This is a genomic window from uncultured Veillonella sp. (assembly GCF_900545795.1).
Taxonomy (GTDB): domain Bacteria; phylum Bacillota; class Negativicutes; order Veillonellales; family Veillonellaceae; genus Veillonella_A.
On sequence record NZ_URAR01000007.1, the window covers coordinates 57,672 to 107,578 of the forward strand.

Consider the following 49,907-nt stretch of genomic DNA (forward strand, 5'->3'; position numbering starts at 1 on the left):
GGAGAACCTAAAATGAAAAAATCTACAAGCACAAAAACAACTCTAAAGACTATTAAGGCATTCCGTGCCATTGATGTAACTAATGCAACATATGAAGAAATGCAAGAAATCAGAAATAACAACAGAATTGAACCTATCCTATATTCTGTTGGTATATATGGAATTAGTGGGATAGTGTTTAGAGCAGGCGACAATTTTTACAAAATTATAGAACGTTGCCCAAACTTATATAACGTTCTATAAACTCAATTGGCACACAATATAGAGAAGCAAAAGGGGGAGCACTTCAGACGCTCCCCAAGTAAACCAAAAAGGAGACAAAGAGAATGAAGAAAATAGAACAACTAAATAAAGAACTAAGAAAGCACATTTTAAACAAATGGTACTCAATAGTACCTAATAGTTCAACTAATGGGGTTCTCTATAAGGACATTCCTAAAAAATCCTATGTGCTTATATATAGGATTAAAGGAAAAGTAATTTATGTCACACACGCAAGCACATTAGAAGAACTTAAAGAGACCATTATAAAAAATGGTGGTGTCTTTGAGGTTGAGCCTCACGGTGGCAATTGGCTATATTGTTTTACTGATGTAGTCATTAAAGTACCAAAAGAGTGGCAATAAGGGAGACAAATAAAATGAAAACTAGAGAAGACTTCAAGACCTATGATGAGTTTATGAAACACGTAAAAGAAACATGCACATATCACCATACAGGGGCACGACGTGAATACGTCTCACGGAAAAACCCAATTGGATAGTAAAGGAGAAATAAAAATGACACACCAAGAATTTTTGAATAGATTTAATGAGATTTCTAAAAGTCACCACGGTGAATTTTTAAGTGGTGAAGAAATAGCCCTTATCGTGAGTAACAAAGTAAATAAAATACTTGCCATCTATGACATAGACGAAAGAGACGACAAGTTATTTCAGGGGCTCAGAGAACAATATTCTGAGTTACCTCTAGACATTAAGGGGACACGCTTTATTCTGTACATGTAATTTTAAAAGGAGACTAAGACCATGACTACTACAAACAAAACTTACAAAGACGTTGAAAAAACATATATCGGTGATAGTGACATTGCGTCTCTAACTCTTTCAAGTCCTGAGGGCGTTTATCGTCTGAACTTTGGGGAAAATGGAGACTATAACGCCTATATTCTTCCTGCAGGGATTGAGATACCTGCCCATTATTCTCTTAGATATGAATGTCGTCATTGGCTCACAATCTTTGACGACCTAGGGAGAAAATTTAATTACCATTCTTATGGTGCTCAATTCAAAATATATAGGGCAGGCATGAGAGGAGTAATTATTCAGATTATCGAACCTGAAGAAAAATAAAATCGAACATAAGTAATTAAATAGAGGTGGCTCAAGATAGCGAAAACAGCTACCTCTATTTTTTATACCCAAAACTTCAATTTTACGCTCTTTTTATCGAACATACAAGCTATTAAATAGGTGAATATGTTCGATATAATAGAGAATATTCGAATAAATGTTCGATAGAATAACTCAAGAAATCCGCCCTATTTTTCTTCAGGCGGTGGCGTTATTTGTCGTTGTGCGTGCCCTTATGAGCTCCATAAGAGAAACACATGGAAGCCCCTACAGAGACGCCCTATAAGGCGAAAAATGACCTAGTTATTAAGTGTTTAAAAGGAGACAAAAGACATGACCAAAGTATTTACTATTGAAGACCAATTGAAACTAGAGAACAGCTACAAAGAATTTGCAAGGGAGCTATTCATTACAAAACACAAGGAACAAGAAGAAAAAGGACAAGCAAGCAAAACAGCAGTAGGCACAAGACTTTTGAAGTATGTAGGGCAAGACCTAGCAAAGGCAGTTAGTGCATGGTTAACTGAAGAAATCAAGCCTAAGAGAGGTGTGCAGAAGGAGCATAAGAAGCTCCTAAGTGCCCTAGTGGAAGCATTAGGCTATGATTTAGTACTTCAAAACGCTTGTGCCTTTGTGTTTGAAAAAATAATAAATAGTGTCTCACGCATTAAAGCCCCACAAAAGACTATTAGTAATGTCGCTATAGAAGTAGGAAGAGCCTTATATTATGAATGTAAACTTGAAGCCTACCTACAATTTCAAGAATCAAGAGACTTGAAAAAGAGAGTTATTGCAGAGGTCGACAAGCGGAATGACTTCCGTTACAAGTGGAATGTCATAGAAGAAATTTCAGGGCAAGACACTCAATTTAAATTCTATAAGGCAACTGATAGAGAAATGTTATCGTTGGGCAATGCACTAGTAATTTTACTTGTCGAAAATACCGACCTAGTGACCTTGTCGACAAGAGGGACAAAGGGGCTAATTTATTTAGAGCCTACAGACTTCTTCATTGAACTTTGGGAAAAGAACATAGATAACCTAGCGTCTAAAGTAAATATTAATGCTCCTACAATAGTACCGCCTAAGAAGTGGACTAGTATTTATGATGGAGCTTATTATAGCCACCCTGAAGACCTTATGAGAATTCATTGGACAAAGAAGAGAGCAAGAACCACTAGGGATTACTTAAGAAAACTTCAGGAAGTGGACTTATCAGAAATCATGCATGCAGTAAATAGAATCCAAGAGACCGCCTACTGTATCAATACAGAAGTGTTAAATGTGGTAAACCACCTAGTTGCGATTGGTGGTGACCGTGCAGGACTTGAAAGAACAGAGCCTTACGAACAACTTCCGTATCTTGAAGGGGAGACCAATGCAGATGTTATACGTGCTCACAAAAAGAGAATGAAAGAGATTATACAGAAAGAAATTGCTAGAAAGTCTAAAGCCTTACGCATGTATAAAACAATAGGAACAGCTAAAGACTTTGCTAAGTACCCTAAAATTTACTTCCCTTGCAACATAGATTTTAGAGGTCGTGTGTACCCTATTCCATTCTTCAGTCACCAAGGTGATGACCTTATGAAGTCTCTATTACTCTATGCAGAACCAACTCCTGCTAAGCATGAGGAAGACCTAGACACATTTAAAATTCAAGGCTCAAACCTTTGGGGCAACGACAAAATAGGCTATAAGGCTCAGTGCGAATGGATTGATGAAAACTCTGAACATATTCTTAGAAGTGCAGAAGAGCCACTTGCGTATACGTGGTGGGAACAAGCAGATGAACCTCTCCAATTCCTAGCTTTTTGTCTTGAGTGGAAGCGATATATTGATTACCGCAAAAAATACCCTAGTATCATTGGTTTTACTTGTCGTATTCCAATTGCATTTGATGGAACTTGTAGTGGTCTACAGCACTACAGTGCTATGTTACAAGACCCTATAGGGGGCAATGCAGTTAACTTAACATGTGGCAATAAGAAACCTAATGACATCTATCAAGAAGTAGCAGATGGAGTTATTAAGTTAGTGCAAGACGACCTAGTTAATGGTACAGCAGATGAACCTTTTAAAGTTGATAAACGTTATAAGACAAAAGAAGATACTGAAGAAGGTATTGAGGAATATGAGGGGATTAAATACGGCACAAAGACCCTAGCACAACTTTGGACTAATCACGGTATCACACGTAAGGTTTGTAAAAGACCTGTAATGACCCTAGCTTATGGTAGTGGTCGTTATGGATTTAGTGAACAAATCCTTGAAGATACATGTAAAGACAATCCTATTTTCTCAGGGTGCACTGCTCCTGCTAGTCGTTACCTAGCCGAAAAAATTAGCCTAGTTGTAAAAGATGTTGTCGTTTCTGCAGTTAAAGGAATGGACTTCCTTAAGAAACTAGCTAAAGCAATGGCTGAAGCGGACTTACCTGTTAGTTGGTGGACGCCTTTAGGATTACCTGTACAGCAACAATACATTAAGCAAGAGCAACAAGTATTAAGAACAAGATTAGGGGCAAAGCAGATTAGACTATATTACACAACGCCTGCCACTGATGAAGCAGTCGACAAAAATAGCCAACGGAATGGTGTCGCCCCTAACTTTATTCATAGCTTAGATAGTACGCATTTAATGATGGTCGTAAACAGTGCAGGTCTAAACAATTACACGACAATTCATGATAGCTTTGGAACATCTTTAGGGGAGACTAAAGAGCTTAAAGCCATACTAAGAGAACAGCTTTATAAACTTTATACTGAGTACACGCCACTAGAAACATTTAAAGAGTACGTTGAAGCAGAACTTCATAAAAAATTAGATGATGTAAAACTACCTAAGAAGGGCTCTTTGTCTCTTGGTGACATACTAAAGTCTGAATATGTATTCCACTGATATACAAAGTTAATTGAGCCACGATAAGGAGAAAGACAACCTAAAGGACTACTTAAGTTAACTTAAGAATATCTTAAGACAACTATAGTATTCCTTTGGTTGTCTTAACGTGGACTATAGTTAAAATATCTTAAGTAATACTATCTATAGTTAACTAAAGAATATCTATAGTTAACCTTAAGAATTTTAATTGGTACACGATAAAGAGAAAGAGACTAACTTTAGTCAACTTAAGACCTAGTCTCTTTTGTCGTTCATTTTGTCTAACTGAAAGGGCGTGGGAGATGGAGATACTTATAGCACTAACAATATGGAATGTTTTCAGTGTGGAAATATTTCTATTAGTTTTGTTAGTTATTCTATGGGTGATATTTGTAGAAGGAGACTAAATTATGGAGACCCTATTTTTAAAACAACAGGTACAAGCTATTGATTACTTACGAGACAAATACGAAAGCATTGGTATAAGAATTACAGAGGTTAAGAGCAAAAAAAAGTTATCACCTGAGTGTAAAAAAATGATTGAACTAGTTGATGGTGTAATAAAGGTTCAAAAAACTATGTTATGGTATCTCAGATTTGATGATGAATTTTCTTTACAGCAGGCTTTAGTAGCTATTGGCGGATTAACTGTAAATAGTAGAGTAGCTAAAAACTTGAGTGAAACTGTATGCAGTTTTGTAAGTAATGATAAGAAAAGTGACCTAATGAGCCTTTATGCAGATATAAACTGCTTATGGGATATTCACAATTCACTTGCAGAAAGTTTTGAAGGTTTAGAAGAATTGAAAAAGCTAGAGGTGTTACTAGATGAACGACTTAATGACAATAACTAGTATTGCTTTTGTGTTATACCAATTGATTATTATTGCTCAATAACGTTTATGGTAATAGACAATTGAGAGCAGAAAAGGAGACAAATGGTAAATCAAGAAGTAGACAAGGTGAAAGACGCTAAAATCCAACTCTTTGGTTTTATGTGGTATGAATGTGCTCACCTTGCAGAAATTACTACAGATAATGAAGGCAATAAAATATATCGAACATATCCTGATGGTCGTACTTCATGGACATATGACGCAAGTATCCATGGAAAATTAAACAATTGGTATGAGAGTGATGTTTATTGTATTGAAGGATTAGAGGAGACAAACTAATGGATAACAAATACATAAGTACTGAATTTTTGAATAAGTATTATAACTTACGTACTGAAATACTAAAGAGCGTTTATAACGCAGGCTATGAATATATTGCAAGAGATGAGTGTGGTAAGCTCTTTGTATATGCAGAGAAACCAAGAAGATTAAGTAGTGTATGGCTTAGTGGTTGTACCAAGTTTAATACTTTAGAGTATGTAGCATATAGAGAAGCGAATCTATGGAGTATTAAAGACTTATTTGAGGACATCAAGTGGACTGATAAAGAACCCTTTGATATTGCTAAAGAATTAGATAATGAAACACAACCGATAATTCTTGAGGGTTTTGAGGAAGACTTAGCAGGTGCGTTAGCTACTGTTAAAGAAGAACCATTAAAGCATGACGACCATTACAAAGCCTTAGGGATTGAACCGTGGGACATCTTAGAAGCCAACATGACACATGAAGAGTTCAAAGGTTTTCTAAAGGGCAACATTCAGAAGTATCTGCATAGAAATAAAGAGGGTCTCAAGGATTATGAGAAGCTCCTAAACTATGCTCAAAAATTAGTAGAAGTGGAGAAGAAACATGGCAACGACAACAAAAACAACAACGACAAATAGAACAACGAAACAGACAACTGAAGAACCAATCTTAGGAATTTATCCATTGCTTGATGATATGAAATTACCTGAGTTTAAAACAGCAGGAGCGTCGTGTATGGACGTATACTTACCTGAAAATGTACGAATTGGTGGTAAATTTCAATTTGTGTCGCAACCTATCTCGCTAGGTTTTAAACTAGACATTCCTGAGGGCTACTCAGTGCGACTACACATGAGAAGTAGTATTGCATGTGACGTACCAATTCAATTAGCTAACAGTACAGGAATCATTGATAGCGACTTTACAGGTGAAGTGACGGCTTTTGTTCGTAACTTAACGAATGAAGCATTTTATTTCTATAAAGACGAGCGTGTATTTCAACTAGAGCTTGTCAAAGATGAACGTGTGAAAACTAAAGTATTATCCACGTACGACAAAAAGACAAATCGTGGTGAGACAAGTGGGAGTACAGGACGATAGGAGACAATTACAATGGCAAAGACAAATGATATTTTACTTAAAGGTACAGCTTATTGGGCTCATGTAGTTAAGCCTGAGGAATATGAAGGTAAAGAGATTGGTTACTCAATCATGGTTAAGCTAGCAGATGAAGAAGCTAACGAAAAACTCAAGACATATCTTGAAAACTATTTCAAGGCTAATCTTCCTGATAAACCTATTGACGCCAAGACATCACCTAATTTACCGTTTAAAGAAATCTCTATCAATGGTGTCTTTACGGAAGCCGTTAAGGCTAAGACGACACATTATTTTATCGACAAGAAAACAGGGCAACGAATTGACCGCAAGGTAGCTATCTTTAAAGCAGATGGTACGCCACTTGAGGACGGCACATTAATTGGCAATGGTAGTCAAGTACAGGTAAGTGTTACTCCAAGTGTCTACCATGTAAACAAGAAAAACTTTGGTATCACCTTGCGAATCCGTGCAGTGATGGTGTCTGAACTTGTCGCATACGGTGCTAAGAGTGCACAAGACTATGGATTTGAAATCACTGAGACCCCTGATGAAAATACTGATGAGGTATTAGATGGCGAATTGGAGTTTTAATCGTAAGCGTGGCTTTAGACAAAGAGTAGACAGAAGTGTCCGCTCAAACTTTGAAGGGCGAATAAAACTGAATTTACTAAACGATGGCGTGGATTTTACCTATGAGAGTAAATCTTTTAAGTATCTCATAGAGCACAAGTACACGCCTGATTTTATTTTGTCGAATGGAATAATCATTGAAGCCAAAGGGTTGTTCTTACCTGAAGACCGCACGAAACATCTGAAGGTAAAGGAACAACACCCTGAGTTAGACATTCGATTTGTCTTTCAGGCAGACCAATGGTTAACCAAGAGTAAGAAAAATAAGTATAGTGATTGGTGCAAGAAGAACGGCTTTAAGTATCACATTGGAGACCGTGTACCAATCGAATGGATAAACGAAAGGAAGACTAATGCACGGACGTCTAAGAAAAAGAAATGAGACAAAAGTAATCTTATGTCTCTATAAGAATATGCATGAACAATCCATGCAAGACGTCTACATGAATGCAAAACGAGCAGGCTACTTGTTCTTCCCTTATCATTCTTTTATTGACTATCAAGGAGTTGTGCATGAAGGACGTGATAAAGAAGCAGTAGCTAGTGCAGATTTTATGGATAATGAAGTGGCGTACACAATCCTTGTTGATACGACAAGTAAAGCAAGAGCAACCGCTAAGCAGAAGTTAGCCGTTGAGGATTTACTTAAGTTATATCCACAAGCGAACGTTATGGAATTTGAAGGAGACATTCATGAAGACAAAATTTTACAAAGTTAGAGTTGTCGTAACAGGCACTTACGAGGATATTGTAGAAGCGACTGATGAAGCTATGGCAAGAGGAATTGTCGTTGATGACTTAGACGCTGATTTAAGTTTGATGGAACACCCTGTATATGAGAGTGATGTATGGGAACTTCCACAGTAATTCGTTCACATTTACCATGTCCAACTTGTGGCAGTAGTGACGCTTTGTCTGAGTATTCTGATGGACATACTCATTGCTTTTCTTGTGGTACTACTATTAATACTGATGATAATTTTTTTAATGAGAAAGAGTTTCTTCATAAGTACGATAGTCCCAATTGTATAATTAAGTTCATTTCAACTAGTAACGTGTCTGATTTACCTAAGCGTGGAATCACAAGAAAGACATGTGAACGTTATCAGTACCATAAATCCATGTATCATGGTAAGCCTGTTCAAGTCGCCAACTACTATAACCAAGATGGTGAACTTGTGGGACAAAAGTTACGGTTTGCCGACAAGACATTTTGTACAATCGGCAACATAGGAACTACATTCTTTGGACAACATTTATTCAACAACGAATCAGACAAGTTAATCATTACAGAAGGTGAGATTGATTGTCTAACTGTAAGCCAACTGTTCGCAAACAGGGCACAAGTCGTAAGCCTTCCAACAGGGGCTAAGGGTGCACGTAAAGTAATGGAAGCGAACCTGAAGTGGCTACAGAAGTTTGAAGAAGTATTAATACTTTTCGACAATGATGAAGCAGGAAGAAGTGCACTTAATGATGTTAAAGGAATCCTGCCAAGCGACAAGCTAAAAATCGTTGTCTTAAGCCAACACAAAGACCCTAATGAATATCTATTAGCCGACCATGGTAGAGAACTAATGGAAGCAATAGATAATGCAAAACCGTACAAGCCTGCAAATATCATCAATGGTGCTAGTCTTTGGAAAGCACTTGAAGAAGAGCCTGAAGAAGCAGAAGGCTATGATTTGCCGTGGGACATTAAAGCCAATGATATGACTAATGGAATCCGCAAAGGTGAAATAATGTTGTTGACCGCAGGGACAGGCATTGGTAAATCAACAATGGCAAGAGAACTCATGTATGACCTTGCTATGAATAAAAAATTGAAAGTAGGCATAATGATGTTAGAAGAGAACACATTGAGAACTGCTAAGGGTATCATGAGTATCCATGTGGGTAAGAGCCTACACATTTCAAGACAAGGATTAACAGACGTTCAGTACAAAAAAGCTTTTGATGAGACCTTAGGTACTGAACGTTTTGTCCTTTATGACCACTTTGGAAGTCTACAAGAGACTGAACTAGTGGAATCAATGAGAAGTATGGTCGTATCTGAGAAGTGCGATTTTCTTGTCTTAGACCACATCAGTATTGCAGTGAGTGGGATTGAGACAAAGGACGAACGCAAGATGATTGATGTACTGATGACAAAACTAAGAAGTCTTGTTGAAGAAACAGGAGTGGGCATGGTAGCTATTTGTCATCTTAAGCGGACTGAAGGGAGCAATCACGAGGAAGGTGGGATTATTAGTCTCAACCATTTACGTGGTAGTCAATCACTAGCTCAACTATCAGACACGATTGTAGCACTAGAAAGAAATCAACAAGCCACTGATGTCAAACAAAAGAATCTCCTAAAAGTCCGCATATTGAAATGCAGGTTTACAGGAGATACAGGACTAGGTGGTTATTTATATTTTGATAAAGGTACTAACCGATTGAGAGTGCCTGAGTTTGATGAGGAGACAGAGCAAGATGAACCAAGAGAATTCTAAGTTTGAAAACTATTTGTACCAACTACAAGAAGAAACATTGAACGACATGTGTACAAGTGAAGACAAATTAAGTATTTATGAAGCGTCAATCAAGCGTGTGCTCCTTAACAAAATTATTTTTAAGTGGGAAGAACTAAAGGAGATACCAAAATGTTAACTACATTCTTAATAAATCTGCTAGACAAATGGATTAGGTCGTTACAGAAGTGGTAGATGAAACTTGTTCATAAGAAAATCAGAAATCTACAGCAGTTGAACATGTGGCATACTAAACAACAATCCAAGAATATTAAAGACATGGATTATTTAAATAGACGACTAGGAGACTAACTATGGAAAAAACATTACTAGCAGATGAAGCACGAATCCTACAGAGAGCTAAAGAACGACAATGGATTGACATGCAAGTGACTGAGATGTTGTCGTACTCTTATGGTCTTATTCGTGCACAAATCAATAACCAAAACAGTAAACTCAACTCAGTATTTGTGTCGTTTAATCACGAGCAGGTGCATGATGGTGTCGACAAAAAAGTGACTGAAGCCCTAATCAAGGACGGCTATCAGGTATCTATGGAAGACGCACTCCTCAACGAGATTAGCTATCGAATCATGTGGTAGTGCCTATGTTAGTCTTTGATATTGAAACTAACGGACTACTACAGGACACGACAAAAATTCACTGCATGGTAATTAAAGACACAGAGACTGAAGAAGTCTTTAAGTATCGACCTGATGAGGTTGAAGCAGGTGTCGAAAAGCTACTCAGTGGGGATACTATATGTGGACACAATGTAATAGCCTTTGACGTACCTGTAATTGAAAAACTCTATGGAGTACACTTTGACCGCAATAAAGTCGTAGACACGCTTGTCCTTGCAAGACTTGTGTATTCCAATATCCAACAATATGACAGCCTACTAGTTAGACGTAAGCAGTTACCAAGTAATCTCTTTGGTCGCTTTAGTCTTAAAGCCTTTGGCTATCGTATTGGTATTCTGAAGGGCACGTATGCAGAAGACAATGAGGAAGCATGGGCAGTCTTTAATGAGGACATGTTAGAGTACAATACGCAAGATGTCATTGTGACTGAAGCATTGTATAACAAATTGGTCGACCAAGGATTTACAGAGCAGGCAAGTATGATTGAACATAAGGCTCAGTGGTTGTGCCAAAAGATGGAGCAGAATGGATTTGTCTTTGATGTCTCTAAAGCAGAACAGCTCAAAGTTACTCTTGAGACTGAGTTCGAAAAGGTAACATCAGAAATCCATAAGTATGCTCCAAGAATACCTGATGAAGTCTTTATACCTAAGAGAGACAATAGAAGGCTAGGCTACAAAAAAGGTGTTCCTGTACAACGCTATAAGGAGTTCAATCCTAACAGCAGGTTACAGCTAAAGTACATTCTTAAAGAGCACTACAAGTACAACTTCAAGGACAGCATGTATGAAATTGAAGTAGACAAAAATGGTAAAGAGACAAGTCGCAAGTTGACACTCAATGAAGAGACACTTAAGGCAATCTCAAATGACACTGAAGCAGGAGATGAAGTAAGACACATTGCAGGTCTCTATATGTTGTCGTTCATGTTGTCGAAACGACTAGGACAGTTATCCGAGGGACAAAACGCATGGTTAAAATTGGTAGACACTGATGGTAAAATCCATGGACGAATAAATCCTAACGGTGCAGTCTCAGGACGTGCGACACATAGTAGTCCAAATGTCGCTCAAGTTCCTGCCGTTGACGCAGAGTATGGTCATGAGTGTAGAGAACTCTTTAGAGTACCTGAAGGTTGGCTACAAGCAGGTGTTGACTGTAGTGGTCTTGAGTTGCGTTGTCTTGCTCACTACTTATATCCATACGACAACGGAGAGTACGCTCATGAAATCTTGAATGGTGATATTCATACGGCTAACCAAAAGAATGCAGGGCTTGAGACACGAAGCCAAGCTAAGACATTTATCTATGCATTCTTGTATGGTGGTGGTAATGCAAAGATTGGTGAAATCGTTGGTGGCAGTGCAGACCATGGTAAGAAGCTTAAAGAGAAATTCTTAAAGAACACGCCTGCTATCAAAAAGTTATCCAATGGAATCAAGAATACACTTGCTCCTTTTTGTGTCGCAACGCATAAGCGTGAGTGGCAACGTAAGTATCTCGTTGGGCTTGATGGGCGTAAACTTTATGTCCGCTCATTGCACAGTGCATTGAATCTCTTATTGCAATCCGCAGGTGCACTGATATGTAAACGTTGGTTGACACGGACTGAAGAACGATTGGAATCTTTAGGGTATACACATGGTTGGAATGGAGATTACTCAATGATGGCGTGGGTACATGACGAATTTCAGTGTGCTTGTCGAACTCAAGAGATTGCGGAAGCAGTCGTAAGAGAAGCTCAAGAAGCAGTGCGTGATGTACAGCAGGAGTTTAACTTTAGAGTTCAATTGGACACTGAAGGTAAAATTGGTAAGAATTGGGCAGAGTGCCACTAAGAAAGGAGACAAAGTATGATGACTACAATCACTGTAAATGGTGATACCTATGTAAAAGTTGATGACTTAATTAAAGAAACTCATAGTCTCATGGGACTAGTTGAGGACGCATTAAATGATACTGATTATTGTGAATTAACAGAAGATATTCAAGACATCTTTGATGACGTGTTTTTTAGTGTCGAAAGTTATAAAGATGAAATTGAAGGATTAATTTAGGAGTAGCCTTGGTAGAACTAATAAATTATACAAAAGATTATAAAGAATTATTGTGTCGAGCTATATCTCAGTGTTATCAAAAGGAAGCAGGAGAAGAGGTCATTAAGCATTGTCTCAAAGCAGGACACTTGAGTGTCTTAGAGCATGCTACAGCAAGCTTTGAGATTACCTGTAGTATTCAAACACTGCTACAGTTGTCACGACACAGACACTTTTCAATGACCGTACAGTCTAGCCGTGGGACAGTTCTCACTGAAAGCCTTAAGGTTGAGGACAAGAAACTTCAAGAACTGCTAGACGAACAAGTCCATAACTATGTCAACTGTAACATCGGTGAAGACATCAGTAATGAGGATAGAGCCCTGCTTGCTCCTAAAGCTATGATGTATCGACTAGTCATCACAGGCAACTTGAGAGCATGGTATGAGTACCTTCCTAAGCGTTTATGTAGTAGAGCTCAAAAGGAACACAGAGAGTTGGCTAAAGCTATTCAAGAAGAGTTAGCTAAAGTATTCCCTTTAGTGTTCGACAAAGAATTTCTGAAGTGCGATACTTGCACTGAGAGGAGTTGTAGCTTTGACTAAACTAATCTTTGACGCAGATATGTTGCTTTATGTCGCCTGCAATAGAAACGAACAGGTTGTCGAATGGGACGACCATTTGTATACCCTGCACTGTTACTTAAGTGATGTACAGCAAGCCTTTGATGAACATGTAGAGGAACTTGTCGACCTTGTCTTAGAGCACTACAACATTGAAGGAGAATACAAGATTATCATGTGTCTTAGTCACCCAAACAACTTTAGGAAAACTAAAGTGACTAGTGAGTACAAAGCAAATCGTACGACACTAAGACGACCACTCTGTTATAAGCCAATGAGAGAATGGATAGCTGAAAACTATAACACTCTTATGTTAGACGGACTAGAAGCAGATGATGTCGTTGGAATCACTGTAGACAAAAATTCAATTGCTATTAGTGGTGATAAAGATTTCAGATGTATTCCTTGTCGACAATATGATTTTATGAGGAATGAGTTCTTTGATGTCTCTAAAGCAGACGCAGATTATTACCATCTATATCAAACACTAATTGGTGATACTACAGATGGCTACAAAGGTTGTCCTAAAGTTGGTGATGTTAGGGCACGACGAATACTTGATGAATCTCCAACGTGGGAAGCAGTTGTTAAAGCGTACAAAGCGAATGGTAGTACTGAAGAAGACGCACTGATGAACGCACGTCTAGCCTTTATATTGCGTAGGGGTTATTACAACAAGAAAACTAAAGAGGTGAAGTTATGGACACCGTCATAAAAGACCATAAGTTACGACACAGGGACACTGAAGTTGAACTGATTGTCGACAAACTTATGGAGCTAGGAGACCAACATAGTGTTCTTCATGGATTAGGCAATCGTGAAACTCTTGTACAGGCACTAATCAATGCTGATGAGGTAGGAGCGATACGCACATGGTACAACGAAGAGGATAAACTTGTTGGTCTTTTGTTATATCAAGTTATTTATACGTGGTGGTCTCAAGAGACTATTGTTGCTGAAGAATTAATTTTGTCGTTAGATAAAAGATACGCAGGAATCCAACGGTTAGCGATGAAGGAGCTTGAACGAATTGCACGTGGATTTGAATCACGAATAATCATAAGTGGCAACTTAATATCCGTTGACAAAAAGGTTGTTGAAAATGGTTACGAAAAACAAGGATATCAACATAAGCATAGTATCTTTATGAAACGATTGAAAGGAGAACAAGATGAACTTTGACTATCCACGTGTAGCAGAAGAACTTCCTGAACACTTAGAAAAAGCATTTAGTAATGAGTACTTCTTTAAGCGAGACGACATGTCCGCAGAAGCTAAAATTGCTTGTCTCAAATTTAGGGAAGACATCTGTAATTATTTAAGAACATGTATTGAAGAAAGGAGTAATCGTTAGTGGGAGCAGTTAAGAAAGCAGTTAAGAAAGTTGTTGGTGGTCTAGGTAGGGTCTTAGGATTTGGTAGTAGGGAAAAAGCCAACCCTGTAGAAATTCCACAGCCAACTGTAACAGCACAACAATTAGTACCTCAAACAGAAGCAGTAGTACCTGAAGCTCCTGAACTAGGGACTGATGTTAAGAAACGCAAAAAGGTAAGCCGTAAGTCACTTATGATTGACCGCTCAACGCCAACAGGTGGTGGTGGCTCACCCTTAAACATGTAGGTGATGTATGGATAAATCATTAGAAGCTAACGCCAAGAAGTTGTACGAAAAACTTAAGACAGATAGAGACCCTTATATTCAACGTGCAACTGATAACGCTAAGCTAACAATTCCGATTTTATTCCCAAAAGAAACCGACAATGCTCAGACAAAGTATGAACAGCCTTATCAATCAGTAGGCTCACATGGAATCAATACGTTGTCTAGTAAGCTAAATCTAGCCTTATTCCCACCTAACGAACGTTTCTTTAGATTAGGTATTTCTGCCGTGTCATTACAGCAGATTGATTTACCTGAAGACAAACGTGCTGAACTAGACCAAGCACTCATGCAGATTGAAGAGAAGATTAATCGTTATATTGAAGACAATCAAATCAGAATCACGATTAACGAAGGATTACTACAGTTACTCATTAGTGGTAATTGTCTCCTCTTCTTGCCACCTGCTGAAGGCGGAGCACGGTTGTACAACTTGAAACAGTATGTAATCCAACGTGACGCCATTGGTAATGTCATTCAGATTATCACGGTAGACAAAGTGGCTAAGGCAACGTTACCTGAAGAATTACAAGCAGTTGTACCTGATGGTAATAGTGATGATACTGTAGAAGTTTACACGAAGATTGAACGTGTAGAGGGTCAATGGGTATCGTTTCAAGAAATCAATGGTGAAATCGTTAGTGGTAGCGAACAGACCTATCCAATCGACAAAAGTCCATACATTCCATTGCGAATGACAAAACAAGACAACGAACACTATGGTCGTAGTTTTATTGAGATGTACTATGGTGATTTACGAATGCTAGATAGTTTATCTAAAGATGTTGCATTCGTGTCTTCAGTGTCGTCTAAAGTCATCTTCTTGACTAATCCTAATGGGGTCACACGACCAAAACAATTAGAGAAAGCCAAGAGTGGGGACTTTGTCTCAGGTCGAGCAGAAGACGTTGTCGCCCTACAACTGAATAAATATCCTGATTTACAGATAGCCGAGAGTTGGATTGGACGACTTGAACAACGGCTATCTTTTGCATTTTTATTAAGCAGTGTTGTCCAACGGAATGCTGAACGAGTGACCGCAGAAGAAATCCGAGCAGTCGCTCAGGAGCTTGAGGACAACTTAGGTGGTATCTATAGTATCTTGTCGCAAGAGCTACAGTTACCATTGATTAAACGTATTATGGCAATTCTCATGTCCGCAGGAGAAATTCCACAGTTACCTGATGGTGTCGTAGAGCCGACAATTACTACAGGTATGGAAGCTTTGGGTCGAGGACATGACTATAACAAGTACATGACACTGATGTCGACATTGGCTCAAATTCCTGATGCTATGCAGTATCTCAATGTAAGTAATCTTGTGACTTCTGTAGCGACAAGTTTAGGCATTGAAACGACAGGTCTCATTAAGACAGCTGAAGAGCTACAAGCAGAACAAGAAGAAGCTATGGCTCAACAAATGGCAATTGGTGGTATGCAGGCAGGAATGGAAGAACAAGTGGCAAGTGGTGGAGAGGAGATGTAAGTAAAACATGGCAGAACTAGAAGTACGGACTTCAGGGGCTGAATCGACACAAGTGGAAGCAGACACTGAGGTATTAAACCAAGAAGGTACAGTAGAAGAACAAGAGGTTACCGAAGAGAACTCTAATGGTGCTGAATCACAAGAAGCTGAACAGCAACCAAAAGATGAGACTGAAGAATCTACAGGTGGTCTTCAAGCTGAACTTGATAGACAGACAAATACTGAAAAGGAAGTACAGAAGGACTTAGAATCCAAAGGACTTAACTTTGAAGAATTGTCTAACGAATACTTAGAGAAAGGAGAGTTATCTGAAGAAAGTTTAGCCAAGCTAGAACAGAGTGGCTATCCTAGAGCACTTGTCGACAGCTACTTAGACAACCTTAATTTACGAGCTGAAAAATTTGTTAATGAGGTCGTGTCGTATGCAGGTGGCGAACAGCAGTTTGACAATGTGAAGGCATTTGTTAGTTCTCAAGGTACTGAAGCAGAACAAGCATTTAATGCAGTTCTTGAGACAGGTAATTTGTCGCTCATTAAGTCCCACTTGAATGGCATTAAGGCTCAGATGGGACAATCCTTTGGTACGACAAAACCTACAATCATGGGCGTTGGCTCAAGTAATACTCAAGTATCTTTGGGCTTTGAGACAAAGCAACAACTTGTAGACGCAATGTCAGACAAACGCTATGGTGTCGACAAAAGGTACACAAAAGAAGTACAAGAAAAAGTTTTAAATTCTGATTTATTTTAATTTAAGAAATGGAGAAATCTAACTAATGGCAATAATCCAAGGTATTACTAAACAAGGTGCAGTTAAAAACACAGGTGATGAGTTACTTAATTTTCTTAAAGTATTCAGTGGTGAAGTACTAACAGCTTTTACACGAGAAAGCCGTGCAGTTAACAACCATTTAATCAAAACGATTGACAGTGGTAAATCCGCGTCCTTCCCTGTAATGGGTCGTACAGTGGCTAAGTATTTGCAGCCCGGAAACTCTTTAGACGACCAACGTACCGCTATGGAGCATAACGAACGTGTTATCAATATTGATGGCTTATTGACAGCTGATGTATTGATTTCTGATTTATTCGAAGCAATGAATCATTATGACGTTCGTTCTGAATATGCTAACCAATTAGGCGAAGCGTTGGCTTTAAGTTCTGATGGTGCAATCCTTGCGGAACTTGCTAAGTTAACTCAAGAAACAAACGAAAACTTTACAGGTGCAGGTCGACCAATTAAGATTGCGAAAACTGTTAAAGAAGTAGGTATCAATGAGGAGTACGGTGGTGCTATCGTTAACGCATTACTTGAGTTAAAAGCTCAGTTCACTAACAACTATGTACCGTTAGCCGACCGTATTGCTTACATGAAACCTGAAGCAGTGTCTGCAATCATTGCTAACAAGACAGCTATTGACCGTGACTATGGTGCAGTAGCGACAATTGTCGATGGTGAACTTGCGAAACTTTGCGGGTTTACTATTGTTCAAGTGCCACACTTAACAGCAGGTGGTGCAGACAAAGCAGGTATGGTTGGGGCGTCTCCTGCAGGTCACGACTTCCCTACCACACTTAAGAATGACGTAGCGTTCCTTGCGTGTCACCGTACAGCATTAGGTACAGTTAAACTTAAAGATTTAACTCTTGAACACGCACGTCGACCTGAATATCAAGCCGACCAAATCATTGCTAAATATGCTATGGGTCATGGTGGCTTACGTCCTGAAGCGTCCGCAATTTGTACAATCAAAGTAGGAGCTTAATCAGGGCTTATTTTTTTTTTATCTAATTTTATATTTTAATTAAACACATCTAAATGCTAAAAACTTACTGATAAATCTAGGGGGACATTCACTTGTTCCCCTATTTTTTCACACTTAAGAAAGGAGAGAAGTGTCGTGATTATTACCCCTTTGACAACTCTTGAAGCCGTCAATGAGATACTTGCTAGTATCGGTGAAGCTCCTGTAGACACAGTTGAAGAAACAGGTAATGTTGATGTCGAAAACGCCCTACAAATGCTCAACAGGGTTAGCCGACAAGTTCAACAAGACGGATACACATTTAACACAATCGAAAACTATGAGTTGCAACCTGATAGATTTACTAAAGAAATCGCATGGAATAATCAAATGTTACGAGTAATCAGTACCGACAATTCATATCTCAGGAATCGTGATGGAATCGTGTACGACGTAACTAATAATACAGACAAGTTTGATGGAACATTGACAGCTCAAGTTGTAATGCTAGTCAACTTTGAGGAACTACCAAGTGTCTTCCGTGAGTTCATCACTGTTCGTAGTGCACGATTGTTCACTAGTCGCTACTTAGGTGACGAATTGTTACTTAAGGAATTACTAGAGGAAGAACAACGAGCTCAACGTAGAGTGTTTGAATACGAGCTTGCACTTGAGAAACCGACAATAGCGTCTAATACTGATGTGTCTGATACTATTCGAAGGAGCTAATTAGATGGCAAGAATAGCACAAGTAGTAAAAAATATTATTGATGGTGTCTCACAACAGCCTGCTATCTTGCGACATGTGGAGCAACTAGAGGAACAAATCAATGGGTTTTCTACAGAAGCAGATGGTTTACAAAAGAGACCACCAACATTACATGTGAATACCTTAAGTCTAAATACAACACGACGTCCTAAAATACATATGATAGACCGTGATGAAACTGAAAAATATATTTTAGCTTTTGATGGGGATACTGTTAAAGTATGGGACGTTAACGGTAATCAGAAAGAGGTAACAATAGACAATGCTAATTATCTAAAGACTAATAACCCACTAGAAGATATTAAAGTTATTACTATTGCAGACCATACGTTTATTGTTAATAAAAAAATTAAGACAGCCATGAACAATGGTAAGAAGTCTGATAGTGGACATAATACAGGTGCTACTGTTTATGTAAAGAGTGGGCAATATGGTAGACAGTATGAAGTTATTATTGCCGACCAAGTGGTAGCAAGCTACACAACTCCTGATGGTAGTAAGCCTGAACATACGAATGCAATTGGCACAAATCAGATTGCTCAAGAGTTAGTTAATCAGATTATGGCTAAAGGATTTACAGTCCATCATGCAGGGGCAGAAAGTTGGTTTGTCGTATGGAATATGGGCGGTAAAAAGATACGTGTACGTGATGGTTTTAATAGTCAAGCAATCAGTGCCTTCAAGCAGGAAGTACAAAAGTTTACTGATTTACCACGCAACCATATCAATGGGTATATCGTAAAAGTCTATGGTGAGAACAACTCAGATGACGACTATTATTTACGATATGACGAATCTAAACTATTGTGGACTGAGTGTCCTGCTCCTAATATTCTTGTCTCATTCAATTACCAAACGTTACCCCACAAGTTAGTACGACAAGCTGATGGGACTTTTAAATTTACATGGATTGAGTGGGCTAATAGAGAAACAGGAGACGACGACAGCAATCCAATTCCTTCCTTTATTGGCAACTCTATAAATGACATTTTCTCCTACAGAAATCGCTTAGGTCTAATCTCAGGAGAATCAGTGAACTTGTCTAAGAGTGGTGACTATTGGAACTATTGGATAGACAGTGCGACATCAATTATTGATAGTGACCCTATCGACCTCAATGTGTCTCACAATAGATTTTCTGAGTTGTTCAGTGCGATACCTTTTAATCAAGACCTGTATCTATTCTCTAAACAGACACAATTCCTATTGACCTCAGATAGTGCTTTGTCTCCTAAATCGGCACAGCTAAAGCAGGTGACAGAGTTCGCTAGTGATACTAATGTTAAACCAATTGGTGTTGGTCGAAACCTTTACTTTACCGTTAAGAGAAGTAACTATACATCAGTCAGAGAATACTATGCAGTTTATGATGGGAATAATAGTAAGGACAGTATGAATATTACAGCTCATATTCCTAACTATATCAAGAACAATGTATACGCATTGATAGCTTGTGAATCTGAAAACTTAATCATGGCTTTGTCTAGTGGAGCTACCGACACAATTTATGTCTACAAATATCTTTTTGCCAATGAACAAAAGGTACAGGCTAGTTGGTCTCAGTGGAAGTTCAGTGGTGAAATCATAGGTGCAGATTTTATTGGTAGTACTCTTTACATTGTTATAAAAAGGAATGGCAATATCTACCTTGAGAAAATCATCATAAACTTTAACACTAAGGATTTTTCAAATGAACCTTATAGATGTCTTATTGATAGAAAGCAAGTTGTTACTCTTGCAGGTACTTATGATGACTACTTGTCACTCTATAAGTGGGACGCTAAGTATCATTTTAAGGATACTAAAGACAAGAAGTACTTCATGGTCTTATCTGATGGTCGCTCCTTTGAGAGCAACGAAGAAGGGTGGATTGAGTGTACCAATACAGAGAACTTAAGTGGACAGAAGGTAATTGTTGGCGTGGCATATGATATGCAGGTTGATTTGTCGACACTCTATGTTAAACAAGCAGATGAACGTGGCACTCAACCATTGAGTACATATAGGACAATCCTTCAGGACATTGAACTACAGTATGCCGACAGTGGTGAATTTGTCGTTCATGTGTTGGCTACAGGTAAGCCTGATAGAAACTATAAGTTCACTAGTCGAATCTTAGGTAAAGAAGACAACAAGTTAGGAAGCCATCCTATTACTACAGGAAAATTCAGAGTGCCTATCCATGGTACTAATACAGATACAAAAATTAGAATTAAGAACAACAGCCCACTTCCAAGTAATTTTGTGGGGTATGTATGGAAGGGCAATGTTTCAATTAGGTCTAAACAAATTTAATGAAAGGAGTTAACGTATGGATTGGCTAGGACTAGGCTTAGGTCTACTAGGAAGTTTTTCGTCACATAAGGCTCAACGACAAGAAGCGATTGCTCAAGGTCGACAAATGGCTGAACAGGCGACAAATGCTATCACGACCATGAACTATGCTTTTCAAAACTATGAACAAGAGCGTAGAGACGCCTTTGAGAGTGCAGTGGCTAACCTTGAGAGAATCCAATTGAACTCTAAGGGCTTGCAAGGAAGTGTCGACAATGCAGTGTCTGAAGAATTAGGCGATAGTAAAACAGGGCGACTAATCAGTAGAGCTACTCATGCAGAAACCTTAAGAGCGTCATTGAGTGAGAAAGACAATTATGTCCGTAAGAGTAACGAAGTTGACTTGAACAAGGAACAGCAACTAGTTAGTACTAAAGCGTACACTTCAGGATTACACCCACCGAAGCTACCAAGTAAGACAAGTATGTTCTTAGATATGGCTCAAGTTGGTCTTAACTTCTACTCACAACATAGAGCTACTGAAGCATTCAAGCAGTCTCACTATGGGCAAACCGCTAAGAGAAATAGTCGAGTGGTTACCTATGGTAAAGACCCTAATGCAGGTAGAATTTCAGTCGTTCGTAGAGATAATGTTACATATGGTCAAGACCCTAACGCAGGGCGAATAAAGGTGGTGAGACGATAATTGGCAAGTAAAGTAGAGAATGCAGTTGGCACAGCTATGCAGTATATGCCTAATGAAAAGAACGTCTATCAAGGACGACTATTAGGTGTACAGCAGAATTGGAACGTTACAGTTGAACGTGATGATGACTATGGTAATGTTGCGAAAGCTTTAGGAGCACTAGGGATTGCAGTTGGTAACAATGCACTAGAGAAAGAGAAGCAGGACTATGAAGTGGCACAAGCATTAGCTCCTTCTGTATTCTATGAACATGACGCTAAACAAAGACGTACGCTAGACGCAGTGGCAATGTTGGCTAACGTTGGTGGTTATAACTTAGCCGACAATAGATACGCAGTTGGTGTTATTGATAAATTGCGTGGGCAGTACGTGGCACAGATGGATTATCAGGATTATGTCGAATGGTCTAAAACGCAACCGCTAGCTAAGGACGCTAATGAGGAAAACGCAAGATACGACAAGTTTATGCGTGAACGTGAAGAAGCATGGACAGCTGAGAATCCTGATGTTATCCAAAATAAATATGCTTATAGTGCAGGTCGACAAGATAATGCATATGAACGTATCACAAGTAACATTCAAGATTATCACAACAATCGTGAACAGCAGAATCGACAAGATTTCATACTAGGCATGCAGTCTAAAATTGATAGTCTATCACGTAAGTATGCGTACAAAGACAATATAGACCCTGAAGAATTCCATAAGGAAATGATGGACACAATCACAAGTATGAACATTGCTCAGTCTAAGCATCCTGAAGATAACGTGTCACTGATTAAATACCTGTATGAATCATTCGCTAAGAACACAGGCAACGCTGAACTGTTAGACAAAATAGGTGAGTTCCAAGCCTACAATGGAAAACTGATTAAGGACATACTCCACCCAAGTACTTACAAAGAGTTATCCAATGCGTATGCTGATAGAATGATGAATCAGTTGAAAGTTGGAGATATTCAGTGGGCTGATGGTTTTAAGTCTAGTGTCGCTATTAAAGAAGACTTTGAGAAACTCCAAGAGGATAACCCTGAGTTAGCCCTTAGACGTGCTCCTGAGTACAACCGTAGGTACTCACAATTGAAAGCTCAAGAGGAAGCTGAGTTGAGACAACAAGCACGTAAAACGAAAGTACTAGGGAATGAAGAGATGAGGTCAGGTCGAGCCAACAGTATTATTGATAATTACCTATCAGGCTCACTTACAGGTGTACCTCAAAGTGAGAAAGATTTAGAAGCTATGGGGATTACTGTAGACGACTTAACGGTTGCTATGAAGAGTAGAATCGACCAATTAGTTCAAGCAGGTGATGACGCTAACATAGCTAAACTTGCACGCTATCCATTGTTCTCTAAACCTGTATCAAGCTACTTTGACCAACATCTAGAGACAGACATCTTGAGAGGTGAGGTAACTCCTGCACTTGAACTTGCAGTCAAACTTGCAGGTACTGATGGTAGCTACATAGAGCAAGCCGTTGGTAGTAAGTATGCTGATGACATTTTGTCGTTACGAATTTTGTCTGATACCTTTGGTATGGCTGAAGGTGTTCGCATGTTCGCTGAGACAAAAAGACGCTTGTCGAATGCTGATGAGAGCCGTTCGATTAATGATGAGTTACGTTACACGAGTGTACCTGATTTCTCAGTTTATGATATTGGTAGTGAAAGTGATAGCACTATTAGTTTTAACAGGGACACATTACCATACGCTATGGTCGAACGTGTCGACAAGATTTCACAAGTGTTAAGAGCAAGTGGTTATACCGCAGAACAAGCACGAGCAATGTCTATGGAAGCCGTTAAGCAACAATACGTTTCTGTAAATGGAATCCTTATGCCGTCTACAGATTACCATAAGATTGACACGGCTATACCTCAAGACCAACCAACGAATGTGTCTTTAAGTAACATAGTATACCACTACACAAACCACGGACAATACCCTGCTACATGGGTGTCTGATGGCTCACAAGTGTACTTACGTGTTGATGAAAATGGTACATACAAACGTATATTCTTAGACAAAATTATTAATGATACTCAGTGGTATGCAGACAATTATAAACCTGCTGATAGCAACGAAGCTGAAAAGAAAGCTCAGGAAGCTAAGCAGGCTAACGAAAGATATATATTAGAAAATCCAATGGGGGCTTTAGGTGGATAGAAAGGAGACAAAATGGCTGAAGAAAACATGCAGGGGTTTATAGCCGAAGTTGGTAGAATACTACAGACAAAGTATGGCAAGTCTAAAACCTTTGCAGACATTGCAGTCGCCCAAATGAATCTAGAGAGTGCTTATGGGACATCTAGATTAATCAGAGAGAACTACAATGCAGGGGGTCTTACTCAGGTAACCCCAAATGGTGAAGAGAATAAACAACCTGATGGTGACCTTTACTATCGAATCTTTAAGAATCCTGAAGATTATGCAGACGCTTTAGTTAATGATTTCTTTAACCACTATCCTGAGATATACAATGCACAGACCCCTACAGAGTTCGCTCAAATTGCCCACGCTAACGGCTACTTTCATGATGACCTAAATAAGTATATTGGTCTCATAAATAACGCTTATGGAAGCGATTGGGAGAACACTAACTATTATGGTGGGGTCAACCCTCTGTACGTCATGCAGGACGCTCCTGTATCTCAATATGGTGAAGAAGGATATTTAGATAGAAATTCAGATTGGCAAAACATTGCACGTGGTAATCGTACAGGCTTAGGTGGTTGGACACAAGAATTTAGTGATAGCTTTATGTCGTCATGGACTAGTAATAGCTTAATTGGTGTCGCACGCAATGCTTTGTATGCAGATAATGTTAAGCCCCTAGGTACGCCAAAAGAAGACTTAAGTAATCTTGATGATTATACCTTGAAGCAGGCGTTAGCTAACATAGGATTATCAGAGGACGACTACAAGGCTAAACAAGGTAGCCGATACGAAGCATTTGAAAACCTAAAAGCACAAGCGTTTGATAGAGAGCAACTAGTAGCCTTAGCTAAGTTGAAAGGTGAAGACTTAGACCGTGAAGAACGAATTGAATCACGTGGCACTACCGCAATGGGAATCTCAGGTACAGTGGCAGGTATGCTTTTAGACCCTATCAATCTTGTCCCTATTTTAGGTCAGGAAGCAATAGGGTTAAAACTTGCAGGTAAACTAGGCGGTAAGCTAACAGCAAAACTTGCAACATCTAAAGGAGCTCAGTTAGCTGAAATAGGATTGACTAATGGTTTAATTAACTTGTCTGATACTCACTTGTCTAACAAAGCTAACTTTAGTACTAACGACAATTATGTGGCGTCATTCTTAATGGGAGCAGGTGCAGGTGCAGGTTTGTCGTTTCTTCAACGTAAGTTTACTGCCACTCCTAAAGGAGAACCAAAGGGTAAGCACGAGCTTGCCTTTGAAGATGAAGTCGACAAAATGGCTAAATCTGCTACCACTAATGGAGCTGAAGTAAAGCCTGCAAAACGACCAAAAGCTAAACCTGTAGAAGAACCTTTAATCAAACTACCTGAAGAACCTAAGCCACCTACAGTAGAACCAATGAGTTGGCTACAGAGAGTTGACGATGACCTTGTCGCTCCTGTAACAGCAAGTGTCACTTCAAAAGCTGATATGGTCGACAAAGGACTGATTGATGAGTTAAACAGTAGATATGGTCTAAAGCTATCTGATGACTTATCTGCTGATGGTCTTATGAGACACTTATTCAATACTCCTGATGGCATTTACCTTAAGCCACCTAAACTAGTTAAACTCATGGACGCCTATGGACTTAACACAGTTGAGGACATGGCTAACCAGGCGTTGGCTTACAACAAACATGCTAAAACAGGAGCTATCAAAGAGTTTTTCGAAGGCATTGTTGGTGGAAAGTTGTCTGATGGACAGTTCAGAGACATTGCACGACACATCAAAGCAGGTGGTACTTTTGACAATCTTGAAGTAAAACTTAGTGATGGCAGTGTGTTCTTCAATGGTGCTCATCATTCTCCTGATAGTTTAGTCACTAAGGCACTTGATGATGACGCTATGTTCTTGTCTCCTGAAGAGAGTGCTAAGCGAATGCTCAATGAAGAACCTACAGTTAAACCTAAAGAAGAGCCTGAGTTTGACGATGTGTTCGCTGATGAGAAGCAAGGGCGTGCTGAGTACAACAAAGGCAACATTGCGAATGAAGACAAGCTACTTAATGAACAACAGCTAACAGGCAATAAGGTGGCACAAGTAACAGGTAGAGCACTTGAACAAAACAAGTTCATTGGTAACCGTTATGGTGTGTTCATTAACTCTTTGTCGAAAACTATGCAGAAGGTGGCACGTGTCATGGGTATAGACCCACGATTGCGTGCAAGGAACAACGTAAGTACTCCACCTGTATCTATGATGAAACAGTTGTTTATGAATAAGTACTCTAAGCCACAAGCGGAATACATGGACGCATTCCGTAAGTGGAGTATTGAGACAGGTAAAATACCACCTACTGATAACTCACGTAGACGTTTTAATGAGGAAGTCAACAAGGTGTACGATAGTTTATACAATCCGTACAATGCTGATATGTACACTTCAGACAGCAAGGCGATTAACCAAGCAGTTCAAGCCGTTAGGAACTTCCGTGAGTTAGACTTAAAACTCCATAAGATTAACGGTACGTTACCATCAGACTTTCAAGGGGCAGGAGAATTATGGAGACGTGTCGACTATGACAAACAGACACTCTTACGAACAGAGTTCGATAGCGACAAAGAGTTCTCTGCATTCATGAGGGAAGTTGCGTCTCAGTCCATAGATTGGGACAAGATGACACCTGAGTTTAAAACGAACTATTTGTCTCAACTAGAGATTTCTGATGTCGAAGCTCAAGCAATCATGAGACGTCAAGGGTTAGGCTTTAAGGTTGGTGAAGCATTCAGTGGACAACCTAATGGTTTTAAGGATATGGACGAACTTAAGAAGTACGTTGTGAATAACATCATTGCTAATGATGAAGGTATCTTTAAGGACGTTGTGGCAGGTCATTGGGCGGAACAAGTCACAAGACGACAAGACGACCTCTTAAGTGACATTCACATAGGCTCAGATAGAATGGGATACTATCAGGCACGTATTCCTATGGATACGACAAAAGCTTTTACTCTTCCAAGTGGTAAGATATTTACTTTCAATGACAGTCTTAGAAATCAGGACTTGTCGTCAATCATGGCATACGTTGCGAACCGCTCAAGTGGCACTATGGCACTCAGACGTGTTGGCATTGAGAATCCTGTAACAGACCTCAAGAAAATCTATGAACGAATTGAAGGTGAACTTACTGAAGCAGTTAAGCAACGTAAGATAACATCTAAGCAGATGACAAGGGAACTTGATGAAGTTAAAGATGTCTTCCATAACGTCAGTGGTGGAGCATTGATATTCCCTGAAGTAATTCGACCTCAGACATTTGTCGACCGCCTTAAGAATATCATCTTAACGGAATCATACCGACAAAATGGTATGAACTTTGGTATTAACCAATTGGCAGAAACTATAGGTGGCATTAGTGTCGTGGGAGCACGTGCACTTACACACTTTGTTCCTGCACTACATGACTTCATACATAACCTTAAGTATTCTAAAGACTTCAGTGCGAAGCAGTTGCGTAACTTTAAGGATTACCATTTAGGTCATTCCTTAGCGGAGCATATATGGTTTAACCCTCAAATGAAACGTGATGCATTCCAATTGCAGGCTGAGAATACAGGCGTTGGTATGAAACTCATGGGTGGCATTGAGAGTGCCGTAGACTTTGGTGCTAAAATCACGTCAACAATCAATCAAATCAGTAAGATGACACAAGCAAGTACACGTGGCATTCAAGCAGATGTCTTGCCTGAAATGATGATGTGGGCACGTGGTGAGTACAACAGTGTCTTAAGAACTAACCTGTTCAGTGAACGACACTTAGCAGAAGCAGGGATTACAGACCCTGATGGCTTTAAGAAAATCTTAAGAGACCGCTTGATGAACTTAGGAGACGAAGAAGACGCTTTGTCTAAGGCAGTCACTAAGTGGCAAGAGGAAGACATGACAAGCTACAGTAAACTTGAGATGTTCCTTAATCTTGCAAGTGGTCGTGCAGTATTAGAGCCGACACTATGGAACAACGCTAAACGTATGGACGGCATGGCAGGACTTGTACAAGGTGTCATGTGGCAGTTCAAGAACTTCTCACAGATGGCACTTAACAGTCATTTAGGACGTGTGCTCAACAATGGGGAACGTGAAGACTTCAATATGTTGATGTCTACAGCGATTGCCAATGGCATGGTATGGGCGACATCAGTCTACTTCAACTCTTATAAATACTTTGGAGATGATGAGGAGAAACGTCAGGCTTACATGGAGAAAACTCTTACGCCTGAAAGATTATTGTCTACAGGTCTCTTGAGAAGTAGCTTATTGAGTGGCATGTCGTTCGCTAATGACGCATACGAGATGTTCGCAGGTGGCACGTCTAGTCGTACTACTGTAGACCGCATGCCTGAAAGCGACAACATGATGTATAACTTCATTACTCAATTCCCTGCCGTACAGAGTGCTTATCGTGCCTTCAATGGTGTGGCAAGTACGCCTGAAGCTATGGCGAACTTGATGTCGAACAAGGAAGCCGACTTTGACCCACTGTTAAGATTATTCCCTCTTGACCGTTACATTCCAATCAAAGGAGCTTTGTCTATCATGGCTGATAAAGCCGACATAGAAGCTAGAAAGCGTAAGGAACGTAAACAACGACAAGAGTTATTTAATAAGAAGAAGTTAGAAAAACGAAAGGAACGCAATGGCACAGTACAAAACGAAAGTATACTTGACCTGCTCAAGTAGTAAGAAAGCCTACACATTTGCCTTTGATTACATCAATAAGAGGTATGTTAAGGCACGCATTAACAATACTCAAGAGTTACAATGGGGTACTGATTATACAGTGTCAGGTCACACGCTCACGTTAGTTAACAGTCCTACTGATGGGGCACTTATGGAAATCTATCGTGAGACGCCTTCAGACCGTACTGTAGAATGGTACGACAGTAGTATCTTACGTGCTAAAGACTTAAATCTTTACAACACCCAACTACTACATATCAACGAAGAGAATATCGACAAGTTAACTGATAGTGGCATTCAGGAAGACAAGATTGATAAGAAGTGGGACGCACGCTTTAAGAACATTAAGAACGTTAAAGAACCTACTGAAGACAGCGAAGCAGTCAACTTAGGTTGGCTTAAGAAGACACAAGAATCTTACTTAAGAGCGTCTCAAGCTAAAGTTGATGAAGCCACTAGTCAAGCTAACCGTTCAACTAACGAAGCTGATAGAGCTAAGCGTGAAGCCGACCGTGCTCAACAACAAGCCAACCGCAGTGAGACACAAGCAGGATTGTCTGAGAGCAGTGCAACAGTGGCACGAGAGCAGGCTGAACTTGCCACAAGTAAAGCTAACAGTGCGTCCGCTAGTGCTACTAGTGCAAGCACAAGTTTAACTAATACACTTGCTAGTGAGAAACGTGGTACAGACAAATGGACACTTGTAGAGCAAGCTAGCGACAAGTTTACAGAGCAAGCACGTGTAGTTGACGTTCAGTATTCTACAGTTGTCTCTACAGCAGTCGTTGTAGAAGACAATAAGAATACAGCAGTGGCAAACGCTGAGACAGCTATAAGTAATGCTCAAGTGGCTATAACTCAGGCGTCTACAGCTACCTCTAGTGCAACTGTAGCAACTACACAAGCGACAAGTGCTAGTACAAGTGCAAGGAATGCTTTAAGCAGTTCTAATAGTGCGTCTACTAGTGCAAGTAGAGCTTTGTCTAGTGCTAACCATGCTAACACGTATGCTACAACATCAGTATCAAGTGCAAGTACAGCGACATCAAGTGCTACACTAGCTACTCAAAAGGCAACCGCTAGTGAATCGAGTGCTACCTTGTCTAAGTACTATGCAGAGCAAGCTAAGGAAGCAAGTGGTGGAGACTACATTACTACTACTACTTTTAACGAAGCGATAGATGAAGTTGGTACTATGTTCACTACAGCTATCAATTCGCATGATACTGATGTGAACGCACATGGTGGTCTAATTGCTAACATTAATAAAGAACTAGGGAATAAGGTAGACACGACTTATTTCTCCAATGTGTTGAATGAAATGGAAGCTTTGATTGGTAGTAAGGCTAGTCAAGAGGAGTTCAATTCGTGGGGTGAAGGTGTCGCTACTATCATTGAGACAAAGGCTGATAAAGATACCGTTAAAGTACTACAAAATGAATTAGAGGGGGTTGCTACTGCTACCTCATACGAATTAGAAAAAACTAAAACTGAGTTAGACACAAAAATGCCAAAAAGTGGTGGTACGTTCAGTTCTAATCCTAATGTAAAAAGTGGCGACTTCAGTGCGATTTCATTTGAAAATACGGCAGGTAAGAAACTTATTATAGAAGGTAAACCTGATAGTATGGATATTATTGCCTCAATATTTTTACGTGATGAAGCAACAGGAACTAATTCATTCTATTATGACTTCCCAAAAAAGACAGGTAGAGTAGCAGTTTTAAGTGATAGAACCACAATAGATGGAAAGGTTGGCAACACTAGATTATGGGATATATTTCATAGATATGACAGTAATCCTAATTGGGTTGGTAAGTCATCTGTAGATTGGAATAAATTAGGGGTTTGTATCACAAACTTTAGCCAACTAGGTAGATTTGAACAGCAACCACAACAATATGGACAGCTAATCAATATACCTTACAGTAGTCCTGATGGGGGGAGTGAGTGTACACAGTTATGGATAGACCAATCAAGTGGTGACATTAGAATACGTGGCACTAATTCTACTGCAGAGTTACGAACAGTTGGGTTTAAACGATTGTTAAGGGCTGAAGAAATTGCTAACCGTAGTGTTGTGATTAATAGTTGGCATAATTCTTCAAATGGGCAGTATTGGAGAGAGTGGTCTGATGGGTGGTTAGAGCAAGGGGGCATAATAGCTAGTAATTCCGACTACAACACAATATCGTACCATAGAGCATTTAGAAACCTACCTATAGTAACAGCTACAGTTGTATCAAAGACTAGATGGTTATCGGCTTATAGTGCAAACCCATCTATTATGCATGTGACAGCAACAAACTTCAAGGTAGCAATCAAAGATACAGATGATATACATGGGTGGTATTGGAAGGCTGAGGGGTATAAAGCATGATAGGTACAAAGATATATAAAGATAATTTAGATAGCTATACTGAAGTTGCACAGTGGTGTAACGCTAATAATGCAACAATTGTGGAACGTGAGGACTACTATGAAGTAGTCCCTACAGAACCACATGTTCCAACTAGAGACGAACTCAAGTATAAGCTTAAAGCAGAACTTGAGACAATCAAAAGTGCATATATTGGAGCAACTCTAATGGACACATACAGTATTGACGAATTAGGTAAACTATATAAAAGTAAAGTTAATGAATTAAGAAAACTAGAAGGGAGCATTGAGTGACAATATTTGAACTACTAGTAATCCTTCTTCCTATTCCAAAGGAAGCATACTTGCATGCAGTAAGTATGACACTACTAATTTGTCTTCTTGTCTACCTTGACATTCTCACGAAGTGGTTTGGCATTGTCGACAGATTTAACAGAGACAACAAACTTGAATGCAATTGGAAGAACACATTCCGTGGCTTATTCTTTAGGGCATGGCGTGCAGGCTACTTAGAAAGCCGTAAGTTCCGTGAAGAACTAGGTAAGAAGGCTAAGGCATATGGTTGTGCTATCTTCATTGCAGTAGCAGTCTACTTGTTCCCTGATTATAAAATTAATGGAATACTTGCAGATGAAACACTCAGTTTTATCATCTACTTAACAGTAGTGGTAGCTGAGTGTTTTTCTATTGTCGAAAATCTCAAAGAGATGGGAGTTAAAGAAGCAAGTTTTGTTAAAGATGGCTTACTTGCAGTCCTAAGAAAATTTGGTGTTAATCCGACAGAAAGGAGAGACAAAGATGAGACAAATTGATTTCTCAGAGTTAAGTAACTATACAGTACCTGCACGTGGGCTTATCGACACAATTTATTTACATTGGACAGCAGGTCGTTACAATCAACCGTTTGGTGCTTACCATATCAATATTGATGGTGATGGTAATCTATGGACTGATATGGACAGCTTTACAGACTACAAACAGCATACATGGAGACGCAATAGTCGTGCTATTGGTATCTCTTTAGATTGTGCCTTAGGGTCTTACATTACAGCAGAAGGTCAAGTTATCCATCAGGGCTTCCCACCAACTCCTGCACAGCTTGATACGATGGCTAAAGTTGTCGCTAAGATTTGCATTGAGATTGGCTTACCGATTGAGTATTGGTACGTCATGACACATGCAGAGATTGCTAATGTTGATGGGTATGGTCTAGGTGATGGTGACCCTGATATGAGATGGGACTTGTATGGTCTAGGCGACAGTATTCGACAAAGAGCACAGGAGTACGCATATGAATGGGGCTATTAAGAAAATCGTATACATTAGCTTAGCAGTTGTTTTTGCGTGTACCTTAGGGTTTATCCTTTGGAGTTATCTTACAGACAAACCTCAGGATAAACCACCTGCTCCTCAAGTTGAACAAAAGGAGAATACAGTACGTACAGGATTTAAAGAGACAACTAAGACAATTGCTCAGTATGTGCCTAAGGCTAACTATGAGGACGCTGATGTTGAACTAATAGCTAAGCCTAAGCCACTCAAAGTGTCCATCAATGGTAAAACTCAAGAAGTCCCTACAACTACTGTTAAGGAAGACCATAAGCTAGACAATGGAAAACTAGTGGTGACTGAAGAACGACAAGTAGTTGTTGACTTAGTTGTCCCTGAACAGCCTAAGTTTAAAAAAGGGGTCTACATTGAAAATGACTTGTCGAATGGAACTAAAGACCTATCTGTAGGTGTTCGTGCAAGTTATCAGACAAAAGAGTTTGATGTCGACCTAAAAGCAGAGTTATGGAAAAAGAAAAGTGAACATAAAAGAATTGAAGCCACAGTAACTAAGTGGTTTTAACAGATATTCAATTTGAGACGCTACAGCCTGCTCACAGTGAGGTTTTAGCGTCTCTAATTGTTTTCTAATGGTTTTATATAAGGAGAAACATAATGGGTAAAAAAGTGCGTCTCAGAGTACCTAAAACAATTTCATACGCAAAAGCTATTCGACAGAAGTGTTTAGATTGCACTTGTAATCAATCTAATGAAGTTAAGTTTTGTGTTATGACAGATTGTCCTCTATTCCCTTACCGCTTTGGAACAAGTCCTGAGACATACATAAAGAGAAACAAGGACAACGTGATAATTGTTAAATAAGTGCGTCAGGAGAAGGATTTATAGCCTGAAAGATTTTTCTAAGGTATTTATACCTAAAACATTCTAGAGACGCTCAATCACGTTCCTGAGTAGCATTTGAGACATAGAAAGGAGCATATGGGTAAGAAAGATATTGAAGTTTTCGATAGACGAACAGCGATAGACACGATTGCTGAACTTGAAGTGATGGCGCTTAAGGAAGGGTTGGAAGACCCTGAACTCAGAAGGAATCCATCATTTCTTGAGAAAGTCCGCAGGTTTATGAAAGACCACCGTCTTGAGACAACAGCTAACTTAACAACCATAGTCCAACAAACAGTGGCTAAAGAAATTCCTATTTTTGATGATGACGAGGAAGAAGACTGATGGCGACAAAATGGACTACTGAACAGATTATTAAAGCTAAAGAGGATTTTCGTGTCTTCCTCTTTATGGTGTGGGAAGCTATCAATCTTCCTGAACCTACAGAACTACAATACGACATAGCGAATACACTACAGAACCTTCCTAATGACCGTTTCATTATTGAAGGCTTTCGTGGTGTCGCTAAGTCATTCATAAGTTGTGCCTTTTGTGTATGGCAGTTGTGGAGAGACCCTCAGTTAAAGATTGAGATTATATCCGCAAGTAAAGACCGTGCAGACGCCAATGCAGTGTTCATTAGAAACATCATTAGGTCTCTTGAGTTCCTTGAACACTTGAAGCCAAGGAAGGGACAACGAGACCAACAAAACTTATTTGATGTTGGCGAAGCAGTACCTGATATTTCTCCTTCAGTTAAATCTGTTGGTATCACAGGTCAAATCACAGGGACACGTGCAGATATACTTTTAGCTGATGACGTGGAAGTACCTAACAATAGTGGTACTCAGATACAGAGAGACAAATTAGGAGAAGCCGTTAAAGAGTTTGACGCTATCATTAAACCTAATGGTTACATCATTTATCTAGGGACACCACAGAATGAGATGAGTTTGTACAATGAGTTACAGCAGAGGGGCTATAAGGCACGCATATGGACAGTCATGTATCCTGAGACACAAAGTGAACGTGACTACTATGGCGAACGTTTAGCCAAAGTTATAGCCGACAAGTATGATAGTAATCCTGAGTTGTACTCAGGTAAACCTACAGACCCTAAACGATTTAATGAAGAAGAAATATATAAACGTAGGTTGTCTTATGGTAAAGCAGGGTTTGCCTTACAGTTCATGCTTAACACTAATCTTAGTGACGCTGAGAAGTATCCGCTTAAAGTCTCAGACCTAATTGTGTCGAGCCTTGATATGAACGAAGCAAGTATTACATATAGTTGGTCTAATGAACGACTTAATAGGTTGCATGACATACCTTGTATAGCACTCAAAGGTGACTACTATTATGAACCTAATAGTCGTAGTAGTGATGTCTTACCTTACAGTGGCTCAGTCATGGCAATAGACCCAAGTGGGCGTGGTGTTTCATTTTGCCTCACCCACTCTAATAAAATAAACCCTTTTAACTCAGGGAAGCCTAAGGAGAAATCTATGGTAATCCTGAACGAAGCCTTATGGAACGTGCAACGACTATCAGTACACTCAAGCTGAGTGGAAACAGAGGGATAACGAAGATATAGTCTGAACAGTATGGAAACATATTGAAATAGTGTAGCGAACTATTGTAACAACTAAACAGGAGTAACAAATGACAGAATTTAGAAGTAAGACAAGATTATACAAAGTTTACTTTATCCATGAGTTAGGAGAAGTAGACATCAATAAAGGTTACATAGGAATAACTAGAAGAAGCCTACAGTACCGCTTAGGACAACATATGAATAGTCAGAAGTTGGTTGGTAGAAAACTTAGAGAACTAGGTAGAGACTTTGTCGTCATTGAACAGCTTGCAATGTTACCTAAAGACAAAGCATTAGATATGGAATATCAGTTGAGACCAAGACGACACATGGGTTGGAATGTCATGGCAGGGGGCAATAAGAAAACAGTTAGATGCCCTATGTGCGGTAAGTATTTGCCTAAAAGAAAAGAAGGGACAATATGTCAGACATGTAGACCGACGAAATTTCAGATTGGACATACCCCTGCTAACTTTGGGACAGGTGAGAAGTATAGACTAGTTAGTCCTGAAGGTATTACATATGAACCTGTATCACTAACTCAGTTTTGTCGAGAGAACAACCTTACAGCTCAAAATATTCGTAAGGTAGCTAAAGGAAAACGTAAACACCATAAAGGTTGGACAGCAGTAAAGATTGAAAGATGAAACCGCTTATGCAGTCATTAAGTACCTCAATGGTTTTCTTTTCTGTATGGAAGTAGGGGGCTTTAAGGGTGGCTATTCTGATAGTGTCTTACAGCAGTTAGCCAACAAAGCGAAGTTCCATGGAGTTAATGAGATTGTCATTGAAGCGAACTTTGGCGATGGCATGTTTACTAAATTGATTACACCTATAGTTATCCGTACACACCCTTGTGCTATCAGTGAGGTTAAGAACTATACACAAAAGGAAGCACGTATCATTGACACTCTAGAGCCTGTACTTATGAGACATAAGCTTATCATGAACACTCAAGTTATCACTGATGACTATGCTATCTATGAAGCTAATCCTCAGTATTCTTTGTTCTATCAAATGACACGACTTAGTAGAGACAGAGGTAGTCTTGCTCATGATGACCGCCTTGATGTCTTAACTATGGCAGTCAAGTATTGGCTAGAGCAAATGGATAGAGATGAATCATTTGGTCGTGATGAGATTATCGAAAGACAACTAGAGCAGTGGCTAGATCCTGATAGAGGTGTCATGTGGATTGAAGATAAAGGCGACAATAAGATTGGCAATAGGTATAACTTTGTATCTAAGGAGTTCTACTAGGAGTGGACAAAATGAAAGATTTGTTCTTGATTAATCTAATTGAGCCACAATTATATAACTTTTTAATTGAGCCACTATAAAGAGAAGGACGACAAAAAGAAAAACTAAAGTTATATCTATACGTCATCTTAAGTTGACGACAGAAGTCCTTTAGTTAACTAAAGTATAACTTAAGATAAACTGGTGGTAAGTCCTTTAGTTTACTAAAGTATCTCCCTTAAGTTCTCCCTCACATTCTCCTTTAGATTTCTAAAGGGTTACCACCATGATTTTTTAAGAGTCTCCTTTATGGACATTCATTGATTAAGTTCAATGGGTGTCCTTTTTTTTATTTGAAAGGTTGGCATTATGCACACTATAAGAGACATAGCGTTGACTTTAGGTGTGACTGAAGCAACGATTAGAAAGAAATTAAAACTATTGAGTGTCCCTAAGGATACTAATGGTCGACTTATTATAACTACAGACAAGTACATGGAGTTACTTTACAAATACTATCCTTCAATGTATGCTAAAGTTAGTCATACAGTAGTACCCCTTGTTAAACGAAAGGATAGTAAAAGCATGAACAAGGGGAAAATTCAAAGAGTAGTCCAAAGAAGTGGTAAGGTGTACTATTACATTCGACAGTTACCGATAGGTTACGATGAACATGGTAATGTGATGTACGCTAAGACCAAACAAGGGTATAACTCAAAAGAGGAAGCAGAGTTAGCTAGAGCACAACTGATAGCTAGTCGTGATGAATCCATTGAGTTATCTCTAGGAACTTACGTTAACTACTGCTCAAACTTCATAGAAAAACAAGAGTGGGCTGAAGGAACTAAAGTTGGTTATAGAGGTGTCTTAAAGAAGTACTTCAAACCATACTTCAAGAACACACAGATTAAAGACCTAACAGTGGCTAAACTTATGGGATTTGTCGAATCCATTACACTGAACCGACAAGGTTGCAGAGGATTACTACAGACAACACTTAGGAAGCTCTACAGAACTGAAGTGATAACTAAAGACCTCTACAGCTATCTAGACTTCCCACGTGGATACAGAAGCCCTAAGAAGAAACGTAAGCCACTCACTAGACAGCAACTAGTTAAACTATTTGAATGGGTTAAGGGTCACAAATTAGAATACTTAATCCATCTACTGTTTAAATCAGGATTGCGTATAGGTGAAGCCTTAGCACTCTATAATGATGAAGTAGAACTGCTAGAAGACGACTTAGTAGTCATAAACATTAATAGTTCTATAGGTATCGTTGGTAAAGGCTTATATGGTCGTAAGGCGACAAAGACATTGTCTAGTAAGCGTAAAACTTATGTTTACGATAGTTACTTGTGGCAACTCTTGAAGAAGAAAAAGGAAAGCAACACGACAAAATGGTTATGTGAAAACCGAAGTAAAGTTAGTCATTTGTCGTACACTAACGTCTATGATAACTTCATAAGACCTGCTAGAGAGGACTTAGGGTTTGAAGTATATCCACACTTAGCAAGACACACATTTATTTCTCACAGTTTAGCTAATGGTATTAAGCCTGAAGACATAGCTAAGCAGGTTGGGCACACTGATACGACAATGATTTATAAGGTCTATGGTAAATCTGTAGATGAACTGAAAGATAGCTACAGAAACTTTAGAATAATTTAAGTACAATCTTAAGGTACAATCGTGGTCTACAAACCGCACAACCGTGGGAAAACACAACAATTGTAGTGTAAGCAGTTATATCATCATAAGATTGAACTAAAGAGCATAAGTAGATGCTATATAAGGCTTAGATTACAGTGTATGCTGTAATCTTGTGTTTGAGAGTAAGATTGTGTGACAAGGAAGTGAGGTTTTACTTAATGAAAGTTCAAAGTAAAAAAATGACAAAATTTGTTGCTGCTATGCTTGTTGGTGTAGTTGGTACTGGTTTGTATAGTGCTGATGCAGCAGGTTTAGCTGGTTCTTATGTAGGGATTGGTACAGCGCCAACAGATGCTACAGTCGTTAAGAGTGGTAGTGAATATAATGCGAAAGATATTGTGGGGTCAAGCAAACTTATTGACTATCGTCAAACAACAAATAGCCAAGGCAATGCATTTGAGCGTATTCCTACGAATAACAATGAGAATGGTGAAGGTGTAGACGGTACAGCTACAGCTAATGACAGCAGAAAAGGGATTGGCACTACAGCTATTGGTTTTGGTACATATGCATCTCGTGGATATGCTACAGCTATTGGCACTTACAGCAGTGCTATTGGTGGTAGTACTGCTGTTGGCGCTGGTACATATGCAGGTCAATATAGCTCAGCTTTCGGTCGCAATGCGTATGCGAATAGCAAAGGGATTGCAGTAGGTGATGCTGCTCGTGCAGCAGATGGCTTAGCGATTGGTGTAGGGGCCTCTGCAGGGCAATTCTACAAATACATTCAAAGTAATGGTACTCAAAACCATGGTGCTATTATAAATAGCATTGCTATTGGTCCTGATGCGACTGCTGTAGGCGGTACAGCGATTGGCGCTAAAGCACAAACTAATAGTTTATATGGTGTAGCGTTAGGTCAAGGCTCTAAAGTTTCATACAATGGTGTGGCACTAGGTGTTAATGCACAGGTTACAGCTAAAGGCAATGGTGGCATTGCCTTAGGTACATCCAGTGTAGCTAATCGTGGGGCTGGTAAAATTGGTTATATGCCATTAGTTGATGGTGTTAAAGGTGAAGTAGCTGCTAATGACAGCCGTTTAGCTGAAGTAATGGGCTTAAGTGATGACATTAAAAACTTTACTACTACATATGCAAACGAAATTTCAGAATATAATCAATTAAATAAAAAGTACAGTGACATTCAATCACAGCAAGAAGCTCAAAAACAGATTATGATAGCCACTAAAGGCAATGATGATGCTGCTTATAAAGCTGCCAAAGCTGAATATGATAAATTAAGCAAAGAAGCTGTAGCAGCTACTGATGCACGTAATGCGTGGACTGCATCCCATCAAGATTTCACGCAAGCTATGGCAAAGCAACAATCTGCATTAGCTGCTTTTAAAGCTACTGATGGTGCAGTTAGTGTTGGTTCTGATGCCTATGTTGATGCAAAAACTGGTAAAACAATTCAAAATACTCGCCAAATCATCAATGTAGCGGCTGGTACAGAAGATACGGATGCTGTTAACGTAGCACAATTAAAAGCAGTGGAAAAAACAACGGCAGATAAAGTGTCTAGCTTCACTGTAGGGAATGGCCCAAAAGCGGCTGAAGGTGAAGAGGCTCCAGCAACCATTACAGTAGATAATGAAAACACTCATTTTGATATTATGGGAGCTAATGGCAATATTACGACTGAAGTAGATCAAAATGGCCGTGCTATTAAAGTTGGCTTAGCCAATACCCTAAACTTAGGCAGTAATGGCTCTATTTCCTTCGGTGATAATGGTACAAAATTAGATGGGAATGGATTAACTATCGTCAATGGACCATCTATTACTAATGATGGCATTAACGCCGGTGGTAAAACGATTACTAATGTAGGTAATGGTAGTATCGCTGCAGGCTCTAAAGATGCTGTAACTGGTGGTCAAATTTACGAAGAAATTCAAAAGATTACTGGTGAAAATGGGGCGTTAAATGGTAAAGCTGATTCTAATTTAAGCAATATTACAGAAGCAGGTAAAACTGTAATCAATAATATTTCCACTGAAGCAGCTCAAAAAGCAGTAACAGTGAAGAGTGGCGATGCTTTTGTTAATGTAGAATTAAATGCAGCAGAAAAAGAAAAAGGTGTAAATCAGTATGATGTAAGCCTTAATAAAGATACATTGCGTGATGCCTTAGGTACTGGTAAAAATGAAGCTGGTAACAAAGATTTAGTTACTGGCGATACATTACATGAAGCCATTAGTAATGTTGTTGCTGGCCAAGCAAGTGATGAGCATATTACTAATTTAGCGCAAAAAGCAATTGATATTAAAGATGGTGAAAATACAACGGTTACATCTAAAACTGAAGATGGTGTAAAAACTTACCAAGTAAATGTATCTGATGAAGCAATTAAACCAGCTGTAAAACCTGAATTAGATCAAAAAGCAAATCTTGATGGCTCTAATTTAACTCCAGACGCTATTACTAATTGGAAAGATCAATTAGGGGTAACAAATGAAGTATCTGGTCTTAACAACCGAGTGGATGGCCTTGAAAGCAATGTGTCTAACTTAAATAACCGCGTTAACAAACTTGACCAACGCGTAGATAAAGTAGGTGCTGGTGCTGCGGCTCTTGCTGGAATTCAATCCAGATGATAAATTCTCCGCTTCTGTAGCTATGGGCAGCTACAAAGGTGAAGGGGCTGCTGCACTTGGTGGCTTCTATCGTCCAAATGCTGATACCATGTTCAGCATATCTAGCACAATCGGTGATGACCCAATGTTCAATATTGGTGTGTCCTTGAAATTTGGCGATAAAGGCGATGACATTTACCGCAATGCCAATGCAACTAACATTAGTGCTTTAACTAATGAAGTAGCATCCTTAAAAGCTGAAAATAAAGGTCTTGCTGATCAAGTAGCTAGCCAAAAAGCTGAATTGGATAAACAACGCGAATTAATCCAACAATTAATTGCCAAAGTAGGTATGTAATCTACATAACTTTAGATAAAAACTTTCCAAGCGTAACAATCGAATAGTATATTCTTAATAAAAATGCTTACCATATCAGTGGTAAGCATTTTTTATATATAGAACGTTATTTACGAGGAGTAGATTATAAATAGAATCAAAATGTAATGAGATTATATCTAAAAGGTACAATTACTTTAATAAACATAAATTTTGTGGATAAGTAAAATTATTCAATTTATTTATTGATTTAATAAATCAAAAGTGTTAATATTACCGGTAATTGAGGCGATTGTTGAAATAATATTTAGTTTTTTGTTTTGGGAGTATTAAAAGCGTACCAAAGTAGTCCTTGATAAGGATTCAAAATGAATGTAATATGAAGAGTATAGGTAATATTAATTGTACTTAGAGGGGGAATGTATTTTAGCTTCATCCGGAGCTAGCAAGTTTTTAAAGATGTAAAAAGTTTATTACTTACAGGTTTGATTTTTTGTAATGTTAGGGAGACAAATTATGAGTAAGTTTCATTTAGAAAAAACTACAAAATCCAAGAAATATTCTTATTATACACTACTAGCAGTGGCAGCTTTAGTAGGTAGTGTAGCATCGGGTGTTACTAGTGCGGCAGGCCCGCTTAAAGGTACTAGTCTTATTTTAGGAGATCAAGAAGGTCATAAAAATACAGCACAAGCTACATATAAAGACCAGGTAAGTACGGCTATAGGCTTTGATAATGTAGCAATTAATAATGGTACTTCCATCGGCTATAACAACAATAGTAATACATCCGCTGTTGCCATTGGTCATGATAATATAGCACATAATTCAGGCACTGCTATTGGTAATGATTCCATCGCTATTGGTGGTATCTCCATTGGTTCTAAGGCAAAGACTGGTATTAGTAATATATCAATATCTCCTACACACCCAAATAAATATTTTACAGCACCAAATTCAATTGCCTTAGGGAATGAAGCAAGCTCAATGTCAGGCACTGCCATAGGGTATAAGAGCCAATCTAATGAATATGGTCTAGCCATTGGTGAAGAAGCTAAGGCTCTTTATGGTGGAGATGCTTTTGGTAATTCTGCAAGAACTGAACGCGCTCAATTTTCATTAATGCGCCAAGAAGGTGTAGCGTTAGGCAATAACTCTGTTGCTGATAGAGGATTCGGTTCCATTGGTTATGTTCCATTATCTGAAAATAGCCCCGCTAGTTTAGAAAACTCTATGGCACGCGATTTCGCTTTGGCTGAGCAAACAGGGAATGCTAAGACGCAAGAAGTAGTAAAAGCTTTTTATGATACATATGGGGCACAATATGAAGAGTATGAAAAGACTTTTAAAGAATATGAAGATAACTATGTAGCGGTCTATGAACAAAGAGAGAAGATGAATAGAACAACATATGCCTCTGAAGAAGCTCGCCAAAAGGATTTGGCTGTTCTACTTGACAGAGAGGCAGCTGTGAAATCTTCTATTGATAAACTAAATGAGTTAGAAAAATCTGGCATTAAAAGACCGTTAATTGAAAAAGACAATTATTTAGGAACATGGAAAGCTACGGGTGGTGCTGTTAGTGTGGGCCGTGCCACTCAATATGATGAAACTGGAAAGCAAACCGTTGGGCCAATTACACGTCAAATTACTAATGTAGCAGCAGGTACAGAAGATACTGATGCGGTTAATGTAGCACAATTAAAAGTTGTAGCTGATGAAACAGCAAAAAAAGCAAATCTTGATGCAAGTAATATTACACCTGATCAAGTTAATAAATGGCAAGTAGCATTAGGTATTAATCAAAATACAGTAGGCAATGTTGATGCTATTACTTTATCAGAAGGTAAGAATGTAGATATTAACACTACATACAATGATGAGAAAACACAGGTTAATTATGAAATTTCTGTAGAGGACAGTGCAATTAAAGGGGCTGTTATGCCAGAAGTTGACAAAAAACTAGATACTAAAGCAGATCGTGATGCGTCTAACTTAACAGCTGTAGATGTTAATAATTGGAAAGAAACTTTAGGTGTTAACAGTATCTCCAATAATGTATCTGGCTTGCAAGACCAAGTGAATGGTTTAGATACTCGTGTGAATAAGTTAGGCGAACGCGTAGATAAAGTAGGTGCCGGCGCTGCTGCTCTTGCTGGTTTACATCCATTAGAGTTCAATCCAGATGACAAATTCTCTGCTGCAGTAGCTATGGGTAGCTATAAAGGGCAAGGTGCTGCCGCACTTGGTGGATTCTATCGTCCAAATGCTGACACTATGTTCAGCGTGTCCAGTACACTTGGGGATGAAACAATGTTCAACATTGGTTTATCCTTGAAATTTGGCGACAAAGGCGATGATATTTATTGCAATGCTAAAGCAACTAATATTAGTGCATTAGCAGATGAAGTAGCTTCCTTAAAAGCTGAAAATAAAGAGCTTGCTACTCAAGTAGCTGCTCAAAAAGTTGAAAACCAAGGTCTTGCTAATCAAGTAGCAACTCAACGCGCTGAATTAGAACAACAACGTGAATTAATCCAAAAATTAATTGCTAAAGTTGGTGTGTAAAAAGTAGATTTAATAATAGGTAGATAAATACTTATAAATTAAAATTTTAGATGGACTATAATTCATCATGATTATAGGACCACTTGTAAGAAAAAATTACAGGTGGTCCTTTTTTTTACTTAATAGAATGAAAATTAAATTAAATATTCAAATTGAATTTAACATTATATATAAATATTATTTGATAATAAAAAAGAGTGATATTGAAGTGTATGATGTAAGGTTATGCAAAAGTAGCATAAATAAAGTGTAATTAAGCAATTGACTAAATAAATTTAAATAATATACACTACTGGTTGGAATAATGAATTATTCATTAAATAATAAATTAATAGTTATTTAGATTTTATTTAATGACCTATTCATTTACTAATAAAACACAGGAGGCTGATAGAAGTTTTAATATAGGGTGAATAGTTATATTTAAAAATTTTCCTATTAGTTACTTTTGTTATGGAAGGGATATAATGCATAAAATTTTACGGTATAAAGTTTATGCATTAATTAACCAAACCAGTTTTGTATTATTTGTTTTGTTGATTTATCAGAAGGCGGTATTATTTTATGGCTTTAAACAAAGAACGAAAAGCTCTTTCAAAGTTAGTTGCCACTTTATTAGTTGGCGGTATCGGCTCCACTTTATTAACTATGCCAGTAGAGGCAGCTGTTGATGGTTCGTATACAGGTGTTAATTCTACAGCAGAGATTTATGGAAATACTAAAATTATTAAAAATGGAGATCAATATGCAACAGCAGATAATGATGCTAAAACATATATTGATTATAGATTAGATAGTAATAAGCAAGCCACTCACAATATTAATGGTGAGGGTGCTACAGGCCATATGTCTACAGCGATTGGTTATGATGCGAGAGCAACTAATGATTTTACTACAGCAGTTGGCTCTAATTCATACGCCTATATGCGTAGTACGTCTTTCGGGGCTAATTCATACTCTTTAGAGGACTCTGTTGCGATAGGCTTAGGCACTTATGCAGGAACAAAGTCTGTCACCTTAGGTAATGGCAGTCGTTCTCTGTTTCAAAGTATTGCAATTGGTAACCGTGCTGTAGCTGGTAATTTTAAAGAGAATATTGATTCTTCTAGTCCAACTGGCGGCTCTAATGCAGCATCTATTGCCATTGGTAATAATACATTCTCCTATGGTGGGATTGTATTAGGACATAATGCGACTACACTTCAACAAGGGATTGCCATTGGCACGAGTGCTAATACAATTAGAAATGGTGTTGCTATCGGCTCTATATCAAGAACAAAGACCGCTGATGGTGTAGCTTTGGGCGGATATGCAACAGCCGATCGAGCAGCAAATGTTAGAGGCTATGTTCCATTTGTTTTTGAAGGAGAAAGCGCAACGACTACGGCTGAAGATAATAAAAAGTTTATCGAAGCTGTAGGGGAGAAGAATCCTGTATTTATGTCAAATAAATCAGCTGTCAGTGTAGGTAGTGACAATGAATATAATGCTTCAGGCGGCATCATGACCGCAGGCATGCTTACACGTCAGATTACCTATGTAGCAGCTGGTTCAGCTGATACCGATGCAGTGAACGTAGCGCAGCTTAAATTAGTAGCCAATAAAGTGGCTGAAAATGAAGCGGCTATTGCCAATAATACATTGGAATATGTATCTATTAAGTCCATCGAAGCAGGGAACAAAGCGAATGATGGCGTTCAGGGTGTAGACTCTATCGCTATTGGGCCAAATGCTACAGCTACACAGGAATTAGGCACAGCATTAGGCGCTAATACGGCGGCTACAGGTATTAGTGCTACTGCCATCGGTGAATCGGCAAAGGCAGAAGACTTAGGTGCCACAGCATTAGGCGCTTTATCTGAAGCAACTGCATCGGGCTCTGCTGCATTAGGTAACAAGGCAAAAGCTAAAGGCATTGGTGCCACTGCTGTTGGTGTAGAAGCAGAAGCCAATGAGACAGGCGCTTTGGCAGTAGGAAATCTGGCCAAAGCAACAGCTCAAAATGCAACCGCTATTGGTATTCAGGCTAATGCAGAAGGCTTACAATCAGTAGCTCTTGGTGGGCAAGCTAATAGCAAAGGTGTACACTCTTTGGCATTTGGTTCTCAAAGCTTAGCAACAGGAACCCAAGATATTGCTATCGGTACTACCGCTAATACATTAGGCGCAGGAAACTCTATTGCCATTGGTACAAAGGCGGCCACTTTAGCTCAATCTTCAGTTGCTATTGGTCCATCAGCTAAAACTAATGTATATTATTCTGTAGCACTTGGACAATCAGCTAATACTAATGGCGGTTTTGGTACTGCTGTAGGGGCTTATGCAGCAGCTGGTGGTGACTCTGGCGTAGCTTTAGGTAACCGTGCAGTAAGTCGTGGTTATCAAGCAGTTTCTCTAGGCTCATTCTCTAATAGCTATGGATATCGTGCAGTGTCTGTAGGTTCACAAGCATCTTCAAATGGAACAAGTGCTACGGCCCTTGGTGAACGTGCTGAGGCGCCAGCGCGAGAAGGGGTTGCTTTAGGTGGTTTCTCTGTAGCAAAAACAGAAGCTGGTGAACTAGGTTATGACTTAGTGCGTGGCTCTGCTTTAGATACAGCTAGTGATATTGCCGGTTTAACTGATGCAGAAAAAGCTAAAGTAAGTGAGTTAGCACCAAAGGTTGCGGCGCTCAAAGCTGATTATATTGCTAAAGAAGCAGCATATAATAGTCGCATAGCGAAATTAAATTCTGAGTTAACAACAGCAAGAAACTCTTTAGTAACGGCTACAACAGATGAGGCAAAAGCGGATTTAAATCAGAAAATTGCAGATTTAACTAAAGAACGTAGCAATTTAGAGGCGGCTATTAATACGGCACGCAATACTTATGTAAATAGTGATGATTTTACAGAGTACGCAAAACTAGTATCTGCTTGGGAAGCTACTAGTGGTGCTGTATCTGTAGGTGATAGCGACTCAGGTATTACTCGCCAAATTACGAATGTAGCGGCTGGTACTTTAGATACAGATGCAGTAAATGTAGCTCAGCTTAAACGAGTAAAAGAGGCTATTGATGAAGTAGGTAGTACTCATACTGAGCTTAGAGTTAATGATACTGCATTAGAAGCAGGCGAAAATGGTGCTTATGGCGATTATGTTGATAGTAATGGTCTATCTGTTGGTGTTAAAGAGGATAATGGCAAGAAGATTTATGATATAAAACTTAGCAACAATATTACAGCTGGTATACCAGGTAAAGATGGCGAGCCAGGTCAAGCTGGAAGCATTGGTATTGTTGGACCTGTAGGCGAAAATGGCGAAAATGGAATTGTTAAAATCGAAGTAAAACCAGGCACGCCAGGTGTTAATGGCCAAGATGGAGAGACAATCATTCGCATTGTTTATGAAACTGGTGAAACTGACGCTGAAGGTAATCCAGTTGTTACCGAAGTAGCTACTTTAGAAGATGGTCTAAAGTTTGCTGGTGATGATAATAAAGTAATTGCTAAGAAGCTTAACCAACAACTCGATATTAAAGGTGGTGCAACAACTACTACGGAAAATAATATTGCTGTTGTAGCAGATACTGATGCTGAAGGCAATACTACTGGTTTGCATGTTAAATTGGCTAAAAATTTAACAGAGCTTGAGAGCATTAATGTTGGTGCCACTAAAGGTGAAGATGGAACATACACTGGTGGTGTAACTATCAACAACAATGGCATTGACATGGGTGATACTAAGATTACCAATGTTAAACCAGGAGAGATTGCAGATGGTTCTAAAGATGTCGTAACAGGTGACCAAATCTTTGATCTTAAGACAGAAATTAATAATTCTGTAACTGGTGCTAAAACTGAAGTTAAGTCTACCAATGGAACAGTAGACGTATCAAAAACAGTGGATACCACAGATAACCATGCTATATACGATTTATCTGTAAAAACAGATAAAGTAAATATGACGTACAAAGCTAATGGTGCTGATGCTAAATCTGTAAGCTTAGCCAGTGGTTTTGATTTCACAAATGGAACGAACACCACTGCCGTAGTTGAAGATAATGGCGTAGTTAAATACAACTTAAACAACGATATTACATTAGATAGTGTAACAGCTAACACAAGCGTAACTGTTGGTGGTAAAGTAACTATCAATAACAATGGCATCGACATGGGTGATACTAAGATTACCAATGTTAAAGCGGGTGACATTGCAGATGGTTCTAAAGACGTAGTAACAGGAGACCAAATCTTTGATCTTAAGACTACTATTGAGCAGAATATTGGTACTGCAGGCAATTGGAATCTACAAGTAAATAATGGTACTGCAAGAACAATTTCCAAAGATTCTACTATTAACTTTGTTAATGGTGATGCTACAGAGGTTACAGCTTCTGGCAATGACATCAAAGTTGACTTAAATGCAGCAACTAAGACTCAGATTAAAACAAACACTGAAAATATTAGTAAGATTCAAAATAATATTAATAATGTGGTAACGTCTGATGGAACACTTAATGTTCATGGAGATGAAGAAACTGGCGTTAAAGTTGAAGCTGTAGATGCTAATGATGCGAAAAAAGGCGTAAAAGTGTCTCTTGGCGATAAAATCGCTGTTGGTGGTCAAGAAGGTGTTGTAATTGGCCAACAAGAAGTAATTGCTAAAAATGCTGAGGGCGCTGATGTTCTTCCTGCTGAAAAAGGAAATTACATTACTGGTCTTGATAATACAACTTGGAATCCAGATGAAAAGGGCATTGTAGAAGATCGTGCTGCTACTGAAGGACAATTACGTGATGTAGCGGATAAAATCAATGGCATTGGTGAAACAATTAGCAATGGGACTCGCAATTTTGCTGGTGATAGTGGCTCTGCTACAGCTAAGTTAGGTCAAGCAATCAATGTAACTGGCGGTGCTAAGACAGATAACTTAACTACTGGCAATATTGGTGTTGTTGCTACAGATAATAACTTATCTATCCAGTTGTCAAAAGATATTACTGGTTTAAACTCTGTAACAACAAAAGAGTTAACAACTGAAAAGGCAACTATTGGCGATTTAAATGTAAACAATAGCATTACTGTTGGCAATGGTGATAATCAAACGATTATTAATAACGACAGCATTACCATTAAAGGTAAAGATGGTAAGGACGGCGTTAGCATCTCTGGCGAAGGTATCAACATGGGTGGCAATACAGTAAGCAATATTGGCGAAGCTGTTAACCCTGGTGATGCTATTAGCAAAGGTCAATTTGATAGAGAATTGAATGATGTTGTAGGTGCTGTAAATAATGGCATGGGCCAAATGAATAATCGTATGGCTAAGCTTGATAGCCGCATGAATAAAGTAGGTGCTGGTGCTGCTGCTCTTGCTGGTCTACATCCATTAGAGTTCAATCCAGATGACAAATTCTCTGCGGCCGTAGCTATGGGTAGCTATAAAGGTCAAGGCGCTGCTGCACTTGGTGGCTTCTATCGTCCAAATGCTGACACTATGTTCAGTGTGTCCAGTACACTTGGGGATGAAACGATGTTTAACATTGGTTTATCCTTGAAATTTGGCGACAAAGGTGATGACATTTACCGCAACCCTAATGACACATCATTCCGTGCGTTAACTAATGAAGTAGCTTCTTTAAAAGAAGAGAATAAAGCCTTGAATGATAAGATGGCAGAAAAAGAAAAATCTTTTGAAGCGACTAATAAAGCCTTAGCTGATAAATTAACAGCGCAACAAGTTGAATTAGAACAACAACGCGAATTAATTAGACAGTTAATGACTAAAATGGGCATGTAATCCTTTAAAATAGAAACACATAAAGAGACTGTAGTCTAAATCAGAATATTCTGATGTTAGGCTGGCAGTCTCTTTTTATTAATGGAGTATTTTCTGTAAGAATCTAATTTATATTCTATGTGGTTAATACATTACTTTTGTGAGGTAAGATATTTTTATATGGAAAGTAATTTTGGGCATGAATAATAACTTCACGATTCGTGAAGTAGAGATGAATTTTTGTGTTAATAATATGAAGTTATTATGAATTTGATTAGAGTGATATAATACCTTGTAACTACGGAGGTTATAAGATATTGATAAATTAATTATAAATATTATTTATCTTGAAAAATACAATATGTGTAATATGAATAGACATTTTACTCTTGAGCGCGCCTCTTGATATTTGACTATATGAGTCAAAGCTTTTATTATAATCTTGGATTATTATATGAAAATTTCATTAATATATTAGCATAAATTAATAATATCTAAACTTTAAAAAGTTTGAATTTTATTTGATGTTAATGCTGATGAAATTTAGAGACAAGAAGTATTTTGTAGAAGTGAGGGTAAAGTGATGAAGTGTAATAAAAATAAGCAACTTTTATCTAAACTAGTTACTGCTACATTAGTAGGAACTGTAGGTTTATCTGCATTTAGTGTTCAGGCCGCTACAACAGCAAGCGACACTACAGCGTCTGGCAAAGCAGCAAGTACGGCTGATAGTACAACTGACAGTACACAATTAAAATATGTAAGTATAAATTCTACTAGTTTAGCCGAAGGTAGTAATTATAATAATGATGGGGCAAATGGCAAAGATTCTATCGCAATTGGGGTGAATGCCAGTACGGTGTTGGATAATTCTATTGCCATGGGTGTGAAAAGTAAGGCATCTAAAGAAAGTGATATAGCTATTGGCAAAGGTGCTCATACGGAAGGGCTGACTATTAATAAGCTTACTGCCAATGGATATAAAGGGAGTAGTATTGCCCTTGGTGTAAATGCTTGGACAGTCAGATTAGAAGGAGTTGCTATTGGTGCTTCTGCTATTACTGGTGGGGATGATATCCTGACGATCCCAGTTTGATGCCGATTAGCAGTTATTTTTTCGTTCGAAA

The 49,907-nt window shown here is 38.8% G+C and carries 45 protein-coding genes; all 45 read left to right on the forward strand.

Annotated features, from left to right (window positions below; all coding sequences use genetic code 11):
- Positions 1-12: 12 nt before the first annotated feature.
- The 45 genes from QZR90_RS04840 to QZR90_RS05060 all read left to right on the forward strand — a co-directional run bounded on the left by QZR90_RS04840 (position 13) and on the right by QZR90_RS05060 (position 49,876).
- The gene (locus tag QZR90_RS04840; RefSeq protein ID WP_295789384.1) at positions 13-243 is read left to right on the forward strand and encodes a hypothetical protein; all 231 of its coding nucleotides are present in this window, start codon (positions 13-15) and stop codon (positions 241-243) included.
- Between the two features lie 83 nt (positions 244-326).
- Positions 327-626, forward strand: a complete 300-nt coding sequence (locus QZR90_RS04845) for a hypothetical protein (RefSeq protein WP_295789388.1) — start codon at positions 327-329, stop codon at positions 624-626.
- A 153-nt stretch (positions 627-779) separates the two neighbouring features.
- Positions 780-1,007 (forward strand): hypothetical protein, encoded by a 228-nt coding sequence (locus tag QZR90_RS04850; protein ID WP_295789390.1) that lies wholly within the window; start codon positions 780-782, stop codon positions 1,005-1,007.
- A gap of 21 nt (positions 1,008-1,028) precedes the next feature.
- Positions 1,029-1,352, forward strand: coding sequence for a hypothetical protein (locus QZR90_RS04855; RefSeq protein ID WP_295789392.1), 324 nt, complete (start codon positions 1,029-1,031; stop codon positions 1,350-1,352).
- A gap of 333 nt (positions 1,353-1,685) precedes the next feature.
- Positions 1,686-4,253: a DNA-directed RNA polymerase gene (locus QZR90_RS04860; RefSeq protein ID WP_295789394.1), complete on the forward strand. Its 2,568-nt coding sequence runs from the start codon at positions 1,686-1,688 to the stop codon at positions 4,251-4,253.
- Between the two features lie 392 nt (positions 4,254-4,645).
- Positions 4,646-5,089, forward strand: coding sequence for a hypothetical protein (locus QZR90_RS04865; protein WP_295789395.1), 444 nt, complete (start codon positions 4,646-4,648; stop codon positions 5,087-5,089).
- An 84-nt stretch (positions 5,090-5,173) separates the two neighbouring features.
- Positions 5,174-5,410: a hypothetical protein gene (locus tag QZR90_RS04870; RefSeq protein ID WP_295789397.1), complete on the forward strand. Its 237-nt coding sequence runs from the start codon at positions 5,174-5,176 to the stop codon at positions 5,408-5,410.
- Positions 5,410-6,018 carry a DUF3310 domain-containing protein gene (locus tag QZR90_RS04875; RefSeq protein ID WP_295789399.1) on the forward strand — a complete coding sequence of 203 codons (609 nt, stop codon included), beginning with the start codon at positions 5,410-5,412 and terminating at the stop codon, positions 6,016-6,018. Before QZR90_RS04870 ends, QZR90_RS04875 begins: the two co-directional genes overlap by 1 nt.
- Positions 5,984-6,481 carry a dUTP diphosphatase gene (locus QZR90_RS04880; RefSeq protein ID WP_295789401.1) on the forward strand — a complete coding sequence of 166 codons (498 nt, stop codon included), beginning with the start codon at positions 5,984-5,986 and terminating at the stop codon, positions 6,479-6,481. The genes QZR90_RS04875 and QZR90_RS04880 overlap by 35 nt, the downstream gene beginning before the upstream one ends.
- Positions 6,482-6,493: 12 nt before the next feature.
- A complete protein-coding gene (locus tag QZR90_RS04885) occupies positions 6,494-7,072 on the forward strand; it encodes a hypothetical protein (RefSeq protein WP_295789403.1) in 579 nt (192 codons plus the stop codon).
- Positions 7,053-7,493: an endonuclease I gene (locus tag QZR90_RS04890; protein WP_295789405.1), complete on the forward strand. Its 441-nt coding sequence runs from the start codon at positions 7,053-7,055 to the stop codon at positions 7,491-7,493. The genes QZR90_RS04885 and QZR90_RS04890 overlap by 20 nt, the downstream gene beginning before the upstream one ends.
- Positions 7,494-7,524: 31 nt before the next feature.
- Entirely contained in the window at positions 7,525-7,830 is a 306-nt protein-coding gene (locus QZR90_RS04895; protein WP_295789408.1) for a hypothetical protein, read from the forward strand.
- Positions 7,805-7,978, forward strand: coding sequence for a hypothetical protein (locus tag QZR90_RS04900; protein WP_295789410.1), 174 nt, complete (start codon positions 7,805-7,807; stop codon positions 7,976-7,978). Before QZR90_RS04895 ends, QZR90_RS04900 begins: the two co-directional genes overlap by 26 nt.
- Positions 7,960-9,606, forward strand: coding sequence for a DnaB-like helicase C-terminal domain-containing protein (locus QZR90_RS04905; RefSeq protein ID WP_366208658.1), 1,647 nt, complete (start codon positions 7,960-7,962; stop codon positions 9,604-9,606). The genes QZR90_RS04900 and QZR90_RS04905 overlap by 19 nt, the downstream gene beginning before the upstream one ends.
- Positions 9,607-9,938: 332 nt before the next feature.
- Positions 9,939-10,226 (forward strand): hypothetical protein, encoded by a 288-nt coding sequence (locus QZR90_RS04910; RefSeq protein WP_295789415.1) that lies wholly within the window; start codon positions 9,939-9,941, stop codon positions 10,224-10,226.
- Between the two features lie 5 nt (positions 10,227-10,231).
- Entirely contained in the window at positions 10,232-12,106 is a 1,875-nt protein-coding gene (locus tag QZR90_RS04915) for a DNA polymerase (protein ID WP_295789417.1), read from the forward strand.
- Positions 12,107-12,121: 15 nt separating this feature from the next.
- A complete protein-coding gene (locus tag QZR90_RS04920; protein WP_295789421.1) occupies positions 12,122-12,325 on the forward strand; it encodes a hypothetical protein in 204 nt (67 codons plus the stop codon).
- Between the two features lie 8 nt (positions 12,326-12,333).
- Positions 12,334-12,909: an FAD-dependent thymidylate synthase gene (locus tag QZR90_RS04925; protein WP_295789424.1), complete on the forward strand. Its 576-nt coding sequence runs from the start codon at positions 12,334-12,336 to the stop codon at positions 12,907-12,909.
- Positions 12,902-13,642, forward strand: a complete 741-nt coding sequence (locus tag QZR90_RS04930; protein ID WP_295789427.1) for a hypothetical protein — start codon at positions 12,902-12,904, stop codon at positions 13,640-13,642. Before QZR90_RS04925 ends, QZR90_RS04930 begins: the two co-directional genes overlap by 8 nt.
- A complete protein-coding gene (locus tag QZR90_RS04935; protein WP_295789430.1) occupies positions 13,627-14,109 on the forward strand; it encodes a hypothetical protein in 483 nt (160 codons plus the stop codon). Before QZR90_RS04930 ends, QZR90_RS04935 begins: the two co-directional genes overlap by 16 nt.
- Positions 14,099-14,281 (forward strand): hypothetical protein, encoded by a 183-nt coding sequence (locus tag QZR90_RS04940; RefSeq protein WP_295789431.1) that lies wholly within the window; start codon positions 14,099-14,101, stop codon positions 14,279-14,281. The genes QZR90_RS04935 and QZR90_RS04940 overlap by 11 nt, the downstream gene beginning before the upstream one ends.
- The gene (locus QZR90_RS04945) at positions 14,281-14,547 is read left to right on the forward strand and encodes a hypothetical protein (RefSeq protein ID WP_295789434.1); all 267 of its coding nucleotides are present in this window, start codon (positions 14,281-14,283) and stop codon (positions 14,545-14,547) included. Before QZR90_RS04940 ends, QZR90_RS04945 begins: the two co-directional genes overlap by 1 nt.
- A 7-nt stretch (positions 14,548-14,554) precedes the next feature.
- Positions 14,555-16,072, forward strand: coding sequence for a portal protein (locus tag QZR90_RS04950; protein ID WP_295789436.1), 1,518 nt, complete (start codon positions 14,555-14,557; stop codon positions 16,070-16,072).
- A 7-nt stretch (positions 16,073-16,079) separates the two neighbouring features.
- The gene (locus QZR90_RS04955) at positions 16,080-16,823 is read left to right on the forward strand and encodes a capsid assembly protein (protein ID WP_295789439.1); all 744 of its coding nucleotides are present in this window, start codon (positions 16,080-16,082) and stop codon (positions 16,821-16,823) included.
- 25 nt (positions 16,824-16,848) lie between these two features.
- The gene (locus QZR90_RS04960; RefSeq protein WP_295789441.1) at positions 16,849-17,838 is read left to right on the forward strand and encodes a phage capsid protein; all 990 of its coding nucleotides are present in this window, start codon (positions 16,849-16,851) and stop codon (positions 17,836-17,838) included.
- A gap of 135 nt (positions 17,839-17,973) precedes the next feature.
- Complete coding sequence (locus QZR90_RS04965; RefSeq protein ID WP_295789442.1) at positions 17,974-18,546, forward strand: hypothetical protein; 573 nt, start codon at positions 17,974-17,976, stop codon at positions 18,544-18,546.
- Between the two features lie 4 nt (positions 18,547-18,550).
- A complete protein-coding gene (locus tag QZR90_RS04970) occupies positions 18,551-20,881 on the forward strand; it encodes a hypothetical protein (RefSeq protein ID WP_295789444.1) in 2,331 nt (776 codons plus the stop codon).
- Positions 20,882-20,897: 16 nt separating this feature from the next.
- Positions 20,898-21,566, forward strand: coding sequence for a hypothetical protein (locus QZR90_RS04975; RefSeq protein WP_295789446.1), 669 nt, complete (start codon positions 20,898-20,900; stop codon positions 21,564-21,566).
- On the forward strand, positions 21,567-23,732 hold the full coding sequence (locus tag QZR90_RS04980) for a hypothetical protein (protein ID WP_295789447.1): 2,166 nt from the start codon (positions 21,567-21,569) through the stop codon (positions 23,730-23,732). It abuts the gene before it with no gap.
- Between the two features lie 12 nt (positions 23,733-23,744).
- Positions 23,745-28,442, forward strand: a complete 4,698-nt coding sequence (locus QZR90_RS04985) for a glucosaminidase domain-containing protein (protein WP_295789449.1) — start codon at positions 23,745-23,747, stop codon at positions 28,440-28,442.
- Positions 28,399-30,822 carry a phage tail fiber protein gene (locus QZR90_RS04990; RefSeq protein ID WP_295789452.1) on the forward strand — a complete coding sequence of 808 codons (2,424 nt, stop codon included), beginning with the start codon at positions 28,399-28,401 and terminating at the stop codon, positions 30,820-30,822. Before QZR90_RS04985 ends, QZR90_RS04990 begins: the two co-directional genes overlap by 44 nt.
- Positions 30,819-31,115, forward strand: a complete 297-nt coding sequence (locus QZR90_RS04995; protein ID WP_295789455.1) for a hypothetical protein — start codon at positions 30,819-30,821, stop codon at positions 31,113-31,115. Before QZR90_RS04990 ends, QZR90_RS04995 begins: the two co-directional genes overlap by 4 nt.
- Entirely contained in the window at positions 31,112-31,633 is a 522-nt protein-coding gene (locus tag QZR90_RS05000; RefSeq protein ID WP_295789457.1) for a phage holin family protein, read from the forward strand. The genes QZR90_RS04995 and QZR90_RS05000 overlap by 4 nt, the downstream gene beginning before the upstream one ends.
- A complete protein-coding gene (locus QZR90_RS05005) occupies positions 31,620-32,129 on the forward strand; it encodes an N-acetylmuramoyl-L-alanine amidase (RefSeq protein ID WP_295789459.1) in 510 nt (169 codons plus the stop codon). The genes QZR90_RS05000 and QZR90_RS05005 overlap by 14 nt, the downstream gene beginning before the upstream one ends.
- Positions 32,113-32,673 carry a hypothetical protein gene (locus QZR90_RS05010; protein ID WP_295789461.1) on the forward strand — a complete coding sequence of 187 codons (561 nt, stop codon included), beginning with the start codon at positions 32,113-32,115 and terminating at the stop codon, positions 32,671-32,673. The genes QZR90_RS05005 and QZR90_RS05010 overlap by 17 nt, the downstream gene beginning before the upstream one ends.
- A 416-nt stretch (positions 32,674-33,089) precedes the next feature.
- The gene (locus tag QZR90_RS05015; RefSeq protein ID WP_295789463.1) at positions 33,090-33,338 is read left to right on the forward strand and encodes a hypothetical protein; all 249 of its coding nucleotides are present in this window, start codon (positions 33,090-33,092) and stop codon (positions 33,336-33,338) included.
- Positions 33,338-34,558 (forward strand): phage terminase large subunit, encoded by a 1,221-nt coding sequence (gene terL, locus QZR90_RS05020; RefSeq protein ID WP_295789465.1) that lies wholly within the window; start codon positions 33,338-33,340, stop codon positions 34,556-34,558. The genes QZR90_RS05015 and terL (QZR90_RS05020) overlap by 1 nt, the downstream gene beginning before the upstream one ends.
- Positions 34,559-34,655: 97 nt before the next feature.
- On the forward strand, positions 34,656-35,234 hold the full coding sequence (locus QZR90_RS05025) for a hypothetical protein (protein WP_295789467.1): 579 nt from the start codon (positions 34,656-34,658) through the stop codon (positions 35,232-35,234).
- Complete coding sequence (terL, locus tag QZR90_RS05030; protein WP_295789468.1) at positions 35,224-35,847, forward strand: phage terminase large subunit; 624 nt, start codon at positions 35,224-35,226, stop codon at positions 35,845-35,847. Before QZR90_RS05025 ends, terL (QZR90_RS05030) begins: the two co-directional genes overlap by 11 nt.
- A gap of 372 nt (positions 35,848-36,219) precedes the next feature.
- Positions 36,220-37,497 (forward strand): site-specific integrase, encoded by a 1,278-nt coding sequence (locus QZR90_RS05035; protein WP_295789470.1) that lies wholly within the window; start codon positions 36,220-36,222, stop codon positions 37,495-37,497.
- Positions 37,498-37,697: 200 nt separating this feature from the next.
- Entirely contained in the window at positions 37,698-40,136 is a 2,439-nt protein-coding gene (locus QZR90_RS05040) for a hypothetical protein (RefSeq protein ID WP_295789472.1), read from the forward strand.
- The gene (locus QZR90_RS05045; protein ID WP_295789474.1) at positions 40,114-40,473 is read left to right on the forward strand and encodes a YadA C-terminal domain-containing protein; all 360 of its coding nucleotides are present in this window, start codon (positions 40,114-40,116) and stop codon (positions 40,471-40,473) included. The genes QZR90_RS05040 and QZR90_RS05045 overlap by 23 nt, the downstream gene beginning before the upstream one ends.
- Before the next feature lie 495 nt (positions 40,474-40,968).
- Entirely contained in the window at positions 40,969-43,020 is a 2,052-nt protein-coding gene (locus QZR90_RS05050; protein WP_295789477.1) for a YadA-like family protein, read from the forward strand.
- A gap of 564 nt (positions 43,021-43,584) precedes the next feature.
- A complete protein-coding gene (locus QZR90_RS05055) occupies positions 43,585-48,801 on the forward strand; it encodes a YadA-like family protein (protein WP_295789479.1) in 5,217 nt (1,738 codons plus the stop codon).
- Between the two features lie 562 nt (positions 48,802-49,363).
- Positions 49,364-49,876 (forward strand): hypothetical protein, encoded by a 513-nt coding sequence (locus tag QZR90_RS05060; protein WP_295789481.1) that lies wholly within the window; start codon positions 49,364-49,366, stop codon positions 49,874-49,876.
- Positions 49,877-49,907: the final 31 nt, after the last annotated feature.

What these genes read in the sequence shown, in the direction of transcription:
- QZR90_RS04850 (WP_295789390.1), top strand. Translation starts at nt 780, where the DNA reads ATGACACACCAAGAATTTTTGAATAGATTTAATGAGATTTCTAAAAGT.
- QZR90_RS04920 (WP_295789421.1), top strand. Translation starts at nt 12,122, where the DNA reads ATGATGACTACAATCACTGTAAATGGTGATACCTATGTAAAAGTTGAT.
- QZR90_RS04860 (WP_295789394.1), top strand. Translation starts at nt 1,686, where the DNA reads ATGACCAAAGTATTTACTATTGAAGACCAATTGAAACTAGAGAACAGC.
- QZR90_RS05010 (WP_295789461.1), top strand. Translation starts at nt 32,113, where the DNA reads ATGAATGGGGCTATTAAGAAAATCGTATACATTAGCTTAGCAGTTGTT.
- QZR90_RS05005 (WP_295789459.1), top strand. Translation starts at nt 31,620, where the DNA reads ATGAGACAAATTGATTTCTCAGAGTTAAGTAACTATACAGTACCTGCA.
- QZR90_RS04990 (WP_295789452.1), top strand. Translation starts at nt 28,399, where the DNA reads ATGGCACAGTACAAAACGAAAGTATACTTGACCTGCTCAAGTAGTAAG.
- QZR90_RS04870 (WP_295789397.1), top strand. Translation starts at nt 5,174, where the DNA reads ATGGTAAATCAAGAAGTAGACAAGGTGAAAGACGCTAAAATCCAACTC.
- QZR90_RS04935 (WP_295789430.1), top strand. Translation starts at nt 13,627, where the DNA reads ATGGACACCGTCATAAAAGACCATAAGTTACGACACAGGGACACTGAA.
- QZR90_RS04840 (WP_295789384.1), top strand. Translation starts at nt 13, where the DNA reads ATGAAAAAATCTACAAGCACAAAAACAACTCTAAAGACTATTAAGGCA.
- QZR90_RS04855 (WP_295789392.1), top strand. Translation starts at nt 1,029, where the DNA reads ATGACTACTACAAACAAAACTTACAAAGACGTTGAAAAAACATATATC.
- QZR90_RS05060 (WP_295789481.1), top strand. Translation starts at nt 49,364, where the DNA reads ATGAAGTGTAATAAAAATAAGCAACTTTTATCTAAACTAGTTACTGCT.
- QZR90_RS05015 (WP_295789463.1), top strand. Translation starts at nt 33,090, where the DNA reads ATGGGTAAGAAAGATATTGAAGTTTTCGATAGACGAACAGCGATAGAC.
- QZR90_RS05050 (WP_295789477.1), top strand. Translation starts at nt 40,969, where the DNA reads ATGAGTAAGTTTCATTTAGAAAAAACTACAAAATCCAAGAAATATTCT.
- QZR90_RS05055 (WP_295789479.1), top strand. Translation starts at nt 43,585, where the DNA reads ATGGCTTTAAACAAAGAACGAAAAGCTCTTTCAAAGTTAGTTGCCACT.
- QZR90_RS04845 (WP_295789388.1), top strand. Translation starts at nt 327, where the DNA reads ATGAAGAAAATAGAACAACTAAATAAAGAACTAAGAAAGCACATTTTA.
- QZR90_RS05025 (WP_295789467.1), top strand. Translation starts at nt 34,656, where the DNA reads ATGACAGAATTTAGAAGTAAGACAAGATTATACAAAGTTTACTTTATC.
- QZR90_RS04875 (WP_295789399.1), top strand. Translation starts at nt 5,410, where the DNA reads ATGGATAACAAATACATAAGTACTGAATTTTTGAATAAGTATTATAAC.
- terL (WP_295789465.1), top strand. Translation starts at nt 33,338, where the DNA reads ATGGCGACAAAATGGACTACTGAACAGATTATTAAAGCTAAAGAGGAT.
- QZR90_RS04970 (WP_295789444.1), top strand. Translation starts at nt 18,551, where the DNA reads ATGGCAAGAATAGCACAAGTAGTAAAAAATATTATTGATGGTGTCTCA.
- QZR90_RS04910 (WP_295789415.1), top strand. Translation starts at nt 9,939, where the DNA reads ATGGAAAAAACATTACTAGCAGATGAAGCACGAATCCTACAGAGAGCT.
- QZR90_RS04960 (WP_295789441.1), top strand. Translation starts at nt 16,849, where the DNA reads ATGGCAATAATCCAAGGTATTACTAAACAAGGTGCAGTTAAAAACACA.
- QZR90_RS04885 (WP_295789403.1), top strand. Translation starts at nt 6,494, where the DNA reads ATGGCAAAGACAAATGATATTTTACTTAAAGGTACAGCTTATTGGGCT.
- QZR90_RS04865 (WP_295789395.1), top strand. Translation starts at nt 4,646, where the DNA reads ATGGAGACCCTATTTTTAAAACAACAGGTACAAGCTATTGATTACTTA.
- QZR90_RS04940 (WP_295789431.1), top strand. Translation starts at nt 14,099, where the DNA reads ATGAACTTTGACTATCCACGTGTAGCAGAAGAACTTCCTGAACACTTA.
- QZR90_RS04995 (WP_295789455.1), top strand. Translation starts at nt 30,819, where the DNA reads ATGATAGGTACAAAGATATATAAAGATAATTTAGATAGCTATACTGAA.
- QZR90_RS04880 (WP_295789401.1), top strand. Translation starts at nt 5,984, where the DNA reads ATGGCAACGACAACAAAAACAACAACGACAAATAGAACAACGAAACAG.
- QZR90_RS04975 (WP_295789446.1), top strand. Translation starts at nt 20,898, where the DNA reads ATGGATTGGCTAGGACTAGGCTTAGGTCTACTAGGAAGTTTTTCGTCA.
- QZR90_RS04915 (WP_295789417.1), top strand. Translation starts at nt 10,232, where the DNA reads ATGTTAGTCTTTGATATTGAAACTAACGGACTACTACAGGACACGACA.
- QZR90_RS04950 (WP_295789436.1), top strand. Translation starts at nt 14,555, where the DNA reads ATGGATAAATCATTAGAAGCTAACGCCAAGAAGTTGTACGAAAAACTT.
- QZR90_RS04900 (WP_295789410.1), top strand. Translation starts at nt 7,805, where the DNA reads ATGAAGACAAAATTTTACAAAGTTAGAGTTGTCGTAACAGGCACTTAC.
- QZR90_RS04905 (WP_366208658.1), top strand. Translation starts at nt 7,960, where the DNA reads ATGGGAACTTCCACAGTAATTCGTTCACATTTACCATGTCCAACTTGT.
- QZR90_RS04955 (WP_295789439.1), top strand. Translation starts at nt 16,080, where the DNA reads ATGGCAGAACTAGAAGTACGGACTTCAGGGGCTGAATCGACACAAGTG.
- QZR90_RS04985 (WP_295789449.1), top strand. Translation starts at nt 23,745, where the DNA reads ATGGCTGAAGAAAACATGCAGGGGTTTATAGCCGAAGTTGGTAGAATA.
- QZR90_RS05040 (WP_295789472.1), top strand. Translation starts at nt 37,698, where the DNA reads ATGAAAGTTCAAAGTAAAAAAATGACAAAATTTGTTGCTGCTATGCTT.
- QZR90_RS04890 (WP_295789405.1), top strand. Translation starts at nt 7,053, where the DNA reads ATGGCGAATTGGAGTTTTAATCGTAAGCGTGGCTTTAGACAAAGAGTA.
- QZR90_RS04895 (WP_295789408.1), top strand. Translation starts at nt 7,525, where the DNA reads ATGCATGAACAATCCATGCAAGACGTCTACATGAATGCAAAACGAGCA.